We start from the raw sequence: 57,671 nt of genomic DNA, 5'->3' as shown, positions 1-57,671 counted from the left end.
CCATGCCAGTGTTTCTGGTAAAGTTAAAAAAATTACAGAAACAGAAGTTATTATTGAATCCAGTCAGGAAGTAGAGAAGGATGATTTTTTAAAACTGAATAAAAGTGATGACTATCTAGAAATGATTAAAGAAGCCGGCATTGTAGGTGCTGGTGGAGCAGGGTTCCCAACACATGTTAAGCTTAATTGTGAATTAAATAACGGTTTTGTTATTGCTAATTGTGTTGAATGTGAACCAATACTTAACCATAACATCAGTTTAATTGAAAAAGACCCCACCTCTATAATTAGAGGTATTAAATATGTAATGGAAATTACTGGGGCAGAAGAGGCATATATTGCGATAAAAGCTAAAAACAAAAAAGCTGTAAAAGCTTTAGAAGAAAAAACTTCATCAGAAAATAATATTAAAGTTAAAAAGTTGAGAGACATATACCCTATGGGTGAAGAAAGAGCAATTATCAAAGAAATTTTTGGTAAATGGTTGGAACCAGATCAGCTGCCGTTGGAGGTAAATTCTGTAGTATTAAATGCAGAAACAATTTTTAATATCAGTGAGGCTGTAGAAAAAAGAAAACCGGTAATAGATAAAGATATAACAATTGCTGGTAAGTTAAATGGAGAAAAAACAAGGGTCGTAAAATTAAGAGTTCCGATTGGAACCCCCATTAAATTGTTAATTGAAAAAGCAGGTGGTATAAAGGGAGATTATGGTGAATTAATAATTGGCGGACCATATACAGGTAAAGCTGTTTCTCTGGAAGAGGCAGTTCTAACAAAAGTCGATGGTGGAGCGCTAATAACTCTTCCCTTTCCAGAATATACTGGACCACTGGGATTACTTGTTTGTGCCTGTGGTGCTGATGAAGCAAGGCTGCGGGATATAGCTGAAAAAATGGGTGCAGAAGTTGTCGGTGTAGAACAGTGCAAAAATGTTGTTGAAAATAATGGCAGTTTAAAATGTAAAACTCCTGGAGAATGTCCTGGCCAGGTTGAAAAAATAATGAAACTAAAAAAAGCAGGGGCAGAAAGAGTACTTATTGCCAATTGTAGTGACTGTTCAAATACAGTAATGTGCTGTGCACCTAAACTGGGCATTCCAGTTTATCACCATACTGACCATGTTTTTAGAACATTAAATTATCCGCTCACAAGAAGACTAAAATTAGATGCATAAAGCATTAATTATTAGTTTATGTAAAAAATATATAAAAATAACTTACTTATGATAGTTCAATTTAACATAGTGAATTAAAAATATATTAATTTAAAGATATTGGAAAATAAAAGATAAGAAAAGAAAGGAGAATAATTATGTCAATTTCTGCTGAAGAAGCACAAAAGATGAAAAATGAAGTAGCAGTTGGCTGCTGCCGTACAGAAGCCGGAACAGTCATTTCTGCAAAGAACCTGGAAGATCCAGCTATTATTCCAGATCTAGTTGATTCAAACCTGCTGGAAATTCCGGACAATTGTTTAAAAATAGGGGAGGTAATAGGTGCCAAACTTAAAGAAACTGTTGATTCTCTGACACCATTTACTCCAGAAATGTTTGAAGATATTAAAAAAATGGAAGAGGATGAAGACATTAAATTAAGTAATGAAGACCAGGCAGCAGTGCTTAAGATAAATAAAAAAGCAGGTGAAAAAATTACTATAGACGATTTAGAAGATCCAATGCATTTTGATAAATTAGAAGATTCTCTTCTCATTGATTTAAATGACAGTGATAATGTATTAAGCAGGAGGGAAGCAGTAGGTAAAACTCTTTCTCAGGATTTACCAGCTTTAACTCCAATTAAAAAAGCAGTAATTAAAGAATATCCTGATTCCACAACTGAAGAAGGTGGAAAATCAAATCAAAATAATGTTCAAAGAGGTGGAGTACTTAAAATAAAGATAGATGAGGGAAAAGGTATTGATATAGAATTACCTCTCAATACTACTGTACAGGGGGGTGCACAAACTATTGCAGAATCAAATCAAAGCAAAAGTTTAAAAATTAAAGATACAGCAGATAAAGAAAAAAAGGCAGAAGAAGAAATAATTGTACGTAAACTAAAGCGCAAATATTTCGAAATAAATGAGGTAAAATTTGCTAGAGAAAGCAAAATTGAGGATAAAACCCTTTACATTAGAAAGGATATCTGTCAGGATGCTGTAGATTCAGAAGATCTTGTTGTTGATCTCAAAATAGATATAATAACTCCTGATGATTATGATAAATTCAGTAATACTATTATGGATGTTCAGCCAATTGCAGTTAAAGAAGAAGGAGAACTTGGAGAAGGCATCACAAGAGTTATTGATGGAGTAATTGTAATGGTAACTGGAACAGATGAAGAAGGTGTACAGATTGGAGAATTTGGTTCTTCAGAAGGTATTTTAGAAAGAAATATTATGTGGGGCCGCCCCGGTGCACCAGAAAAAGGCGAAATATTTATTAAGACAGATGTTAAAGTTAAAGCTGGAACAGGAATGGAAAGGCCTGGACCTATGGCAGCTCATAAAGCAACTGATTTTATCACTCAGGAAATTCGTGAAGTTCTCAAAGAGTTGGACGAAAGCCTTAAAGTAAGGGAAGAGGAATTTGTTCAGAAGCGCCGGCCAGGGAAGAAAAAAGTTGCTATTATAAAGGAAATAATGGGCCAGGGAGCAATGCATGATAATTATTTACTTCCTGTTGAACCAGTAGGCACACTTGGTGCTAAAGCAAATGTAGATTTAGGTAATGTTCCGATTGTAGTCTCACCACTACAGGTTATAGATGGCTGTATTCATGCTTTAACCTGTATTGGCCCAGCTTCTAAAGAGACTTCAAGACATTACTGGAGAGAACCTCTAGTAATGGAAGCTATGAATGATGATGAAATAGATTTAACAACAGTAATTTTAATTGGATCACCACAGGTAAATTCAGAAAAATTCTATGTATCAAAATTACTGGGAATGGCGGTAGAATCTATGGACCTTGATGGTGCCATTGTTACTACAGAAGGATTTGGAAATAACCATGTGGACTTTGCAAGTAATATTGAACAGGTGGGTAAAAGAGGAGTTCCGGTTGTAGGAGTCACCTATGCAGCAGTACAGGGCCAGCTTGTAGTTGGTAATGAATATATGGATGCTATGGTTGATCTAAATAAATCCAGACAGGGTATTGAAAATGAAATTTTAGAAAATAACTGTCTGACTAAAGAAGATGCCATAAGAGCAATAGCTATGCTAAAAAGCAAAGTAGCTGGTGAAGAAATTAAAGCACCGGAAAGATCCTGGAACCCAAATGTTAAGTTAAATAATATCGAAGTAATTGAAGATACTCTAGGAGAAAAAATAGAACTTGCTCCTAATGAAACTTCCCTTAAAATGAGCAAAAAGAGAAAAGAAATTTATGAAAAAGATGAAAAAGATAATTAGATCAAAATTGCTGACTGCAAAAAAATATCAAAAAGGAGATTAGACAGATGAATAATTTAAAATATATTTCCACAGAAAGATATTATGAAGGTATTATAACTGAAATAAATGATTGTGCAGTAGCAATTGATTTCAAAGGGCGTATGGGAGAAATCTATATTCCCCGCCGCATGTTGATTAGTGATTATAAAATAAAAGTTGGTCAGGAAGTAGGTTTTATGATGACATATCCAGAAGTTTTAGCTTCTGATGTAAATGAAGATTATTTAGCCAATATAAAAAGAAGTAATATAAAAAAGCTTAGAAAAAATAATAAAAAAAGTAAAGGAGGAGCAAAATGAGTTTAACCGTTGTAAAAGGACTGCAGTCCGAAATTTATGTTCCGATTACTCCCGAAGTTGTCTGGACACCGGTAGAAAAACCTTTAAAAGAAATGAAAGTAGCGCTTGCTACTGCAGCTGGAGTACATTTAAAGAGTGATAAAAGATTTAATTTGGCAGGTGATACAGGATATCGAATTATTCCAGGTGATGCCTCAAGTGAAGATTTAATGGTTTCACATGGTGGCTATGATAATAGTGATGTTAACAAAGACATCAACTGTATGTTTCCTCTGGACAGATTGAGAGAGCTTGAATCAGAAGGATTTATTAAAGAAGTAGCTTCCAAACATGTAGGCTTTATGGGAGGTGGGGGTGATGTAAAAGTCTTCAAAGAAGAAACTGGCCCCAAAATTGCTGAAATATTTAAAGAAGAAGGTGTTGATGCAGTCTTATTAACTGCTGGCTGAGGTACCTGCCACCGCTCTGCCGTGATTGTGCAGAGAGCGATTGAAAGTGCTGGTATATCGACAATTATTATTGCAGCATTACCTCCAGTAGTTCGTCAAAATGGTGCACCAAGAGTGACTGCTCCTTTAGTACCTATGGGAGCTAATGCAGGTGAACCAAACAATGCTGAAATGCAGTTGAATATTGTGCGTGATACATTAAAACAGTTAGAAGAAATAGAAACTCCAGGAAGAATAGTAAAACTACCTTATGAGTATAATGCTAAAATTTAGAGCTAAAAATTGATAATAAAAGGGATATAAACAGGAGGATAAAAATGTCGGGGGAAAAACGCAAATTGACAATCAAAGCTTTTAATATTAATAAAGTAGAACTAGGATCTTTTACAGAAATAAAAGATAATGTTCTCAAACTGGATAGAGAATATCTAAATAAAATAGATTTTCAAAATGAAATAATAAAAGATATAAATTTAAAAATTATTTCACCAGATAGACATGATCAATATGTGAATAATATCCTGGATTTTATCCCTATCTCAGTTAAAGCACTTGGTAATTTAGGAACTGGCATTACTCATACATTAACCGGGGTATATTTGCTCTTAAGCTGTGCGGACGAAAAAGGAAGACAGATGGCCGAATTTGGATCTTCTGAAGGCATACTTTCTGATAGAGTTATTTTTGGAAGAGCAGGTACCCCGGCAAAAGATGACTATATAATTAATTTTGAAGTTATAGTTAAAGAAAAATATCTTTTTGAAAGAAAAGCAGCTCAGAGTGTTCATGCAGCTTGTGACAATTTTTTGGATTTGATCCGTGAAAAACTAAAAAATATAGATGGACGAAAAGCAGATGAAATACATAAATATGAAGAAAAAATAAATCCAGATAAGAAAAAAATTGTGTTAGTCAAGCAGGTTGCCGGTCAGGGAGCAATGTATGATAACCAGATTTTAGCTGATGAGCCATCAGGATTTAAAGGTGGTAGATCAATTATCGACATGGGCAATATGCCAGTAATACTATCTCCTAATGAATATCGAGATGGGGCAATTAGAGCCATGACATAATATTTTATTATAAATAAGAGGTGTTTAATTATGGGAATTGGTCCATCAACAAAGGAAACAAGTTTACATCATTTTCGTGATCCGCTCTTAAATATCATAAATAAAGATGAAGATATTAATCTTATGGGAGTAATTATAGTTGGCACTCCGCAATCACAAAAAGAAAAATATTATGTTGGGAAGAGAGCTGCTCAGTGGGCGGAAGCAATGCAGGTTGACGGAGCAATAGTTTCAGCAGATGGCTGGGGTAATTCTGATGTAGATTTTGCCAATACAATAAAAGAAATAGCTGTTCGGGATATAGAAGTAGTTGGACTTAGTTTTATTGGTATACAGGGTAAATTTGTTGTAAAAAATAGGTATATGGATACAATAATAGATATAAATAAATCAGAATCTGGAATAGAAACAGAAGTTGTTGGTGAAAATACTGTTGATGAGCTTGATGCCAAAAAAGCGCTGGCATTTTTAAAACTTAAAATGAAAAGATAAACTTTAAATAAGCTAGTTTAAATTATATAAAGGAAGAACTTTTTAGGAAAAAGCTTAATTTTTTATATAAGTCACCCCTATATTTCCAAAAATTATTATTTATGCCTTAAAATTCTATTTTTCTAGTTTGAAGAAAAATGAAAGACTGCTGATAAGTAAGTATTTAAGAGATAAATCAATTTCATAAGGAGGTAAATTATGAATTTTATTAAAAGTATTCAAGCTGTTGATTCTCATACTATGGGAGAACCCACCAGAATTATAACTAGTGGTGTGCCAAAAGTTCCAGGTAAAAATATGGCTGAAAAGAAAGCATATTTAGAAGAATATTTGGATAACATCAGAACTACAGTAATGTTTGAACCGCGTGGCCATAATGATATGTTTGGTTCCATTATTCTACCCCCAACTACAGAAGAAGCAGACTTAGGAATTGTGTTTATGGATGGTGGTGGTTATCTAAATATGTGCGGTCATGGCAGTATTGGAGCAGCCACAGTTGCAGTTGAGACCGGTATGGTAGAAGTCAAAGAACCTTATACCGATGTAGTTTTAGAAGCACCGGCTGGTTTAATTAAAGCCAGGGTAGAAGTTAAAGATGGTAAAGCTAAATCAGTTTCTATAATTAATGTTAACTCTTTTGTTTATAAGGAAAATTTAGAAATTGAAGTGCCAGAAATTGGTGCAGTTAAGTTAGATATTTCTTTTGGAGGTAGTTTTTTCGCAATTGTAAATGCTAAAGATCTTGGCTTACAGGTTAATCATGCAAATGCTGATCAGCTAAAAAAAGTAGGGATTCAAATTAGAGATATTGTTAATCAGACAATTAAAGTTCAGCACCCAGAAAAACCGCATATTAATCAGGTTGATTTAGTGGAAATTTATGATGATCCAACTAATCCAGCTGCTGATAAGAAGAATGCAGTTGTTTTTGGCCAGGGCCAGCTGGATCGTTCTCCCTGTGGAACAGGAACAAGTGCTAAATTAGCTACTTTATATAAAAAAGGTGAGTTAAAAGAAAATCAAGAGTTTGTATATGAAAGTATAACTGGAACTTTATTTAAAGGAAAAATAGTAGGTCTGGCTAAGGTAGGAGATTTTGAAGCTGTAGTCCCTCAAATAACTGCTAATGCCTATATAACAGGGTTTAACCAATTTGTAATTGATCCAGATGATCCTCTCCAAAATGGATTTTGTTTATAAATAATCTGATCTTTTAATGAATTAGATAAATAAACTATTAAAAGGAGTGAATAAATTGATTAATATTTTATTAGGTATGTTAGCTTTATTGGGTAGCTGGTTTGGTGTGGAGCTGGCCCGAGATACAGTAAAAAATTATAGTAATTTAGAAAATAGAACAGATTGGTTTAAATCAGGAGCAATTGGATTTGCAACCAATTTTTTTGATACACTTGGCATTGGTAGTTTTGCACCTACGACAGCCTTATTGAGAGGATTTAAGCAGATTAGTGATCGTATTTTACCAGGAACTTTAAATGTTTCCTGTACAATTCCTGTAATTATTGAAGCATTTATTTTTATTTCAGTAATAAATGTTGATCCCATAACTTTATTTAGCATGATAGCATCAGCTACAGTAGGAGCCTGGATTGGAGCTGGAATTGTATCTAAATTACCAGAGAAAAAGGTACAGTATGGAATGGCATTTGCCTTGTTTATTACTGCTGTTTTAATGATTTCAGGTCAGCTGGGCTGGATGCCAGTTGGTGGAGAAGCAGTTGGTTTAACTGGTTTAAAACTAATAATTGCAAATGGAGTTAATTTGATTCTAGGTGCTTTAATGACACTAGGAATTGGGCTTTATGCTCCCTGTATGGCTTTAGTTTACATGCTGGGAATGAGTGCCCGGGTTGCTTTTCCTATTATGATGGGATCCTGTGCCTTTTTAATGCCGGTTGCTTCTGTTAAATTTATTAAGGAAGGTGCTTATAACAGAAAAGCTTCTCTGGCAATTTCTATTGGAGGAGCTATCGGTGTTTTTATTGCAGCTTATATAGTTAAAACTTTACCACTCAATATTTTAACCTGGTTAGTAATCTGTGTAATTTTTTATACTTCAGTTACTATGTTTAGAGCTGCATACAGTAAATAATTATTATAAACATGAAATAATTCAGATTAGCTAAAATATAAATAATTTACTTTAAATAATATGTTTTGGCAGGAGGAGATAATATTGCTCTATTAGAGTGCTGGTTATCTCCTTTGATTTTTTAAATAAGAAATAATATAATTATACTAGTTTAAAATTTCACATGTAAATTAAGCTAAGACTTTTTAATTTCATTCTGCATTTTAGCTTTGGTGACATATCCGATACCGTTATTTCCACAGTATCTAAGGTTTTCATAGTGAGAAAATAGGGAATATTCCAGAATAGATGAACCAGCGATAAAACTAATACTGGTCATATTATACTACTACATATCAATAAAAAGGGGGTAATGTTAATAATTTATAGGCATATATTTTGTTGGTTGTTTAATATTAAAATTTTAATATTAATCAAAACATTATCTGAGGAGATGAAAAAATGAAAACACAATATTTGATTTTTATTTTTGCTTATTTGATCGGTATTTCTCTTTATGGAGTTTATTTGAACAAAAAATATATCACAGATAGTGATAGTTTTGTTAGAGCTGGTCGTTCTCTCCCATTTCCAGTTTTAGTTGGTACTTTACTGGCTACTTGGATGGGTAGTGGTATGATTACTGGGACCGCTAATTTTATTTATGAGCGTGGACCAATAGCCGGTATGATTCATTTAATTGGTGAACCAGTGGGATTATTATTGATAGCTTTATTTTTAGCTAAAAGAATTCGTGAAAAAGTTAACTATACTCTGCCAGAATTGATTGAAAAAAAATATGGAGTTTTAGCTAAAGTTCTTGTGGCAGTCTGTATAATACTTGCATATGTTGGAATAGTATCCTATCAATTTAAAGCTGGCGGCTATATATTAAATATTGTTACCGGTATGAGTGTGCAGGTAGGTACTCTTATCAGTGCTGCTGTTATAGTATTTCTTGCTATGGTAGGTGGACTTGTCTCAGTAGCATATACAGATGCAATAGGTACTCTGCTGATATTTGGAGCAATTTTAATTGGCCTTCCCATAGCAGTCAGTCAGGCCGGTGGTATTTCTGAAATAATTGCTTCAATACCCGCAGAAAAAACTACAGTTACTGGTGGGCTTTCAAATATTCAGCTTATAGGGTATATGCTTCCTACAATATTTCTTGTTTTAGGAGAACAAAATCTCTATCAGCGTTTTGGAGCAGCCAAAGACCCTGAAGAAGCAAATAAATCAGGTTTTGGCCTGTTTGGTCTGGCACTGTTATTAGATATTTTAATAATCGCTATGGTAGTAATGGCAATAGTATTATATCCAGGATTAGCTAATCCTGATACAGCATTTTTTCAGGTGGCAATGGGATTACCACTCGTGGTTGGTGGATTAATAATTGCATGTTCTATAGCACTTTTTGTTACCACAGCTAATTCTTACTTGCTCTCTGCTTCGACAAATATAGTATATGATCTCTACATAAATTTTTTTAAACCAAATATTTCAGATAAAGGAAAATTAGTTGCTATGAGAATAACTATATTTATTCTGGCGGTGGCTGCATTAGTAATGGGAACATTTTTCCCAAATATTTTGAGTATGCAGATGTACGCTTATTCAATGTATGGAGCAGCAATTACTCCATCACTGCTGGCAGCTCTTTTCTGGAAAAAAGCATCTAAGCCCGGAGGATTAGCATCTATAATCTCTGGAGGAGCTACTGTGTTAATCTGGGATGTTTTATTGGGTACCCCATTTGGATTAAATAGTATTGTGATAGCAGGTCCATTGGCAATAGTGGTATTGATAATCGTAAGTTTAGCTACACAGGACCAGGTTAATTTTTTAGAAGCTGAAAATGCATAATGTTTTAAATTATTTCTCTAGCATTGCATAATTTCTCTATCATAAATGATGCGAATATTTATTTTGATTCCTGTTTTGATTGATCTAAAATCAGCCCAGAAATAATTACTTAAAACCATGGAGGCAGATGAGCATCAATGATATTTATGGTCGAGATTGTTTTGTAGAAATTAGAATCTCTTTTTCCAGAACCACTCAATTTAATATGATTAAATGTGGTTTTTATGATATTTTTATGCGGTGTTAGTAAAATTATTTAGTTTTATTGTTGATTTTAAATCAAAGGTAATCTAAGTAGGAGTTTCCCCAAAATTTATTTTCAAGCTGCAAAAAGGGGGCTTTAGTCATCAACGAAATTTTTAGATTTAGCTAAAACTCAATTCGGGTGTGAAATAGGGCACACTAATCAATGAGTCCTACTGACTCATGATTAGCTCACTCCATCCTGCAGTTCAACCCTATTTCTTCCTTCATTTCGTTAAGATTCATTGACTAAAAATTTCAATATTCCTGCATCTCCCCTTTTTGTAGCAGTATATAAAAAATGGGGAAAGTCCAGTAATCTAAGTTATTATTTTAAGTTCAATGTATATTATATGGGGAGGATATTATTTATGGTTTGGCAGAAAAAGATCGATAAGCTGGCAGAAGTAATGAAGGAAAATGATGTAGATTTCTTAATTATTGGCGCAGACACTGATTTGGAATATTTTGCACGAATAAATTCTTGGGAAGGCGAACGATTTAAGGGGTTAGTAGTTTTAAACAATGGACAGCATTTTTACATAAGTCCAGAACTTTATTATGAAGAAACAAGAGAAGTTTTAGGTGAAGAGGAAGATATATATCAGTGGGGAGATGGCGAAGGTTTTTTAAAAGCTTTTAAAGAAGCTGATAAAAAGTATGATTTAAGAAATAAAGTGATTGCAGTTAACCAGGCAGTAACAGCAGTTGAAATGTTAGAAATGAAAAAAGAATTGAATTCTAATTTTATTTCAGGTCAGGATTTCGTTTCACAGATCAGAATGATAAAAGATAAAACTGAAAGAAAATATTTAAAAAAAGCTGGAGCGATTGCTGATAAAGCAGCTGCAGATATTGTTGAGTTTATAAAGCCTGGCATAACAGAAAGAGATATAAAAGAAAAAATAAAAGAATTACTGTTAGAACATGGAGGTGAATCACTATCTTTTGAAACAATAGTAGCATCCGGTCCAAATAGTTCTAAGCCTCATTATAATAACGACAAAAGAGTAATTGAAAAACAGGATGTAATAGTTTTGGATTTTGGCTGTAAGTATAAGGGATACTGTTCTGATATGTCTAGAACTGTATTTGTTGGAGAACCTACTGAAGAAATGAAAAAGGTTTATGAGATTGTGTTAAAGGCAAACAGAAAAGCAGAAAAAGCAGCCAATGTTGGTTCTACAGCTGAAGAAGTAGATTTAGCCGCAAGAAATATTATTGAAGAAGCAGGATATGGTGAGAACTTTATAAACAGGACCGGACATGGTATTGGTAGAGCAGTTCATGAAGGCCCATTTATTAAAAATGGGAATAAATTGGAATTGAAAGATGGTATGGCTTTTAGTGTTGAACCAGGAATCTATATACCTGGTAAATTTGGTATGAGAGTGGAAGATATAATTTTAATTGAAGATGGAAAAGGACAAAAATTAAATAATTATAATAAAGAAATGATAGTAATAAAATAAATAATAGATTAATTATTTAACAGCAGTGCTGGTTTCGGGCAAATAAATTTTCCTGATACAGCTACATTAAATAAATTTACAAGCTGTTTTAGCAGGAATCTAGAAAAAGTTATAGAAATTATAATTTATGATATTTCCTAACAGCTGTGATATTATCAATATTTTTTAAAAACTATTAGATTTGACGTAACGAGAATATGAAAGGGGGATTTTTTATGAAAATGTCAAAAATGTACATACCTACTTTAAAAGAAACTCCAGCTGATGCAGAAATTGTTAGTCATCAGCTTATGCTTAGAGCAGGCCTGATGCGTAAATTGACTTCAGGTATTTATACCTACTTACCGTTGGGTTATAATGTGATCAGAAAGTTTGAACAAATTGTTAGGGAAGAAATGAATAGAGCGGGAGCTCAGGAGCTTTTAATGCCAGCTCTACAGCCAGCTGCTCTCTGGAAAGAGTCGAAACGGTTTGATGACTACGGCCCAGAATTAATGAAGTTAAAAGATAGACATAACCGGGATTTTTGTCTGGGACCAACTCACGAAGAGGTAGTAACTGATCTGGTTAGAGATGAAATTAGGTCTTATAAAGATTTACCTTTAAATCTTTATCAAATTCAGACTAAATATAGGGATGAGATTAGACCCAGATTTGGAGTGCTGAGAGGTCGAGAATTTATTATGAAAGATGCCTATAGTTTTGACCGTGATCAAGCAGGTCTTGATCAAAGCTATCAGAAAATGTATGATGCTTATTGTAAAATTTATGATCGCTGTGGTCTTAAGTACCGCACAATTTTGGCTGATAGTGGACCAATTGGAGGAGATAATTCTCATGAATTTATGGTTTTGGCCGAAGTTGGTGAAGATACTATTGTCTATTGTGATAGCTGTGATTATGCTGCTAACTTAGACCTGGCCGAATCAGTGCTGGATCTTAAAGAAGAAACTGCTGGTGATGCGGAGCTGTCTGCAGTATCAACCCCTGCTGCCAAAACAATTGATCAGGTAGCAGAATTTTTAGAGTTAGAAATTAAACAGATTGTAAAATCTGTTCTTTATGAAACTCAACGGGGTGAAATTGTTCTAGCTTTAATTAGAGGTGACTATGAAGTAAATGAAGTTAAACTAGCTAATCTATTAGGTGTTGTCAACCTGGAATTGGCTGGTGATCAGGTTTATGAGGAATTAAATACGGTTAAAGGATTTACTGGCCCTGTTAATATTGGAGAAGTGAAAATTATTGCTGATCATTCTGTTAGTAAAATTGTTGATGGAGTAATTGGTGCTAATGAAGCAGATCAACATTTTATTCATTTTAATTTTTCTCGTGATCTTGATTTAGAGGAAACTTTTGATATTCGCAAAGTCAAAGAGGGCGAAGAATGTGTGCATTGTGGAGGTAAACTGAAATTTGCTGAAGGAATAGAAGTTGGTCAGATTTTTAAATTAGGAACTAAATATAGTGAAGTTTTTAATGCAACTTATCTAGATGAAGATGGCAAATCTCAGATGATGGAAATGGGCTGTTATGGAATTGGAATTACCAGAACAATTGCTGCTGCAATTGAGCAAAACTATGACGAATATGGTATAAAATGGCCGCTTGCTCTTGCACCCTATCAGGTTCATTTATTACAACTTGGTGAAAGTGAAGAAGTAATAGCTAAAACAGAAGATCTCTATAAGCAGTTGAATAATGAGGGAATTGAAGTTTTATTAGATGATCGTAATGAACGAGCAGGAGTTAAATTTAATGATGCTGATCTGATCGGTTGTCCAATTAGAATAACAATTGGCGAACGTTCTTTATCAGCTGGAAAATTAGAAGTTAAATACCGACAAACAGGTAAAGAATTTACTATCAGTACTGGTGATGAAACAGCTAAAATTAAAGAGTTGCTTGCTGATTTAAGTTAAATCATCTTTGAGATGTAAAAGGAATAATCCTGCTGGGACCAGTTCAGCAGGATTATTTTAAGTTTTCAAAAATAATATCAAAAAAACTTAGATATTTTATCAGCTGATAATTGATAATATTTTATAAATAATATACAATATAATTATAAATTAACCGGCTATACGGAGATTATCATCAGCAAAAATTAAGGTATGAACCTCTCTTCCTAAATCAAAAACAAGATTTAGATGGAGCTTTTAATTACATATAGATTAAATTTCAAACAGCCAATTTATTGGCTATTTTAGATAAAAATAATATTTGTCACTGTTTTTACAGAGAGTATGCAGGAGTAAAGTATTTTCAGTTGAAGAGCTGAATAAAAAATAGGTTTAGATGTGAGAGGAGACAATTTAACTGCTGTTTTTAAAAATTCAATATCTGTTAATGATAATTGATAAGGGAGGAGGTAGATTAAGTTATGAACATTGATATTGAAAAATTAAACTCCAAATATTTAGATACTATTTTGAGAGCACTGCCGGAAATAATTATTTTGATGGACAGCAAGGGGAATTATCTGAATATTCTAACTTCAAATTCTGATGATTTAGTTGATCAGAAGAAGAACCTTGTTGGGGAAAATGTTCGGGATATATTACCAGCGGCTGAAGCAGAAAAATTTATCAACATCTGCAGATCTAACTTTAAAAAAGGTGAAGTTAAAAAATTTGAATATAGTCTTTTGCTTGATGGCAGGCAAAAATACTTTAATGCTCTTTTTTCAGCTGTTGAGCCTGAACATATAATGGGCAAGGTAGTAGTAGCTTCTATCCGCAATATCACTAAATTAAAGGAGACTGAGCAGAAGTTAAAAGAACAAAAAATCTATTTTGAGCAGCTTTTTAATAATTCAACAGAGGCAATTTCTCTAATGGATAAAAATCACTGTGTAATTAAGGTTAATAAAAAGTTTGAAGAAATATTTGGTTATACTGAAGAAGAGATTAAGGGATACAATCTTGATGATTTTCTGCTTCCTGAGGAAATAGAAAGTACAGGTAGATATTATACTGAAAAAATAAAAAAAGGAGAAAAAGTTACAGGTGAAACTGTTAGAAAAAGTAAAGATGGTAAAAAAATAGATGTTTTTCTTCAGGGATTTCCAATTAATTTAAGCAATGGTCAGATTGGAATATATGCTCTTTATACAGATATCAGTCAGCGCAAGAAAAAGGAGAGAGAAATAAGGTTTCTTTCTTTTCATGATGAAATGACCGGTTTATATAATAGAAGATATTTTAAAAATGAGCTGGAAAGGCTGGAATCTTCCCGCAAGCTACCAGTTGCTGTGGTGATTGGAGATTTAGATGGATTAAAAAAGATAAATGATGCCTATGGTCATAAAATGGGAGATAAATTTATCATGAGTACTGCTCAAATACTTAAAAATACCAGCAGAAGTGAGGATGTAGCAGCTAGAATTGGTGGTGATGAGTTTGCTGTAATTCTGCCTAAAACAGATGCTGAATCAGTTCATAAATACTGTCAGCGGATCAGAGAAAATATTGATAAGTTTAATCAGCAAAATGATCTGCCCCAGGAACTTTCCATTTCGCTGGGTGCTTCTGTTTTAAAGAACAGTTCTCAAAGTCTGGATGAGATTTTTAATGAAGCCGATCAGAAAATGTATATTAATAAAGGACGAAAGTAGATTTTAAGAAAAAAATTAAAACTTCCATGTAATTCCTGCCATATACTGTGTATATTCCTGTTCAGCTTTATAATCAATACCTTCTGCAAAACTTCCATCTGAAAAATATTGTTTCTGGCTTCCATCAACTTCTGTTTTATTGTAATCTATATTGAGAAATATATCTGCAGCAGGTCCTAATTTGTAGCTTGCTTTTCCGCCAATCATCAGAGAACTTCCCTCACCTTTTCCTTTAGCGCTTAAATTTCGAAGAAGATGACGATCTTCATCTTCCATATCAACCCAGTTTGAGTAATTAATAACAAATTCTAAATTCAAATTATTGAGGTTATTTTGGAATTCCACACCTACATAAGGAATATCATAGGTTGCTTTATAAGTAATATTATCTCCTGCTACTTTCTGCACTGTTCCTTTAGGAGGAAATATAGTTGGATAATAATTAGAGATGTTTGTTAAAGTAGTCTGGTTCAGATCATATGTCACTAAATCATATTTATCTTGTTTAAATCCAACATTTATGGAATATTCCCAGTTATACCCTGCTGAGTTCCAAGGTGCTTTAATTTTTAAATTCCACTTAGTTATATCTTCAACTTCTGTAGAAGACTTGCCTATAATATCCTTCACATGTATTCCTGTTGCTGCTAACCAGTCAGAATCCTTAAAAGTCCCCGCATCATCATTGATATTTTTTGCAATATCAAATTCTATACCACCAATATTTAAAGATTGAATGTTTAAATTATTTCTGTAGCTTATGTTAATCATCTCTACATCTAATGGAAATTCAAGCAGACTTCTAAAAGTATATCCTGAAGAAATATCAGAATCGATAGCTCCAATCTCATATTCAGTATAACCATTCAGAGTTCCAATGCTTAGATCAAATTCGTGAGTGAGATCTTCTGCAGAAGCTGCAGTGGTAAAAGAAAATAAAAGCAGGAAAAGAATCATATAAATGATAATCTTATTTTTCATTAATTTTCACCTCAATAATAAATTTTACAAATTATGAAAAAATATATCTATTTATATAATTCACGTATTTTAAACTAATTCCTGCAGATATCACTTAATAATTTTCTAATTCAAAGAAAAATAATTAGTTCCGTGATTTTTCTATTGCTTGATCCAGATCAGCTTTAATATCTTTAATATCTTCAATTCCAATAGAAAGTCTAATTAAATTCGGAGAGATACCGGTCTTTTTTAGATCTTCTTCATTAAGCTGCTGATGAGTTGTACTTGCCGGATGAATGGCAAGTGATCTTGTATCTCCCAGATTGGCGACATGTAGAAATAGTTCTAAGTTATTGATAAACTTTTCAGCTGCCTTTTTACCACCTTTTACACCAAATGCAATCATACCACCATAACCATTACTTAAATATTTTTTTGCATTTTCATGTGTGCTGTGATTTTTAAGACCTGGATAGCTGACCCATTCAACTCTATCATCTGCCTGCAGAAATTCTGCTGTCTTAAGTGCATTTTGCGAATGTTTTTCCATCCTGAGGCTCAATGTTTCCAAACCGGCTGCGGTTAAAAAAGAATTAAATGGACTGGGTGCACTTCCCAAATCTCTCAGCAGCTGTACTCTTGCTTTAATGATATAGGCAGCCTCTCCAAACTCTTCCTGAAATTTTATTCCATGGTAGCTGGGATCTGGTTCTACCAACCCCGGAAATCTTCCGGTATTCCAGTCAAAATTACCGCTGTCAACTATTACACCACCGATAGAATTACCATTACCGGAAATATATTTTGTTGTAGAATGAAGAACAATATCTGCTCCATATTTAAAAGGCCTGCAGAGGTATGGTGAGGCAAGAGTATTGTCCACTATCAGCGGTAAACCATTCTGATGAGCAATTTCTGCTATTTCTTCTAAATCAGGTACAGTCAGAGATGGATTTCCGATAGTTTCTAAGTAAAAAGCTTTTGTATTATCTCTGACTGCTTTTTCAAAGCTTTTTGGATCTTCTGTATCAACAAAGTTTACATCTATACCCATCTTTTTAAAAGTATGTTTAAATAGATTATGGGTTCCACCATAGATTGCACTCCCACTTACAATATGGTCTCCCTGATTACAGATAGTTAAGAGAGCAACAACTTCTGCTGCCTGTCCTGAAGAAAGTGCTAAAGCACCGACCCCACCTTCTAAAGCTGCAATTCTTTCTTCTAGAACCGAATTGGTAGGATTCTGAATTCTTGTGTAAATATTTCCACTTTCTTTTAGAGCAAAAAGATCTGCTGCATGTTCTGTGTTTTCAAATAAGTAAGATGATGTCTGATAAATGGGGAGAGTAGCTGATTTTTTGTTATCTCCCGGGTTATAACCTGCATGTACCGCTAAAGTATCAAATTCTAAACTCATTTAATTTCCCTCCTGAATATTATTTTAAAAACAAAAATCCCAGCTCCTAAAAGTAGAAGTGGGATAAATTACGTACTCCTTATCTTCAGGAATAATCCATCTGGAATTAGCACCGGGCAGTATATAGACTGCTGGTTGCCGGGCTTCAAAGGGCCAGTCCCTCCACCACTCTTGATAAGTTTATTTGTTTTTTAATACTTTAACATAGTTTATTTATCTTGTCAAGAATTAATTTTGTGCAAAATATCACTTGTACCAGGTACAAAAAGGTCTTTTTGTACCTGGTACACACAGTTAGATGCCAGACACCTGTTAAATTCAGATATCTGACATCTGCTGTAATTGTATGATAATCTATAACACATATATTTTACGCGGCAGCACCTTTATTTCTATATATATAATATCCAAATCCAACAACAGCTATTGCAATTATTCCAACACCAATTACACCCAGGTTCATGAATTTAACTATCAACCAGGTAAGAGGATTACCACCATCACAGATACTGGAGATAATATTGGCTCCTTCTGGGAATTCAAAAGAAGTTGTTTTAGCTGCAGATGTAATCATTGGTGCCAGGTTGGTAGCTATCAGCAGCCCAACTCCGATGATAATAGCTCCGATTAAAGTAGATCTAAATATATTACCTTTTGTAATCGGGATAATCATGACCACCATAAATGGCAGTGTGGCCAGATCTCCAAATGGAAGCACACCATTACCAGGTATAATTACAGCTAAAAAGATTGTCAGTGGAACCAGGATAAGAGCTGTAGAAATAGCACTTGGATGCCCTATTGCAATTGCGGAGTCAAGTCCAATATAAAATTCTCTGTCCTGGAACTTTTCGCGCATATATTTTTTAGCTGATTCAGATAGAGGTGTCAGACCTTCCATAAGAATTTTTACCACTCTGGGGAAAAGAAGCATAACGGCGGCCATTGTAACACCAAGATTCAAAATTTGGGGAATGCTGTATTGGGCAAGCATTCCGACAATAATCCCTAATACAAGTCCCATAAAGATTGGTTCACCAAAAACACCAAATTTTTCCTGTATTGTTTCCGGATCAAGTTCAATATCATTTATTACAGGTATTTTATCTATCATGGCATTTAAAGGTATTGCAATTGGTACATATGCTGCAGAAAATCCATGTGGCAGAGATATATTAGGTATGTTGTAGAATTTCTGCACCATGGGAGCTGTCCAGTCAGCCAGAACAAGAACAATTGCTGCATTGAGGGCAGCAGTAATAAGTCCCCAGGTCAGACTGTTAGTAACAGCAGCTACCAGGGAACCGGTAAAAGCAAAGTGCCAGTAGTTCCAGATATCAACATTTAAGGTTTTAGTAAGCTTAAAGAAAATCATAACAACATTGACCAGAAGCACAATTGGTATAACAAAAGCGCCAACCTTTGTACCATAAGCTATTGCTGCAGAAGCGGGCCAGCCTACATCAATAATATTGAGAGAGATCCCAAAATTGTCGATCATAGCTTTTGCTGCAGGTCCAAGGTTGCTCACCAGTAAATTAAGTACAAGGTTAATACCAACAAAGCCGATACCTATTAATAATCCAGACTTAAAAGCTTTTCCGGGTTTTTGTTTAAAAATTAGTCCCATAATAAAGATTATAATTGGCAGAAAAACTTGTGCTCCCAGATTAAGTAAATATTGAATAGCAGCTTGCATTATATTTCCTCCTTTACTCTAGTCCTTTAATATATTTTTAACTTCTTCTATTACTTCTTCTTCTCCAACTCCGCTAATAAAAGGAAGACCTTTTACATAAGGAACATCAACTTCAAATGGAAGTTGAGTTGTAGCAATTAGCAGATCCACTTTATTATCTTTAAGATGGCTTTTGGCTTCTGTAACTTTAACCTGATTGATATTGACATCAAAATTATTTTCCTTCGCAATTTCTTTAATTTTTTCTCCCACTACAGTTGATGTTGCAATACCGGTACCACAGACAAGTAAAATATTTTTTTTCACTGGTATTCACCCCCTTTTTTTAATAAGAATTTGCTAAAAATTAAATTAACCACTGTAAAATTAAAATCTACTGCAAATTTGTTTTAACTAAATTAAGTATTTCATGCTTATCATCAGACTTTTTGATAGATTTTAAAAAGTCAGAATTCTGAAAAGCCATAATAAGTTTGCTTAAAAATTTGCTCTGCTTTTCCTTTTCGTCTATAAGTAAAAAGAATAGGACTTCAACATTCACTTCTTTATTTGGATCATCCATCTGCTTAAAAGTGATAGGTTCAGCCATCTTTACCACCATTAAAGAAGCTTTTTTGATATGTTTATTGTCTGTATGTGGTATGGCAACATTTATTGGTTCTGTATTTATACCTGTTGGAAAAACAGCTTCTCTTTCAAGCAGTGCATTATAATAGCTTTCTTTAACGATATTTTTTTTCATTAAAATATTGGACACTTTTTTGAACAGCTCTTCCTTTGTTTTAGAGTGATCATTTATAAGTATTAAATCTTTTTTGACCATATTATCAATATTCAGTAATGTAGAATTTTTTTTCATAAATTACATCTCCCTTTTTGATAAATAATATAGTGATAAAATTGTGGAATAAAAATTTTTTATAATTGTCGAGACAGAAATTTAATATAATTAAACTAAAGAGTGTTTTTAGATAACTGGCTGTATATCTGATCTACAGAATCTGCCCTAATTAAGTTATCAAAAAATTGTTCATCTTTTACCAGAAGATTAAAGACTCTAAAAAATTTTTTAGCTTTGGCTTTATCTTTTAAGGCAAGCAGAAATATAATATTAACATTTTTAGAATCATCACTCCATTTGATTCCTTTTTGGAGTATGGCAACTGCAACACGTGATCTCAGCACAAATTCGTTATCACCATGTGGAATGGCCATACCCTTTGTTATTTCTGTGGATGTAAGTTCTTCTCTTGCAAAAACAGACTGGCTGAAATTTTTTTTAACAATTCCTTTTTGTACAAGCTTATTAATTAAGAAATTAAGAAGTTCTTCTTTTGAATTAATATTTAAATCAGGAAAAATTAAATCTTTGTCAAATAAAGAGTTGTCTATTTCTGCATATGTATTAAAACTCAGGCTGTTTTTAAACTGAGTTAGTTCACCTTTAATCTTTTTGATATCTTCTTCCAGCAGAAGAGGATTGACCTGTATAAAAGGCTTTTCTTCAATTTTTACTGGTACAGTACTAATAATTAAATCAATACTGGTTAAATTATAATTTTTTAGGCTGTGCAGTGATATCGAATCACTGATATTGATATTAACAAAGTTTTCCTGCAGTTTGGAAGCTAAAAGCTGTGCTGTACCAATACCACTTCCACATACAAGCAGCAGATTGACAGTCCTTTTTCTTCTTTCCAATGCTGCTCCCAGATGTAGTGCAATATATGCTACTTCCTCTTCTTTAATCTGCAGATCTAGTTTTTCCTTAAAAATAATACTGGTAGCCCATGCCGCTCCAAAAACATTGGGATAATTTTTCTTTATATTTTCCAACAGCGGATTACGCAGACTTAGACCATATCTAAGTCGGTTGACAGCTGGTCTCAAATGAAGAATAAGACCTGTAAACAGTTTTCTATCATTCTGCAGGCTGACATTCAAAATATCCTCTGACATTTCTATAATACTGCTGGCAGTTTCTATAATTTCCGGGTCAACAGTTTTGAGCAGATCATCCAGGTTATCTGTATCAACATTTTTTAAAGATTTAGAGCCAAGTATGTGCAGGCACATATATCCAATCTCCGAATCAGGAAGGCTAATATCAAGCTCTTTATTTATTTTTTTGGCAATAAACTTTGCAATTCTGTATTCTTCTTTGTTTTTTAAGCTGTTTAAACTGTCTTTATCCATCACAATATTTTTATTGGCTTTTAATCTTTCTATACTGATGGCAGTGTGTATAATTAGCCCATTAAAGGTCTGATCTGTAAAGGAAAAATCAAGTTCATTTTCCACTTCAATTAAAATATTTTCTAAAACTTCAATCAGCCTGTCCATATTTACATCTGTAAAAAGATCTTTTAAAGATCTGTAAACTGATTGATCAATGCGCGAATTATCATCATTTATGTTCAAAAAGTTATTTAAAATACTTTCATTTTGAACCTTTACCAGCAGTTCTGCAGTAAACTTGCGCCAGTTTTTTTCCTTTCCTTCTATATTTAATCCATTTTCATTTTTTATAAGCTGCAGATTGTATTTTTTTAACCAGTCTCTAATATCTTTCAGATCTTTATAAATAGTTGCATCAGAAACATACAGCTCTCTGGATAGATCGCTGACATTATAATCACTATTTTCAAAAATAAGTTTAAGAATATAGTTCTGTCTTTGTTTTGGTGTGAGCTGTTTGCTGTTTTTGAGATTATCCAGCAGTTCATTTTGAAGCAGCTCCATTTCATTATCGTCGAGCTCAAGCCAGACACCAACATTTGGTTTTTTAATAAGTTTAAATCCTTTTTTGTCCAAAAATTTCTGCAGTTCTTTGAGATCTTTTCGGACTGTGCGACGTGATATAGTCAATTTATCGGCCAGAGCCTGTATAGTAATAGGAGAATCTGATTGAAGAAGAAGGTATATAATCTTATTTAATCTTTCATATGTTAACTGCATTAATGGTCAAACCTCCATATCTTGCAAAATTATCTTACTTTTCTCTATATTACTATTATTAAAAGTATTATTCCAAGTTTAATATTATCACAGGAGATTTTTTAAAACAATGAAATAACTCGGATGATATTTCCAGATTAATGTGGAAGGATTTTATAATTGTTAATCATTAATTAGTACCGGGTACAAAACCCCCTGTTTTGTACCCGGTACAAGTGATTATAAGCACAATTAAGAATAGAAAAAATTTTAAGAAAAATTATCAGATTTACCTTGACAGACCTAATTTCTGATGGTACCATTAAGATGCATTTAATTTACAAAAGATATAAAATAGAACAAATGTAAAAAAATAAGTTAATAACGCGTGGAGGTGAAGGCAATGGAATTGTCTGAAGCGAAAAAATTAAAGATGTACAGAGACATGTGGAGAATTAGACAGTTTGAAAGAAAAGTAGATCAGTTTATTTCCAGAGGTGATATTACCGGGACAACTCACCTTTATATAGGTGAGGAAGCTACCGCAGTGGGAGCAATTAATGCTTTAAAAGATGAAGATTATATAAGCAGTACCCACCGAGGTCATGGTCATGCTATTGCAAAGGGATCTGATATTAAGGAAATGATGGCGGAGCTGTTCGGAAAAAGAACTGGAGCCTGTAAAGGTAAAGGCGGTTCTTTACACATTATTGATACCAGTACAAATAATTTGGGGGCAAATGGTATTGTTGGGGGAGGTATTCCAATAGCTGTTGGAGCTGCTCTGGCACTTAAGATGCAGAACCGCGATGAAGTTGTACTTAACTTTTTTGGTGATGGAGCCATGAATCAGGGGGCTTTTCATGAAGCTACAAACCTGGCAGCAGCCTGGAATCTTCCAGTAGTATTTCTCTGTGAAAATAATCAGTATGGAATGTCAACTTCAATAGAAAAAGCATTTAAGATTAAAGATCTGGCTAAAAGAGGGGAAGCCTATGGTATACCAGGTGTTAGAGTAGATGGAAATAAAGCTCTAGAAGTATATGATACAGTTTTAGAAGCTGCTAAGAAAGCAAGAAATGGCGGCGGCCCCAGCCTGATAGTGTCAGAGACATATCGCTGGAAAGGTCATTCTAAGAGTGATGCCAAGGTTTATAGAACAAAGGAAGAAGAAGAAGAATGGAAACAAAGAGATCCAATCGCTGATTTTGAACAAATACTCATCGAACAGAATTTGCTCGATGAAGATAAAATAAAAGAGATTAAAAATGAAGTTGATGCTGAAGTAAAAGAAGCAGTAGAATTTGCAAAAGAAAGTCCATATCCGGACAAAGACGAAATATTTGATGATGTATATGTAGATAGGGAGGTGGAATTATAATGAGAGTTATAACAGGAAGAGAAGCAGTAAGAGAAGCACTGCGTGAAGAGATGCAGAGAGACGAAAATGTCTTTATAATAGGTGAAGATGTTGGAGTTTATGGTGGTGCTTTTGGTGTTACAGGTAATTTAATAGAAGAATTTGGTGAGGAAAGAGTTAGAGATACTCCTATCTCCGAAGCCGCAATAGCAGGGGCAGCTGTTGGAGCATCACTGCTGGGGATGCGCCCGGTAGCAGAAATAATGTTTATGGATTTTGTTACAATAGCTTCTGATCAGCTTATGAATCAGGGGGCAAAAATTCATTATATGTTTGGCGGCCAGCAGAATGCACCATTTGTAATGAGGATGCCGGCCGGAGCAGCAGAAGCTGGAGCTCAGCATACTCAGAGCCTGGAAGCACTGCTTTATCATATTCCAGGACTCAAAGTTGTAATGCCTTCTACACCATATGATCTAAAAGGATTACTCAAAACAGCCATTAGAGATGATAATCCTGTCATGTTTGTAGAACATAAAAAAGGTTATGGCGAAAAAGGCGAAGTTCCCGAAGAGGAATATACTATTCCATTTGGAAAAGCAGATATAAAAAGAGAAGGAAAAGATGTAACTATAATAGCGACTTCTCATATGGTATTTAAAGCATTAAATGCTGCTGAAACACTTGCAGAAAAAGGAGTGGATGCAGAGGTACTAGATCCAAGAACACTGGTTCCACTTGATATGGAAAGTATTGTTAAGTCTGTAAGTAAAACTGGTAAAGTAGTTATAGTTCACGAAGCTCCAAGGAGAGGTGGAGTTGGTGGAGATATAGCGGCAAGAATTTCTGACAGTGAAGCATTCTATTATCTGGAAAAGCCAATTAAGAGAGTTACAGGTCCAAATACTCCGGTACCATTTTCTCCAGTGTTAGAGGCAGAATTTATTCCAAGTGAAGAAAAAATTATTGATGCTGTAATGAAATTAACTAAATAACATAAGTATATAAGTAAGTATGGACTTATAAGGAGGTATAAATATTATGGCAGAAGAGCTGATTATGCCCAAACTCAGCATGACCATGGAAGAAGGTCAGATTGTTAACTGGCTGGTTGATGAAGGTGATGCAGTTGAAGAGGGTGAAGTAATATTAGAAGTTCTCAGTGATAAAACAAATTTTGAGATTGAAGCTCCTGCATCTGGTGTTCTGCTCAAAAAAATATATGATGCAGATGATGTTGTGCCTGTCACTGAAGTAATTGGATATATTGGTGAAGAAGGAGAAGATATTGAAGACTTAATTGCTGATAAGGAAGCTGGCTCAGAAAAAGAAGCAGAAGTGCAAGATAAAGAAGAAGCTGCAGAAAAAACAGAAGAAACTGAAAAAACTCCTGCAGCAGAAAAAGAACAGTCGACAAAAGAAAATGACATAGAAGTCAAAGATGAAATAATAACAGATAAAGTAAAAACAGTACCTGCTGTAAGAAGAATTGCTGAAGAGAAAAATATAGATCTGCGTAAAGTTGAACCAACAGGAGAAAATAATGTAATAGAAGTAAGAGATATCGAAAACTATATAGCAGAAATGGAAAAAGGAACAGAAATTAAAGCTTATAGAGAAAAATTAAGTGGTATTAGAAGGTCCAGTGCCAAAAAAGTTAAAGAAAGCTGGACAGATATACCCCATGTGACAGTAACCAGTGAAGTAAATATGGAAAAAATAATTGAACTTAAAGATAGCTGGAATCAGATGCAGAAAGATGATGTGCTTAAAGTTTCTATAACCGATCTTCTGATTAAAATAGTAGCTGCAGCAATGGAAAGACATCCTATTATGAATGCATATATGGAAGATGATGTAGAAGTTGTTCATAATGAGGGAGTAAATATAGGACTTGCAGTTTCAGTCGATGATAAGCTTACAGTTCCGGTATTTAAAAATCTGGAAGCAAAAAATATAAAAGATATTGTAAGAGAGAAAAAAGAACTTATAGAAAAAGCCAGAAATAACAAACTTAAGTCAGATGAAATAACAGGTGGTTCTCTCACTATAAGCAATCTGGGTATGTATGGCACAGAAATATTTACACCGATTATCAATGCTCCTCAGAGTGGAATACTGGGAGTTGGAACAATAAAGAAAAAACCTGTTGTCGTAGATGATGAAATTACAATTAAGCCAATGATGTGGCTGAGCCTTGCCTTTGACCACAGGCTGGTAGAAGGTGCACCAGCTGCAGTATTTCTCAAAGAAATAAAAGATCTGCTGGAATTCCCGGCTAAAGTCATGTTTTAGTCACTTGTAAGGAAAAAACAGGGAATTAGCTTTTTTAGTGTGTGAATATATATTTCAATGCGGCTGCTTAAAAAGGAAATTTCTATACTATAAATTTAAATAGGAATTTCTTTAAATATATTTAATAAAATCACTTAACCAGAAAAGGTGTGAATTTTATGTGGGTAAGAGTAATAATATTAATCATAATTGCCTGGATTCTGCAGGCACTGTTTACATTCCTGCAGATTTCTAACTACCGCAAAAGAATAAGAGAATTAAAAAAGAAGGGAAAGCTTGGTATTGGTAAAGTATCACGAAAACTGAGTGCCGGCACTATTGTGTTTCTGGTAAGTGATGATTCTAAAACAATTATAGATGCCGAAAGAATGAGTGGAATAACAGTATTTGCCCGCTTCAAAAAAGACAAAGAGCTGATCGGCAAGTCTTTAGCCGAGCTTGAAGAAAAAGAATTTAAAAATAAAGCTAAAACAGAAGCGGTAAAAAAAGCAGTGGAAAATTTAAAATCACAGTTTCAGAGTGAGGATTAATTTTTTAACATATTTTTAACAGTATAATTAATAATGAAGTGGATTTTAAACAGGTTAATCATTATAAACAGCAGAACAGCATAAATGCGGAATAAAACCTGCCCAGAAATCTGCTTCATTTAACTCTGAAACTCTGTATTAAAATTTATTCATAATATTATAAATAATTAGACTTGGAAGAAATATTTTAAAAATACTTGTTTTTAAATGGTTAATATACTGTTTACAGAGAAAGCCAGCTGACTAAAATACTCCAATCTTTATACTTGATTTATAATAACTCATAAAACTGAAGAAAATCTAAAATGGAGGTGGTGCAAAGGTTAAAAAGTTTGCTGATGATTTAAGTTTTAACAAAAATTTTGGAGGTGTTAAAATTAATGGAAGCATTAACTGTTTTTGCAGAATGGTTTATAGGTTTATTTAATGAAGGTGGTAAAACATTTGTTGGTTTTCTTACAGGGATAGTTCCAACTCTTGTTGCTCTGATGACAGCTGTTTATGCTATTAAAAACATGATTGGAGAAGAAAGGGTAAATAAATTTGCCCAGAGAATTGGCGGTAATATTATTCTCCGCTATACACTTCTTCCAATTATGGCTGTCTTTTTCCTGACCAATCCAATGGCTTATACATTTGGAACTTTTCTTCCCGAAAGATATAAGCCCGCTTTTTATGATGCAGCAGTTTCATTTGTTCATCCAATCCTGGGTCTTTTTCCACATGCCAATCCGGCTGAATTATTTGTCTATATGGGAATTGCCAACGGTATTCAGGAAGCAGGATTTTCTCTTGGCGCTCTGGCTATAAGGTACTTTATAGTTGGTGTGGTAGTAATCTTTATAAGAGGTCTTGTTACTGAACGTATAACTGTCTGGATGATGAACAGAGAAGGTGTAGAATTAGAAGGATTTTAATATTATTTTAAATCCAAAAAAGTTTTGGCAGGTCAGTTAAACAGCATCTAAACAGCTGAACTGTTTGACTGGAATGGCAGGATTTAAGCAAAACAAACTAAAAATCTAAAAAGTTATGATTAATATAATCATAAAAGGAGGAAAAGTAATGGCTTATAAAGCTGTAAAAATTAATCGCTCCAGCAGTGGTTGGGGAGGGCCGCTTGTCCTTAAACCAACAGATAAAAAAAATGTAGTTGCATCTATAACCGGTGGTGGAATCGATCCGATTGCCAAAAAAATTGCTGAAATGAGTGGAGCAGAGGCAATAGATGCTTTTACAAATAGTGTTCCAGAAGAAAAGATTATGTGTGTTGTAATTGACTGTGGTGGTACTGCACGGGCAGGAGTTTATCCGAAAAAAAGAATTCCTACTGTTAATTTAACTCCGGCCGGACAGGTTGGGCCACTTGCAAAATTTATAAAAGAAGATATTTATGTTTCTGGAGTAAAAGAAAGTACTATTGAGTATGCAGAAGATGAATCAGAGGTTGTAGAAAGTGAAGTAGAAGCTGCAGGAGCTTCCGAAGCTGGAGAAGAAAAAGAAGATATTAATGCTAAAAAAGCTGCTGCTGAAGAAGAAAAGGGTGGTATAACAGGATTTATTGCCAATATAGGTAGAGCTATGGGTGGAGTAGTAGGAATATTTTATCAGGCAGGACGTGAAACAATAGATCAGCTGATAAAAAATATTATTCCTTTTATGGCCTTTATCGCAACAATAATTGGTATTATTAATGCTACTGGACTTGGAGAATTTATTGCTAATACACTTTCTCCACTGGCAAGTACACTACCTGGACTTCTATTATTAACAATTATTGCATCACTTCCGTTTCTGTCCCCTATTCTTGGACCCGGTGCAGTAATTGCCCAGATTATTGGTGTTATGATAGGTGTAGAAATTGGAAAAGGTAATATTCCGCCACAATTTGCACTGCCGGCTCTGTTTGCTATTAATCCTCAGGTTGGCTGTGATTTTGTTCCGGTAGGTTTAAGTCTTGGTGAAGCTGAACCAGAAACACAGGAAATTGGAGTTCCGGCTGTACTGATTTCCAGAGTAATAACAGGGCCAGCGGCAACAATAATTGCCTACTTTGCCAGTTTTGGCCTCTATTCATAAGAGATAATATACTTAATGCTTATTAATACTAATACAGCAAAAGGCAAAATTTGTTTATTGATATAGAGCAGCAGACAAAGCAATACTAGTACTTTTTCTAAAGCTGTTATTGTACTTAATTATACAGGAGGAGGAATAATTTTGGAAACAATCTATGAAGTAGAAGTTACTGGATTAGGTGAAGGTGTTGACGAATTTTTGGAACAGGACTTAATAGTTCTTTTTAATAATAATGCACCTGCAGAACTGGCCGAAATCTCTGTTATTCATACAGAAGCAGAGCTAAAGGGTGAGATAGAAGCAGGTGATATTATAAGTATAGATGATAACGATTATAAGATCACCGCTGTTGGTGAAGTAGTTAATAAGAATATAAGCAGGTTGGGACATTCAACTTTAAGATTTAACGGTAGAGATGAAGCACAGCTTCCTGGAGATATTAATGTAGAAAAATCTCCACTGCCAGATATTAAAAAAGGAACTATTATTAAGATAATCAAAAAATAATTTAAATAAAAGGTGATATAATGAGACTTTATAATGAGTTAAAAAAGAGAGAAAGTATGGGAAATAAGATCAAAGTTGCTCTGGTAGGTGCCGGTCAGATGGGTACCGATATTGTGAGTATGGCTTCTTCAATGCCGGGACTAGATATTGCCGTTGTAGTAGACATTAATCTGGAAAATGCTCAAACAGCATATAAACTGTCAGGATTAAATGGAAACCAGATTAGAGAAAGCAGTAGCAAAACCGAAATAGAAGATTTAGTTATGCAGGACAAAGCAGTAATTACATCTGATTCCAATATAGTGACAGAAGTGGATAATATTGATGTAGTAATAGATGCAACAGGAGTACCAGAAGTAGGTGCTGAAGTTGGATTAAACAGCATTATGAATGGTAAAGATATAGTTATGATGAATGTTGAAGCTGATGTTGTGATAGGACCTATCCTTAATAAAATGGCCAAAAGGGCCGGTGTAACCTATACTGGTGCAGCCGGTGATGAGCCAGCAGCTATTATGGAAATATATGATTATGCAAAGAGTATGGGACTTGAAGTAGTAGCTGCCGGAAAAGGTAAAAACAATCCACTTCAGCTTGATGCAAATCCGGATACTGTTCGAGAGACGGCAGAAAAGAAGGGAACTACTCCTAGAATGCTGGCTACCTTTGTTGATGGTACAAAAACGATGGTAGAAATGGCAGCTGTCTCCAATGCAACAGGCCTTGTACCAGATGTTGTCGGCATGCATGGGCCAACTACCAATGTAGAAGATCTTCCCCAAAAATTTTCTCTAAAAGAACAGGGTGGAATCCTGAACAGCAAAGGAGTAGTCGATTATTCGCTTGGAAATGTAGCACCAGGGGTATTTGTTATAGTAACCTCTGATAATCAGCGAGTTAAAGATAGTTTTGCTTACTCCAAGATGGGTTCTGGACCTAATTATCTACTCTACAGACCTTATCACCTGGTTAGTCTGGAAACTCCAATCTCTGCAGCGAGAGCAGTAATTAAGGGAGAGGCAGCAATTGCTCCAGAGTTTGGTCTGGTCAGTGAAACAATAACAGTGGCTAAAAAGGATCTCAAAACAGGTGAAACTCTTGATGGGATTGGCGGCTTTACTGTCCACGGTTCAATCGAAAAAGCTGAGACTGCCAGAGAGAAAAACCTCCTCCCCCTGGGTCTGACTCATGGTGCTGTAATGAAAACAGATGTTAAAAAAGGTGATCTTTTAACCTATGATGATGTTGAAATTAAAAAAGATTCCATTATCTATCAGCTGAGAATGATTCAGGATAAGATGCTGTAAAAAAATGAAGCAGGTATCAGGCACTTAAAAAAATTTCTCGGTGTCTGGTACCTATATTTTTTGCCAAGTTTTTGTTCCAATCTGCAATTGCTATTTTGATTATATTATCTTATAATAAAATTGAACAGCTTTAAATTTACAAGATTAAATCTGGAGGTGTTTTAGATTAATGGAAAAAGTTGAAACAGAATTATACTGTGTAAAATGTGATGAAGAAACCCCCCATATAGTAACCTATATAAATGATGAAATTCAGACAATAAAATGCAATAAATGCGGCAGCTCACATGGAATTGACAAAAAAGAACTGCTGGAGCACTATACAGTTGACACAGTTGAACACATCCTGACAGAGCCCTTTAAGCTGAGCAAACAGCTTAAAGAGAAGAAATTTTCTATTTTATATTCTTTACCCAAAAGGCTGCTTACAAAACCCTACAGAATAGCAAAAGACATTAAAGATATATTAGAGGAAGAAGAATAATTTAAAAAGGAGAGTATTATGAGTATTAAAAAATCTAAAATAATTTATTCAGAAGAATTTAATCCATGGTACAACCTGGCTTTAGAAGAATATTTGTTAAACAGTGTTGATGATGATGAGATAATATTATACCTGTGGCAGAATGATAATACAGTTGTAATAGGCAGAAATCAAAATGCCTGGAAGGAGTGCCGCTGCAGCCTTCTGGAGGAAGAAAATGATGGATATCTTGCTCGAAGATTATCAGGAGGAGGAGCTGTCTATCATGACATGGGTAATTTAAACTTTACTTTTTTGATGGACAGAGATAGTTATAATCTCAAAAAACAGCTGTCAGTTATCCTGGAAGCAGTAAAAGGACTGGGAATTGATGCTGAATTTTCCGGCAGAAATGATCTTGTAATTGGTGAAAAGAAATTTTCCGGTAATGCCTTTTATTTTGGCAGTAAAAAAGCATATCATCATGGAACAATACTGCTGGATACAGATATTAAATCTCTAGTGGAATATCTGCAGGTATCAAAAGAAAAGATTATTTCCAAAGGGATAGAATCTGTACGTTCAAGAGTTGTTAATTTAAAAGAAATTAATGATAAAATTAATCTGGACTCACTTAAAGAAAAGCTGGAAAAAAGTTTTAGCAGTATTTATGTAGAGCCAGAAGAAATTTTGCATTATACACCTTCAGAAATGCCAGAAATTGCAGATCTTTATGAAAAATATTCTTCCTGGGACTGGAGATATGGAGAAACTACTGAATTTGATATAATATTTTCCAACAGATTTGACTGGGGTGAAGTAGAAATAGCGCTTAATTCTGTTAATGCTGTGATAGAAAAAGCAAAAGTTTATTCTGATGCAATGGAAGCAGAACTGTTTGCAGAGCTGGGTCCTGTGCTGGAAGGTGTTCGCTTTACCAAGGAAAATATTATTGAAACTGTAAAGGGTCTAAAAGATAAAGGTAATAAAGAGATGATTTCTGATCTGGTAGACTGGATAAAAAAACGGGATTTTTAAATATTATAGACTTTCCCCATTTTTTATATACTGCTGCAAAAAAGGGAGATGCAGGAATATTGAAATTTTTAGTCAATGAATCTTAACGAAATGAAGGAAGAAATAGGGTTGAACTGCAGGATGGAGTGAGCTAATCATGAGTCAGGAGGACTCATTGATTAGTGTGCCCTATTTCACACCCGAATTGTGTTTTAGATAAATCTAAAAATTTCGTTGATGACTAAAGCCCCTTTTTGCAGCTTGAAAATAAATTTTGGGGAAACTCCTATTAAATATTTGCTTGACATGGGAAAATTGCTGTTTGTCTGGATGGAGAGGGGAATTTTAACATGGATGAAAATAAAAGGTACTGTAAAAAGCTTAAAGCAGCAAGATATTATTATAATGAAGGTTTAACCCAGCAGGAAATTGCTGACAGACTTTATATTTCTCGTCCTACTGTTTCTAAAATGCTGAAAGAGGCAGAAGAAGAAGGAATTGTTCAGTTTAAAATTATAGATGTAAAAGATAAATGCCATATGCTGGACCTGGAAGACAAGCTGGTTAAAAAATTTGGACTTAAAAATGCTGTTATTGCAGAATATGATGAGAAATATAATGACTTAAAAGATAGAATAGGCAAAGCAGCCGCACAGTATTTTGAAGATGTAGTAAAAAGTGGTATGACAATAGCTATCTCCTGGGGAACAACCCTGCGTTCTATGGTAAAAAATTTAAATTTCAATAAATCTGTAGATAATCTAAAGGTAGTTTCTATGGTTGGTGGATCGAGGAATCTGGTGACAGATATTCAGGCCAATATTTTAGTGGAAAAAATATTGAATAAATACCAGGGGAAAGGCTATTATCTTTATGCACCTGCTGTTGTGGACAGTCCTGATATTGGAGAAAATTTGAAAAACAATCAGGAAACTAAAGAAGTGCTGGAAAAATCGAAAGAAGCAAATATAGCTTTTGTGGGGATTGGCCCTGAAATAGAAAAATCCACTTTAAAGGAAACCGGTTATTTTAATCAGGAAGAGATAAATCTTTTAATGAATCACAATTCTGTTGGAGATATCTGCTGGAGATTTTTTGATAAAAATGGTGAAGTTTGTATCCCTGAAATTGATAAGAGAACAATAGGGGTAAGTCTTGATACACTAAAAGAAATGAAGACAGTAGCTGGAGTTGCCGGTGGTGAAGAAAAGTTAGATGCTATACTGGCCACACTTAGAGGAAATTTAATCGATATATTGATAACAGATGAAATTACCGCCAGAAAAATAATAGAAAAATCAGAATAAATTATCTTCAGTTTTCATTTGAAATCATTAATTTAAATTATTTTTTAAAATTAGTATTTAATGTATTTTACTAATTTTTATTAATTCAGCTTAAATAAAAAAATATAAAAATAAATAAAAATAAATAATAAAATATGCTTGCTTTTGCTTTCATATTGTGTTAATATTTAAATTAAAGAAAATAAAAGATAATTTTTAAAATTTAATTTATAAATCAGCAATTAGGAGGTGGGGAAATGAGTAAAAAAGCTAAAAAGAAAATTGTTATTGGTGCAGCAAAGGCAGCTGTTGAATTAAAAGAAGTTTTAAAAGAACTGCTGGAAGAAGAAGAAATAGAATATGAAGATGTGGGTCTTAATTCAGCTGATGAGGATGAGTATTACCCATCAGTGGCAAAAAGAGCTGTAGAAAAGATAGTAGAAAGCGATTATGAAAAAAAAGGTATTTTACTCTGCGGTACGGGAATCGGTATGGCAATTACAGCTAACAAATTTCCCAAAATATATGCTGCTCAGGTTTATGACAGCTATGCAGCAGAACGGGCCAGCTTAAGTAATGATGCAAATGTTATTACACTTGGTTCCAGAATAACCGGGCCAGAACTGGCAAAGAAAATAGTTAAAGAATGGCTTGGACTGGAATTTAAACCTGGACGTTCAACCCCAAAACTAAAAGAGATTTATGAGATAGAAAAAGAGAATTTTAAGGGAATTGAATAAACCAGTATTTTTTAATGTCTAGGAAATTATACCAGGTGGTTTATTGTGGATAAAATTTATGGATTCATAATTTTCGACGTCAACAAAATTTAACCTTACTGTAATAAAGAAGTCCGAAGGACATTTTGTTCTAATAAAAAAATCAGTATACAAAAATCTACAATATAAATTACTATAAATTATAAGGGGCTGATAAGATTGAAATTTTTTATTGATACTGCCAATCTTGAAGAAATTAAAGAAGCAGAAAGTTATGGTTTAATAGATGGTGTGACAACAAATCCATCTTTGGTGGCAAAAGAGGGAGATATTGAATTTGAGACAAGAATAAAAGAGATCTGTGAAATAGTGGATGGCCCGGTTAGTGCAGAAGTGGTTGGTCTCAAAGCTGAAGAGATGATTAAAGAGGCAGAAGAACTGGCCGAGATAGCTGATAATGTAGTTGTTAAGATTCCGATGACAATGGAGGGAATGAAAGCTGTTAAAGCACTTAGTGAACAGGGTATAGATACAAATGTGACCCTTGTTTTTTCGGCTAATCAGGCACTTCTGGCTGCAAAAGCAGGAGCAGCCTATGTAAGTCCCTTTATAGGAAGATTGGATGATATAGCAGCAGATGGTATGAACCTTGTAAGAGAAATAGTGCAGATTTTTGATAACTATGGTATAGAAACTGAAATTATTTCTGCCAGTATAAGACACCCCATGCATGTCAAAGAGGCAGCACTTGCCGGGGCAGATATTGCAACTATCCCATTTAATGTAATAGAAAAACTTTCCCAGCATCCCCTTACAGATATAGGCATTGAGAAATTTTTGGATGACTGGAATAAAACCCAGGGTGCTAAATAGAGGAAAAATAAATGTTAAATTAAATTTCAATACTGTACGGAGTTTAGCAGCATAATTTGAATTTATACCACAAAAGTTTGTAGCAAAATAACTTATCAATTAATACAAATATTATAAAAATATATTAAAACCAAACCAATACAGGCTGTACTGCTGTCTGCAGTTTGTATTGGTGAAATAATTCAGAATATTGATTTAAAATTGCAAATTTTCATTCATATTAAAGAGTTTCTCCAAAATTATTTTTAGAGATGCAAAAAAAGAGATTTCTTTATAAATGTAATTTTTAGATTCATTTAAAACTCAACTATGGTACGAAAATATGGTACATTAATTAAAGAGTTCTCCTGATTCATGATTTTGACGCACAGGATGTGCTGGTGTCCTGAATACTGTAGGATGTAGCTAATATGAGGGATTACATTTTGTAGTTCGACCCTATTTCTCTCCAGCAATAAAGGGTAAAAATTAATTGCTGTCCTTTTTCATAATCTTTTGACTTGTTTCAAATTTAATGTTATAATTATAAATATGATAATAAGTAAAAGTATAAGTGAAGAATAATAAAAGGTTGTGAATAAAGATCAAAATGAACAAAAGAAGAGTTGGAGACATTTTTTCTGATAAACTCATTATTCCATCTGTAAAAAAGCTGAAATATCTTAATGAGGCCCTTAAGAGTTCTGCTCCTGTCCTTTATTTATCCAATGTTCATATTGGTAATTTAAAATCTATCTCGGAAACCTGCCATAAAAAGAGTAAATTTGTTTTTGTTCATACCAACTTAATAGGTGGTTTTAAAGCAGATCATACTGGAATAAAATTACTAAAAAACTTTTTTCGGGTAGATGGATTATTTTCCACCAATCCCCAGACTATAAGTTTGGCTAAAAAAGAAGGCCTTTATGCTGTCCAGCGTTTCTTTTTTATGGATTCTATGTCAACAGATTTTGCGCTAGAAAGTTTGAGGAGCTCAAATCCTGATGCATGTGAACTGCTGCCTTCACCTTTAGCTTTGAAGGTTAAAAAAAAAATAAAAAGTGTGAATCCAGATATACCACTGCTGGCAGCCGGCTATATAGATAATCGAAAATTTGTAGAAAAAATATTTGAAGCCGGTCTAGATGGATTGACTACCAGCAGCAAAGATTTATGGCCCTAAATTCTTTATTTATTAATTCCTTCTAAACCGTAATCTAAGTTCCTTAATTTTCAAAATATTAAAACAAAATATTAATGATCAACACTTTTATTATATTAATCAAAACAAAATCAATCAAAAGGGTATGTGATAAGAAACCCCGCTTTTAGACAATAGGATATTTTCTGTTGTTCTAGAGTGGGGTTTTTATGTTTAGATTTTAAATTTTGCTGTTTTTAACAATTAACATATATCAAAATTAGGAGGGAAAATTATATGAAGTATGTATTAGGAGTAGATATAGGCACAAGTGGCGCAAGGGCGGCGATCATTAATGAAGAAGGTGAATTTGAAAATTCATTTTACACCAACCACGGGTATAATATACCTAAAGCAGGTTGGGCTGAACAGGAAGCAGAGGTATATTGGAACAGTTTTTGTGAGGTAGTTAAAGAGGCTACAAATTGGGTTGAAGAACAAAATGGCGACATTGTGGGACTTGGTGTCAGCGGGTTAACTCCAGATGTTTTACCGATAGATAAAAATGGAGAACCCTTAGCTCCTGCAATTTTATGGCTGGACAGAAGAGGTACAGAAGAAGCTGAATGGATAAAAGATAATATTGGTGTAGACAAAGTATTTGAGTTAAGTGGAAACACTGTTGACTCCTATTATGCTTTGGTGGAACTGCTCTGGCTGAAAAATAAGGAGCCTGGGATTTACGGAAAAGCAGATAAATTTGTAAACATTAAAGATTATGTACTTAACAAACTAACTGGAACAATCTGTATGGATTATACTCAGGCTGCCTGTACAGGTATAGGGTTCGATATCCGCAAAAAGCAGTGGGATGCTGAAATGTTCAATAAACTTGGACTGGATATTAATAAGATGCCCGATCTTGTTAGGCCTGAAGAAATAATTGGAGAAACTCTTCCAGAAATAAGTGAAGAAACGGGGTTGGAACCTGGTATTCCAGTTGTTGCTGGAGCAGGAGATGCATTTGCTAGTGTAATGGCTGCTGGTATTAGTGAAGTTGGAGAAAATGTTGTAGCCTTAGGTACTTCAGCAGTTTGGGGATTTTTAGGAAAATCTGATGACTTTGCAGAAAATATGCTTGTTACCCCCGCCCCTGGTTATCCTGATATGTATCTAACTAGTGCAGCACCTGTATTTACAGGTGGAGTATATAAGTGGATTAGAGAAAATATCATGGCACATGAAGCTGAAGATGCCTATGATAAAATGAATGAAGAAGCAGCAAAAATCAAACCTGGTTCAGATGGATTAACTATCCTGCCGTATTTTGCAGGTGAAAGATCACCTGTTTGGGATGCAAGAGCTAGAGGAGTTATTTTTGGTTTATCCACAGACCACACCAGGGCCAATGTATTTAGAGCTGGACTCGAATCTGTAGCATATGCTCTGCTTGACAACTTGAAATACATTAGAGCCTCAGGTACTGAAATTAGTGAAGATATGGTTGTAACAGGTGGTATGGCTAAAAGTAAATTACTGAGAGAAATTTTAGCAAACACCCTGAACATGAATGTTGTTTACATTGGCGGTCATGTAAGTGCTGAAGTAGGATCAGCTTATATTGCCGGTAATGGTGTTGGCTTATTTGAAAGTTATGAAGTGGCAAAAGAAAAACTAGAACTTATTGATAAAATTGAGCCAGATCCAAAGATCAACGAAATTTATGAAGAATACTATGAAAGAGTATATAAACATTTGTACCCAGCTCTTAAAGATATATTTAAAGCTAATTATGAAATCAGAAACAATGTTGATAAACTGATCAATTAAAAACTGATCAATTAAACTCATTTCGATGTTTGTCAAGTTGTATAACTGCTTTGTTAAATGACTATTAAGATGATGGGTTAATAAACACCAACCTGTTTTCTCGTAATAATTTAATAACTTCAATAAGAGAGAAAACAGGAATAAAATATCAAATAAATCTTGAATGACTATATTTTTTAAAATTAAGTTTCAAAAACCCCTAAAATTTTTATTTATTTTATTAAAATAAATTACTATCCCAGGTCTAAAAAAGGAGAATGATAATTATGCTGACTAATTTAAATGAAGTACTGCCCCAGGCAAGAAAAGAAGGTTATGCAGTTCCAGCGTTTGACTGTATTGAAGATTTTATGATCAGAACTATTTTGGATACTGCAGAAAAGAAGAAATCACCTGTAATTTTAATGTCTTTAAGACACGATCTTGAAGGTAAAGGATTTAGTTATATTGCAGGTTTGATCAATAAAGTTGCTCCAGAATACGATATACCAATTGTGCTTCACCTTGATCATGCGGAAAATTTCGAATTTATAAAACAGGCGATTGATAATGGTTTTACTTCAGTAATGTATGATGGCTCTAAACTTCCTTTTGAAGAAAATATTAAGAATACAAAAGAAATAGTTGACTATGCACATACTAAAGGAGTTACAGTTGAAGCTGAATTGGGGCATGTGGGAGGAATGAAACTTGACGGCAGCAGAGAAGGAGATTCCCAGCTTACCAGAGCAGAGGATGTAAAAATATTTATCGAAAAAACTGGTGTTGATGCTTTAGCAGTTTCGATCGGTACCGCTCATGGTGTTTATGAATCCGAACCGGAATTAAATATTGAACGTTTAAAAGAGATTAATGAGATCAGTTCGATTCCTTTGGTACTTCATGGTGGTTCTGGTACACCTGTAGAACAGGTTCAGGAATCTATCAAAAACGGTATTGCAAAAATTAACATCTTTGCTGATTTGAGAATTTCAATGTATAAGGGACTTTTAGAAGCTGCCAAAAAGGCAGAGCAAGAAGGAAGAATTGACCCAACTCCAGATGTACTTTTTGAACCGATTAGAAATTCTCTAAGTGATGCTGTGGCTGGAAAAATAGAAGATTTATTTGCTGATAACAGAGTTTGATTGATAAAGGAAACAAAAAACTATTAGATTTGACGTAACGGAATATTAACCAGGAGGAATAATATGAAAACTAGAGCACTCAGATTATATGGGAAAAAAGATCTTCGTTTAGAAAAATTTGAGCTTCCTGAAATCAAAGAAGATGAGATTCTGGCAAAAGTAGTTACAAACAGCATTTGTATGTCGACCTACAAAACTGCTCTTCAGGGTGCAGACCACAAACGTGTACCTGATAATGTTTCAGAAAATCCGATTATTACAGGCCACGAATTTGCAGGTGAGATAATAGAGGTTGGTTCAAAATGGAAGGATAAGTATAAAAAAGGTGAGAAATTTACTATTCAGCCTGCCCTTGTCTATGAAGGAAAAGCTGTAACAGCCGGATATTCTTACCCATATTATGGTGGAAACAGTGAATATGTAATTATTCCATCTGAGGTAATTGAGACAGATTATATTTTTAAATATAAAGGTGATGCATTTTTTGAAGCTTCTCTGGCGGAACCTATTTCCTGTGTGATCGGAGGGTATAAGTCTGTTTACCATCATACAGAGGATTATAAACATGAGATGGGAATTGTTGAGAGAGGAAGTACTGTTCTTTTAGGTGCTGCAGGACCTATGGGTCTTGGTGCTTTAGATTATGCACTTCATTCTGATAGAAGACCTTCTCTTTTAATTATGGTAGATATAAATGAAAAAAGGCTTCAGCGAGCAGCTGACATATTTTCTGTAGAAGAAGCTGCTGAAGACGGAATTGAGCTTCACTATATAAATCCAGCAGAAGAAGAAAATTATCTGGAGAAAATTAGAGAATTAAATCATGGACAGGGTATTGATGATGTATTTGTTTATGCTCCTATTAAAAAGTTAGTAGAAGATGGAGATGAGCTTTTGGGAGATGACGGCAATTTGCATTTTTTTGCTGGACCAACAGATAAAGAATTTTCTGCTGAAGTAAATTTTTATAATGTTCACTACTCAAATACACATTTTACTGGTTCATCTGGTGGTAATGATGTTGATATGAGAGAGGCGCTTGATCTTTTTGCTGAATCGCGTCTTAAACCAGCCAAGATGATTACACATATTGGTGGACTTGATAGTGCAGAAGAAACTATTTTAAATTTACCCGATCTTCCTGGAGGGAAGAAGCTGATTTATACCAATATAAATATGGAATTAACACCTCTTAAAAAATTAAGAGATAAAGCTGAAGTTGATAAAAGGTTCGCTGAGCTGGCAGATATAGTTGAAGCAAATAACGGGCTCTGGTCAAAAGAAGCAGAGGATTATCTGCTTGATAATTTCAGTTAAATTTGGCTGTACATTAAATACTTAAATATAATAAAACACGGCACATAAAAAATGTTTCTTTATATTTTTTTAAGTCTAACTGTTCTAATTTTTTTCCTATTTTCCAATAATTATTTCTATACCGGAATCTTTTATTTCTTTAAGATCTTTATCATTTATTTGAGAATCTGTAATAAGGAGATCGATTTCACTACTGCTGGCAAATTGAGCAGCAGAAGTATGACCTATTTTAGTATGATCCAGGACTGCAATTAATCTGTCGGATTTTTCTACCATTTTTTTCTTTAATTCTACTTCATAAAAATTAAAATCTGTTAATCCATTTTTGACATTGAATCCGTGCGCAGAAGTAATCATCAGATTAGCAGAAATATCATTGAGCATACAGCTGCCGATAAGTCCTTCTACAGAACCGGATTTAGGCCTTACAATTCCTCCCAGCAGAATAACATTAAAGTCTTCTTCATTTTTAAGTTCTAATGCGGTATAAATGCCATTGGTTATTACTGTCAGTTTTTCGTATTGGGTTAGATAGGGAAGGAGGTAGAGAACTGTAGAGCTGGCGTCAAGTATTATTGTCTGACCGTTTTCTATATAGTTTTTTGCCACTTTTCCAATTGCCTTTTTTTCCTCCACATTTTTTTCACTTCTTTTGTGGAAACTGCGGAAGCTGTTTTTGCTCTCTCTTTCTGGCAGAACAGCACCACCGTGAATTCTTTTTATTAAACCCTTTTCTTCGAGCTGGGTCAGATCATTGCGGATAGTTGCACCTGATACAGAAAGTTGTTTTTCCAGTTCCTGGGTGGAGATTTGTTTATGTCTTTTTAAAATTTCTAAAATTTTATTTTTCCTTGTATGAGAAAGCATCTAAAATACCTCCTAGTAGGTTTAAAACTACTGTCATTTATTATAATTGTATTTTATAATATTTTGAATGTCAAGCAAATTACAATCATATGTTTATATATTTTAAATTATTTTTTTATTTAATGTCTAAAATAAAAGAAAATAAAAACTACCAATAAAATGATAATTTAATCAACTTTATTCATACTGTATTTAGTATTCAAAGCATGTAAAAATAGTTTAGTCTTGATCAATTAAAATGGTAATCTTTATTTAAAGTGTGATAAAGCCGAATTTAATGTCATTAGGAGTACAATTTTTAAACATTATAAAAATAAACAGAAATAAACAGAAAGAAACAATAATAATTACTTGCTTTAATTTTTATATTATGTTAGTATTTAAGTGGATAAATATCTGTAAATTAGACAAATTTAAATAATTTGTTTCTAACAGCTGTAATTTTAAAGTATGACTCCTTAATAATTTTTAATTATATTACTGAAAGGAGAAATAATATGGATTTAAATATTAATGAAATTTCAGGAAAAAAATGTTCCTGTGGAAGAACACATCAGATTCCAATAAAAGAAGTTTTGATCGAAGAAAATGCTGTTGATAAACTGCCCGAGTTAATTAAGCAAGTAACAGAGGAAGAAAAAATCTATGTTATAAATGATAAAAACACTAAAAAAGCTGCCGGTAATGCTGTGCAGTCGGTACTTAATGAAGCCGGATTTGAAGTAAAAGAAATACTGCTTAAGGAAAAAGAAGGCGATGACCACCTGGTTCCTGACCCTGATGCTATTTTTAGTGTTTTAGCAGGGACAGATGATGATGGATATATTGTTGCAGTTGGTTCAGGAAGTATAAATGATCTTACTGCTTATGCAGCGCGAAAAATGGGAAGAGGTTATTCTGTTGTTGCCACAGCACCATCAATGGACGGTTATGCATCTTCAATTGCCTCTATTACTGCAGAAGGGGTTAAAAAATCTTATGATATTACACCACCAGAGTTTATTGCTGCTGATTTAAATATTCTGGCAGCTTCTCCCTGGAAGTTAATTCAGTCAGGAATCGGTGATCTGCTGGGCAAAGTGACCTCTCTATTAGGATGGAAAATGCAGAGAGAACTGCTTGATGCATATTTCTGTCAGGAAGCTTATAATATGGTAGAAAATGTGCTGAATGAGCTGATGGATAATTATAAAACTATTATAGATCGAAAGATTAAAGGAATTGAATTACTAACAAAAGGTCTTATATATTCCGGGATTGCGATGATGATGGTCGGGAACTCAAGACCTGCATCTGCAGGTGAACATCAGATATCTCATTTTTTTGATATGTATTCTGGCATATTTAAGCAACCTGTACCAACACACGGCATTAAAGTTGGGGTTGCTGCAGTTATAACAAGTAATATGTATCTGCGGCTGCTGGAAACTGATTTTTCTGAACTGGAAATTAAACACAACCGCAAACTGAGAGAAAAAAATATAAAGGAAATATATCTGGATAAAGCACCTAAAATACTCAATCTTCTTGATAAACGCTGGGAAAGAGAAAAAATATCTCAGGCGAGATTGCTGGAGAAAGAAGAAAATCTAAAAAGCTATATTAGAGAATATAAAGATAAGCTTCAAAGTATAGAAAAAATTTTGGATGATTTCGGATTTTTTGAAAGAGAAGATGTAAAAAATTTAAATCGAGACTGGTTAAATAAAGCAGTGAATTACGGCTTTGAAATTAGGGCCCGCTACTCTATCCTCACTCTTTTAACACAGCTTGGATTAATTGAAGAGTGGTCTCAGGATGCGGTGGCAGAGTTGGAGAAAAAACTTTAACTTTATTAAAAATAATAAAGGGTGAAAGAAGAGATTAATATAGAGAGAAGCTAAAAAAATAAGGAGATATAAAGCAAATTAATACAGTTAAAGGAATGATAGTTAATGAACAGTATTAAAGATATCGATTGTTTTTTGCTTGATATGGATGGAACTATATACTTGAGTAATCAGCTTATTGATCAAGCAGTTGATTTTATAAAATTACTTGAAGAACAGGATAAAGAGTATGTGTTTTTTACCAATAATTCTTCTAAAAATACAGATGATTATCAAAAAAAGCTAAAAAATTTTGGGCTTGATGTTCCGCTGGAAAAGATAGTTAATTCAGGTCAGGTGACAGCCAATTATGTAAGAGAACATAAGGAGAATGCTGCTGTATATCCGGTGGGGACACCTTCATTAGAAAGGGAGCTGGCCAGTGCAGGTCTCAAACTAGTAAAAGACAAAAACGAAGAGATAGATTTTCTTGTCCTCGGTTTTGATAAAACATTAAATTATAAAAAGCTGTGGGATGCACATGATCTCATTTTAGAGGGTGTAGAATATATAGCGACAAATCCTGATTCTGTCTGTCCATTAGAAAACGGGAAAAGCATGCCTGACTGTGGCTCTATTATAAGTCTGCTGGAAACTTCAACCGGGAAGAGGCCGCTTGTGGTTGGAAAACCAAATACTCTGATGGTAGATTATGTCTCCAAAAAACTGGGTATTAAAAAAGAGGGAATGGCAATGGTTGGAGATAGAATTTATACTGATATTCAGATGGCTATCAATGCCGGTATTACAGGCATTCTGGTTCTCAGTGGTGAATCAACCCAAAAAACTGTTGCGGAAAGCCCACAGGAAGTTGATTATGTTTTTAATTCAGTTGCTGATATAATGGAGCAGCTGAAAAAATAATATAAGGGGGCTGGGTTTATGGGTAATCCAAATTATGAAAAGTATCTTAATGACCCGGAAGAGCTTATTGAAGAAATGATCGATGGTTTTGTTAAATCACATGAGGACAGGATTAAGCAGGTTTCGGAAAGATCAGTAGCAAAAAAAGAAGCTCCTATTGAAGGAAAGGTTGGAGTCGTTTCTGGTGGGGGTTCAGGACATCTGCCCGCATTTATGGGCTATATTGGTGATGGTGCTCTTGATGCAGTTGCTGTTGGAGATATATTTTCTTCCCCTTCTGTTGACCATATCTATGCGGCAATTAAGGCTGCAGATGGTGGAAAGGGAGTTATTTGTTGTATAGGTAATTTCAGTGGAGATATTATGAATTTTGAAATGGCTTCAGAAATGGCAGAAGAAGAAGGAATAGATGTTAAAACTGTGATTATAAATGATGATGTTGCTTCTGCGCCAAAGGAAAAGATGAAAAACAGGCGGGGAGTTGCCGGTGAGGTGATTATCTGGAAGCTGGCTGGGGCTATGGCTGAAAAAGGTTACAGCCTTGATGAAATTAAAGAAACGGCTGAAAGAGCTCTTTTCAATACAAGAAGTATGGGAGTTGCTCATAAGCCCTGTATAATGCCAACAAATGGAGAGCCAAGTTTTGAGCTGGCTGAAGGGGAGATGGAAATTGGCGTCGGCCACCACGGAGAACCCGGTATTAGAAGAGAAATGATGAAAACAAATGATGAGATTACGGCAGATCTTTTAAATATTGTTCTGGAAGATCTTCCCTACAAAAAAGGAGATGAAGTTGTAGTTCTGATTAATGGTCTTGGGTCTACTTCAAGACTGGAGATGTATATTTCCTATAGAAAGGTATATAATATGCTTCAGGAAAAGGGTATAAAAATATTTAAAAACTATATTGGAGAATTCTTTACTTCACAGGAAATGGCAGGTTATTCTATAACTCTTACTAAAGTTGATGATGAATTAAAAGAGCTGTTTGCAGCTGACTGTGATGCAGTTGGATTCACCTGCCTCTAAGTGTGTACCAGGTACAAAAAGGCCTTTTTGTACCTGGTACTGTCTGCTTGGTCTGCTGGTCTGCACAATAATTGAATGGAGGGTTTTATTATGAGATTAAAAAGTAAAACAGCTGTACTATTTCTGGTGCTGCTTCTGATAGTTTCAGCTGCAGGTAGTGTTCTGGCGGAGGAAAGTTATACTGGTGAGGCAGAAGGGCATAATGGAAATCTTAAGCTGGAAGTGATTATTGAAAATCAGGAAATAAAGGAAATTAATGTTCTGGAAAGTAAAGAATCAAATTTTACTGATCCTGCTTTTGATCAGGTGATTTCTGATATCATAGCATCTAACAGTATAGATGTAGATACTGTTTCTGGTGCAACGGTTACAAGTAAGGCAATTATTTCTGCAGTTGAAGATGCTGTCAGTAAAGCAGGAATAACACTGACTGCCAAAACTGCTGTTAAAAAAGAAACAAATTCTGATACCTCTACTGATATTGTAGTTATTGGTGGTGGTGGTGCTGGACTTAGTGCAGCAATTGAAGCCAGCAGTAGGGGTGTAGATGTAATTCTTGTTGAGAAAATGCCAATACTTGGTGGGAATACTGCCTATGCAACTGGTGGTTTAAATGCGGCAGAAACTGAATTTCAAAAAGCAAATGGTATTGAAGATGATGCAGATCTATTTTTTGAAGATACAATGCTTGGCGGTAAGCTGAAAAATAATGCACTGCTGGTTAATAAATTAACTGAAACAGCAGATGAAACAGTTGCCTGGCTTACAAAACTTGGTGTTGATTTATCAGATGTAGGAAGACTTGGAGGAGCTAGTGTCAGTAGAGCTCACAGACCTGCTGGTGGTGCTGCAGTCGGCTCACATTTGGTAGATGTTCTTGTAAAAAACGCCAAAAAAGCTGGTGTTGATATTAGATTAAGCACAAAAGCAGTAGAAATTCTCCACAACGGAAATGCGGTGAATGGTATTACTGTTGAAAATAAAAATGGGCGTTATAATATTAATGCAGAAGCTGTAATTGTTGCTACAGGAGGTTTTGGAGCCAATCCCGAAAAAGTTGTTAAATTTGATCCAAGTCTTAAAGGATTTGGAACAACCAATGCACCTGGAGCAACCGGTGATGCATTAGATTTTTTGGCACCATTAAATGTTGCGTTAGTTGATATGAAAGAAATTCAGACACACCCGACTGTTGTACCTGTTAAAAATAAAATGATTACCGAGGCTGTCAGAGGTAATGGCGCTATTCTGGTTAATAGAGACGCAGTGAGATTTGTAGATGAGCTGGAAACAAGAGATATTGTTTCTGCTGCAGAGCTGGATCAGGAAGGTCAAACTGCATTTTTAATCTTTGATCAGGGTGTAAGAGAAAGTCTTTCTGCAATTGAAAGTTATTATAAAGCAGGACTGCTAACAGAAGCAGAGTCTCTTACAGCTTTAGCAGAAAAAATGAACTTAGATGCAGACCAGCTTAAATCAACTGTAAATAGATATAATGGCTTTGTAAAATCCGGAAACGACAAAGATTTTGGCAGAGAAAATATGAAGTCAGAATTGACTAAAGCTCCTTATTATGCAGTGGAAGTTGGACCTGCTGTTCACCACACAATGGGTGGAGTTAAGATTAATTTAAGTACAGAAGTAATAAATAAATCTGGTGAAGTTATTGAAGGCTTATATGCTGCTGGTGAAGTAACAGGCGGAATTCATGGAGCTAATAGGCTTGGCGGAAATGCTCTGGCAGATATAACAACCTTTGGTAAAACTGCAGGGGCAAAAGCTGCTGAATTTGTAAAATAAATGGATTACGTATAAATGTTTGAATACTGCAGTTTTTAGATATTAAATATTAAACATTATATAAAGTCATATTAACATTAAATACAATTAATATAATCCTGCCGATATTTTTACGGTGGGATTATATTTTTTGTTTTTATGGTTTTTCTGTACCCGGTACAAAAAAGGGTGATATGTACCCGGTACATGTGAAAAATATAATTTGTACCCGGTACGAATTGCACAAATTGCATAGTATAATAAAATAAATATTCAAAAATCTAAAAGTAGAGGAGAATTAAGTAAAAGATGGATCTAACAAAGTTAACTGAAAAGATTGATAAGGAAGCAGTAGAACTCAGGCGTAAAATTCATCAGAATCCAGAATTGAGTTTTGAAGAAGTTGAAACAACAAAACTGCTGGAGGATGAGCTATCTCAGGTTGAAGGTTTAGAAATTATAAAAGACGGACTTAAAACAGGTTTGATTGTGATTCTACGAGGTGATAAACCAGGTAAAACGATTGCTTTAAGGGCTGATATGGATGCACTGCCAATTCAGGAAGAGACAGGACTTCCTTTTGCTTCACAAAATAAACATGTTATGCATGCCTGCGGCCATGATATTCACACTTCAGTACTGTTTGGTGCAGCAAAAGTTTTGAGTCATTATAAAGATCAGATTAAAGGGAATATTAAATTTTTCTTTCAGCCGGCAGAGGAAAAGCTGGGTGGAGCAGTAGCTCTTATGAAAGCAGGATGTATGAAGGATCCTGATGTTGATGCAGCTGTTGCAGTACATACCTGGCCCAATCTTGAAGGAGGAAAAGTTGGTTTAAAAAAAGGACCGACAACTGCTTCTGCAGATGAAATTATAGTAAAAGTTAGAGGAAAAGGTGGTCATGCAGCACATCCTGAAGACTGTATTGACCCGGTAATAATTTCTGGATATATACTGACAAAAATTCAAACTGCAGTGAGCAGAGAAACATCACCTCTGGATCCAATAGTAGTAACAGTTGGAACTTTAAATGCTGGTACAGCCTCAAATATTATACCGGATGAAGTTGTTATGACGGGGACAGTGAGGACTGTTAAACATAAAACTCGTATGGAAATTTTTGATAGACTGGAAAGAATAATAAAACATACAGCGATCAGTATGGGTGGGGAAGCTGAACTTCAAGTTAATAAGGGAGTTCCACCTCTGGTGGCTGATGAAAATGTAGTTGATACCATTGAAAGGTCAGCAGTTGAAATGCTGGGAGAAGAAAATGTTGTTAAGTTAGACGAGCCTTCAATGGGAGGAGAAGATTTTGCTTTTTATTTAGAAAATACTCCAGGAGCAATGATAAGACTGGGAACAGCCAATGAAGATGATAATTCCCGTATTTCCCTGCACAATGCTAGAGTTATTTTTGATGAAAGATCAATTGGAGCAGGAATTAAGGTGCTGGTCAAAACAGCTCTAAATTTTCTAGAATAAAAAATGCTCAGAATTCAAATGTATAAATTTAATAATGTCTGTGAAATCCCGCTGAAATTAATTGGCGGGATTTTTGCTTTAAATAAAAAACTATTATTATAATAATAAATATATTGACATAATAATAATATATTGTTATTATAATAATATATTATTAAAACAATAAATAATTATTAACAAAAGTATATAAGCAATATTTAAGTTTTAATAATATAAAAATTAAAAGGAGATGATTGTTTATGAAAAAACAGATTAATACAGAAGCTGCACCGGCAGCAATAGGTCCATACTCACAGGGAATTGAGATTGAGGGCTTTATTTTTACATCAGGCCAGATTCCTATTAATCCAGAAACTTCAGAAATGGTAGAAAATAATATTGAAAAACAGACAGTACAGGTTTTGGAAAATTTAAAAAACGTTCTTAAAAAAGCAAATCTTGGAATGGATAATATCATTAAAACTACAATATTTCTATCTGATCTAGGTAATTTTGATAAAGTAAATGAAATTTATGAAGAATATTTTGGAGATATTCCACCGGCAAGATCATGTATAGAAGTAGCAAAACTTCCTAAAAATTCTTTAATTGAAATTGAAGCTATTGCCAGATAAGTAATAACATAGAAAGGTGATTTATATGAAAACAGATAAAATAACAGATCTATTAAAAGAAACGATAAAACCGGCACTGGGATGTACAGAGCCGGTTGCAGTAGCTTATGCATTAGCAAGGGCAAAAGATGAAATAAATAGTGAAATAGAAAAAGTTAAAATTATGGTGAGCCTCAATATTTATAAAAACGCTGCCAGAGTAGGAATTCCCGGCACAAATCATAAGGGTCCAATTATGGCGGCTGCTCTGAGTATGGTAATGGGTGATTATACAAAAAAGCTAGAAGTAATTGAAGGTGTTAAAGAAGATGATATAAGAGCTGCTCACAAAATTATTGAAAGAGAAATAATAGATTTAAAAATACGAGATGATATCAGTGGACTTTATATTGAAACTCAGTTAATAACTCCAGAAGAAAAAGTCCGTGTAATTATTGCTGATAATCATCTAAATATTGTTAAAATAGAAAAAATAAGTAGAGATAGTGAGTTTGACAAATTTGAAATTAATAATGATGATAATGATAATGCTGACTGTAAAGGAATTAATAATTATTCGTTTACTGATATTTTAGATTATGTTAAAAACGTACCTTTAGAAAATATTAAATTTCTCAAAGATGGTGTTGAAATGAATCTAAAAGTTGCTGAAGAAGGATTGGAAATTAAAAACAGCCTCAGCAGTAAATTCAGAAAATTTATAGATGAAGAATTTTTAAATGACAATATGATATCTGAAGCCAGAATGTTGGCCTCTGCAGCATCTGAAGCACGAATGACAGGCAGTAGACTGCCAATTATGAGCAGTGCAGGAAGTGGAAATCAGGGAATAGTAAATTTTATAACAAATTATGCTGTAGCAAAACATCAAAATGTTAGTGAAGAAAAACTGCTCAGAGCTTTAGCCTTAAGTAATTTAATAACATTATATATAAAAACAGCTACCGGAAGTCTCTCGGCAATGTGTGGAGTTGCTGTTGCAGCAGGAGTAGGTGTGAGTGCAAGTACTGTATATATGCTTGATGGGAAAAAAGAAGAGATTTTTTCTTCAATGTTAAATGTTCTGGGGTCTGTAAGTGGAATTGTTTGTGATGGTGCAAAAGAAGGCTGTGCTTTAAAAATAGCCACTGCAGTGGAGTGGGCTGTAATTTCTGCTAAACTGGCAGTGGAAGGTAAGTCAGTAGATACTAAAGATGGCCTGCTGGCAGACAACTTTAAAGATCTGATTGATAATCTGGCCTATGTTTGTAATCCAGGTATGATTTCGACAGATCAGGCAATGCTTAAAGTTATGTTAAATAATTAAAAATAATGGAATTCAGTTAAATTTTATCTACTGTTATTTTTTATAATAATAATGTGATATTTTGTGAAATATTTATTAAATAATACAGGAGTGATTATAAATGAGCGAAAAGAAATTTACAGACAATCTTGTATTTAGATTGCTGGTGGCAGTTTTTGTGGGTGTTTTTATAGGTGTTTATGTAAATAAAGATATTATGCAGGTTGTTTCTACTATTAAATATGTTTTGGGACAGCTTATATTTTACTCGGTACCACTTGTTATTATTGGATTTATAGCTCCTTCTATAACAAGGCTGCAGGAAAAAGCAAGTAAACTGCTGGGTCAGGCGGTGTCTATTGCATATCTTTCATCTTTAGGGGCTGCTATATTTGCCATTGTATCAGGACGAATAATAATTCCATTTTTAAATATTGCCGAAGAAACCACTTCTTTAAGAGAACTTCCCGAAATAATGTTTCAATTAGATATCCCGGCTATTATGCCTGTTATGAGTGCCCTTGTTTTAGCTCTTTTCGTTGGCCTTTCAGCTGCCTGGACTAAAGCAGAAATGATATCAGACCTGCTGGATGAAATGCAGAATATGATTTTATCACTAGTTGAAAAAATAGTCATACCAATTCTGCCGTTTTTTATTGCTACAACTTTTGCAGAGCTGGCATATGAAGGAACAATTACTGAACATTTACCAGTGTTTCTTACTATTATAATTTTAGTTATTGTCGGTCATTTTATCTGGTTAACTGTTCTTTACTCAATTGCAGGTATGATATCTGGAGAAAACCCGCTGGAAGTTATTAAACATTATGTTCCTGCTTATTTAACCGCCGTTGGAACAATGTCCAGTGCTGCAACTTTGCCTGTATCTTTAAAATCAGCCGGAAAATCTAAAGTGCTTGAAGAAGAAATAACTAATTTTGCTATTCCATTAGGAGCAACTATTCACCTGTGTGGTTCAGTTTTAACAGAAACATTTTTTGTAATGGTTATTTCTAAAGTGCTTTATGGTAGCGTACCATCAATGTCGACCATGTTTTTATTTGCAATTTTGCTGGGGATCTTTGCAATTGGAGCTCCTGGAGTTCCAGGTGGAACAGTTATGGCATCTCTGGGATTGGTCACCGGTATTTTAGGTTTTGATCAGACCGGGGTAGGACTTGTGTTAACTATTTTTGCTATACAGGACAGTTTTGGTACAGCCTGTAATATTACCGGTGATGGGGCAATTGCACTGATGCTGACCGGATTAAATAGAAAAAAAACAGCATAATTACATATTTAAAAAATAATAGTTAGAAGATTTGCTTTCGGTTTTATATAAAATACAGCTGTTTATATTTAATTTAAAATAATTAAAAATGATTAAAGGTTCCTGATATATATATATTAGATTTCAGGGACTTTTGCTCATTTCAAAAAAGGGTACTTTAATTAATTATTGAATAAAAATATAGAGACTATTTTAGAGGAGGAAAAAAGTTGAGTAGTGAGTATTTAGATAATTATAAACCACTTGTTAAATTTCTGGCAGAAGTTCTGGGAGAAAACTGTGAGGTTGTGCTTCATGATTTAAATAATCTGGAAAATTCCATTATTGCAATCGAAAATGGACATATTAGTGGGCGAAAGGTAGGAGATGCACTCACAGATCTCGCCTTAAAAATTGTCAGAGAAGGTCATGATTTAGAGAAAGATTATATGACAAATTATACAGGCAAAACAAAAGATGGTAAGGCTTTAAGATCTTCAACATATTTTATAAAAAAAGATAATAAAGTTGCAGCAATGCTCTGTTTAAATTTTGATGTAAGTAAATTTATCGAAGCCAGAGATCTGTTGAATGAATTTATTACAGGTGATAAAAGGGAAAATAAAACAATTGAAGACAATTCATCAGAAAAATTTACTAATTCAATAGAAGAACTTATGCATTCAATTATAGAAAAGCACATCAGCAGAATTTCTGTTCCACCAAAAAGAATGACAGCGGATGAGAAAAAAGCAGTTGTAAAGGAACTGGAAAAAGAAGGAGTTTTTCTACTTAAAAATTCAATTTCTGAAGTAGCCGGTGAACTAGAAACGTCAGAAGCTACAATTTATCGATATCTAAATGGATAGGCGTTTAAAAATTATCCAGCTGTTTGCTTTTCTTTATCTGTTGCGAACTGCCGAATGTTTGGTATTGTGGAGGTGTAATCTTAAATTTAATACAGCATTCAGAATGGATTTTGAGATTGCTTTAGATAAAAAAGCAGTCCTTATGGAGGGTCCTTATGGAGGGAAACTTATGCTCTATAAAGCTAATGAAAATTAGATAAATTATGATGAAGCTGTTGGAATTTTACTTTTAGATTATGTGGCACCTTTTATTCCAGGAAATGCAGGAGATGTTGGTAATGCCAGTAGTTATGATTATCCTATCAGGTATAAACTTGTAAAAGGAGTGAACTTTAAACAGCTGCTGGAAAAAGATAAAAGTGGTGTGGAAGTTATAATTAGAAGTAGCAAAAGAATTGGAGCGAGATGGTGCAAGGACAATAACAGCTGACTGTTCTTTTTTTTTCAATATAATATCTTGACATCTGTCAATACAGATGTTAAAATACTTAACAGATTATAAAAGTGAGGTGGTAAAAATTAAAACTGAGGAGAGGAGAAACAAACTGCTGCAGAGATTAAAAAATGCAAAACAAGCTGTAATTGGTTCACAGCTGGCAGAAGAATTTGATGTAAGCCGTCAGGTTATTGTTCAGGATATAGCTCTTCTGCGTGCCCGGGGTGAAGGAATAGTGGCTACTTCTCAGGGCTATTTTTATGAAGATAATCTTGGTATACCTACTGTTAAAGCTTCTATTGCCTGCAGGCATGGAGATAATGATGAATTGAGGGATGAGCTGCTTACAGTAGTAAACTATGGTGGGAGGATTATTGATGTTAAAGTTGAGCATCCAATTTATGGTGAGCTCAGCGGCAATCTCATGATTAGCAGCATAGATGATGTTAATATTTTTATTGATAATTATCAGCAAAATGAGGCTTCACTGCTTTCGGAATTAACTGATGGAGTTCATCTGCATACAATTGAGGCAGTCAATGAGCAGGTGATAGAAAAAATTAAGGCAGAACTGAGAGAAAAAGGATATCTGCTTGAAGAATGATTTGTTTTTGTTTTAGCTGTAAAGACATGTGTAAAGTTTTACTGTAAATAAGTTTTGTTAAAATCATTTTTTTAGGTGATAATATTCAAAAAGCTAAAATAGGTGCTGATAAAATATTATATTTACTAAAGGTGATAATCTCAATAAAGGGGAGTGGATTTATGTGAAAGGAGACAAATTAAAGAGATTGAGGCTGATATATATATGTATTATGGTTTTTCTTGTGATTTCAGCTTTTGTTATACCCTATAATTTTTTAAATTCTATTAATTCATTTAAGGGCGCATTTTTATTTTGGAGCATATTTGCTTTAACTGATATTTATTTAACTATTAAAATAACATCTTACTGGGGGGATAATTAATGCCAGCTGCATATCTATATACGGCAGTGATTCTATACATATTTGTTGGTTCACTAGTTGCCTTAATGGCTCGGAAAAATATGAGTAAAGGAATTACAGAATACTTTTTAAATGGGAGAAACACAGGTGGTATTGTATCTGCTCTCTCCTACAGTGCCACAACTTATAGTGCCTTTATGATGATTGGACTGGCCGGGTTTACATATTCAGGTGGAGTAGGAGCACTGGGTTTTGAATTGATATATTTGTCAGGGCTTTCTCTTGTAGCTTTTTTTGGGCCCCGTTTCTGGCTGATAGGCAGGAAAAACAATTATGTTTCACCATATGAGATGCTTGGTGACCGCTATCAAAATAGGTGGATAGCTTTTGCTGCTTCACTTTCAGCATGTATATTTTTGATTCCCTATTTAGCGGTTCAGCTGATGGGAGTTGGCTATCTTTTAAATGGTCTTTCTAATGGGAAGATTCCATTTATTGTTGGAGTTATTACTGCTGGTGTACTCGCAATTGCCTGGGCATTAACTGCCGGTATGAAATCTATCAGCTGGACTGATTCCCTGCAGTCACTTATTATGATCACTGTGAGTATTATTATACTTTTTTATGTTGTTTATCAGCATTTAGGAGGGTTTTCAAAATTTTTTTACTCTCTTTCTCATCTGGATGGCAATATGCTTACAGTGCCTGGCCCCGGATTTTTTAAATTCAATAATTTTTTAGCTCTCAGCCTGCCCTGGTTTTTCTTTTCTATTTCCAATCCACAGGTGAGTCAGCGTCTATTTATTCCTCGTGATTTAAAATCTATGAAAACAATGATAAAAGGTTTTTTAATTTTTGGCTTTATTTTTACCATTGTTTCAGTAATCTGGGGATTTTCTGCCCGCTTATTGATACCCGGTCTTCAAAATGCTGATCTGGCTACTCCAGAACTTTTGGCTTCAAGATATGTACCGCCGATTCTTGCTTTAACAGCAATGATTGGAATTACAGCAGCAGCCATTTCTACTATTGATTCGATAATGCTTACACTTTCGTCACTGATTGTAAAGGATATATTTAAGAATATGGAGGATAGGCTGGATAAAGATAAAAGTTTAAAACAATTGAGGACTGCAAAATTATCTATTTTAGTTATCGCTTTATTAGGGTTTTTCTTTGCAGTTCAGGAATTTGATCTTATAGCGGTTCTTTCTGTAGCAGCTTCAGTTGGACTGCTTGTTACTGTTCCTTCAATGTTTGGTGCTTTTTTCTGGAAAAAAGCTACTGCTGCCGGGTCACTGAGCAGTATTATTATTGGTTCATTGACTGCTCTTTACCTCCAATTTTTTGGATGGAGCCCTTTAGGACAGGGAGCAGGAATCTGGACTCTTTTAATTTCTAGTATTGTTTTTATTTTTGTAAGTCTGCTAACTGAAGCACCGGAAAAAAAGGCAGAAGAATTTATCTGTTATCTGCAAAAAGAGTGTGTGGAGAAAAATATTTTGTAACTTATGTTGATGTACCAGGTACAAAAAGGCCTTTTTGTACCTGGTACGGTCTGCTGGTCTGCAAATTATACATTTGCTTTTCGACGTCTGAAAAACTTAATAACTTCATTTAAGATTAAAAATAACACACTGGAAATTAGAATTCTACTCCAGGCGGCTATTCCTACCCCGGCAAAACCGAGAAAATCGTTTATATATGGAATATAAACTACTCCTAATACTAATCCAATTGAAATCAAAATTGCATATAGTATTTTGGGGTTACTAAAAAAGTTCTTAGAAAAAATACTCTGATATTCATATCTTAAAGACATAATATTTATCCACTGCAGACAGGCAACAGTTAAATAACTGATTGTTGTCGCCTGAGCATATAATTTTCCTCCTTCACTAACAGCTGAAATTTGTCCGTTAATGAAAGAATAGAAATTTAAATAAGCAAAACCTCCAATTACTAAAGCCATAAAGGCAAACCTGCTGAAACTTTTTTTATTAACAATATGGTCATCCTGACTTCTTGGCGGTGAGGTCATTATCTGCTCTGAAGCTGGATCAAAAGTATAAGCTGTTAATGGTAAAATTTCAGCTAGGAGGTCAATTGATAGAATCTGAATAGCCAGTATTGGAATCGGTAAGTCAAAAAGTGCTGCTGCAATTAATCCAAGCAGAACCAGTGTTAATTCAGCCCCATTGGCAGTTAATGTTCCCAGAATTGTTTTCTTTAAATTATTATAAATGGTCCTTCCTTCTTTAATCGCATAAACTAAGGTTGGATAACTGTCATCCAGCAAAATCAACTCTGATGCTTCTTTGGACACATCTGTACCCATCTGCCCCATAGCAACACCAATATGAGCACTTTTTAGTGCTGGAGCATCATTAACTCCATCTCCTGTTACAGCAACAATTTTCTGCTGTTCTTTTAAATTTTTAACTATCCGCAATTTATCCTCAGGTGATACCCTAGAAAAAATAAGTGACTTGTTTTCTTCCATAGTCTGTCTAAGTTTTTCTTCACTCATCTCTTCCAAATCTTTGCTGGTAAATACTGGTACATCTTCATCATCAACAGAAAGACTAATTTCTTTACCTACTGCCTGGGCAGTAGTTGCATGATCACCAGTCATAATATAGGTATCAATATAGGCATCATGTGATTCCTGAATGGCTTCCTTAACTCCTTCTTTTGGAGGATCAATCATCGCCACCATTCCCAGAAAAATAACATCCTTTTCTATTTCTTCTAAAACATAATCTGTCTCATCATCTTCAAGTTTGCGGTAGGCAACTGCTAAAACCCGCATTGCATCTTTTGAATACTTTTCATTTATTTCCTGTAATCTTTCTTTGTCTTTTTCTGTAATCTCTACTATTTCTCCATCTTTGAGAATATGTTTGGAAACAGAAAGTACACTCCCCAGAGCACCCTTCATCTTAAGATAATTTCCATCTTCAAATTCTCTAATTGAACTCATTCTTTTGCGGTCAGAATCAAAACTGAATTCATGTAATTCAGGATTTTCTTCATCTTCTTTAGGAGAGCGAGTACCAAGTTTTGTAGAAAGAGTAATTAGCGCAGCCTCTGTTGGATCACCTATTGCATACCAGCCGGGGTGATCTTCATCTGGCTCATGAATTTCTGCATTGGAAGCCATTGTAGCAGCATCAAAGATAATTTCCATTTCTGCAATTTCTTCTTCAGTCAGCGGTTCACCATCTTCACCTAAAAGTTCGCCTTCAGGCTCATAACCTAGTCCTGTTACTTCATACTCCCTACCATCAAAATATACTTTTTTAACTGTCATTTCATTTTTGGTTAAAGTCCCAGTTTTGTCTGTACAGATAACATTGGTTGAACCAAGAGTTTCAGCAGAAGAAAGCTTTTTGACTACTGCATTTTTTCCTGCCAGTCTTTTTACTCCCTGAGACAGAGCTACTGTAACCTGCATCGGTAAAGCCTGAGGTACAACAGCTGCAGCTACACCAAGAGCATATATTAAAGCGAAGTTCAATCCATAACCTCTGTAAATACTTACACCAAAAAGTGTAAATCCAACTGCTACTGCAAAAATACCAATTCGATTGGCCACTGTATGCAGTTCATCCTGAAGAGGGGAGCGAGATTTATCTTCTTCCTGGGTCATCGAAGCAATTTTGCCCATTTCAGTTTCCATTCCAGTTTCAACTACAACTCCCTTGGCTGAACCGGAGGCAACTGTTGTTCCCAGATAGGCCATATTGTCCCGGTCTGCTAGTGGTCTTTCTTCTTCAATTTGGTTGGAATGCTTTTCCTGTGGCATAGATTCACCGGTTAGAGAAACATCATTTGTTCTTAAATTAAATGATTCTATAATTCTCAAATCAGCTGGAATTTTATCTCCTTCTTCCAGACTAACAATATCTCCGACAACTAATTCTTCCTGCGGAATTTCTCCGATTTGATCATCACGAATTACTTTTGAAGGTGAATTAACCAATTTATTTAAGGAATCAATTATTTTTTCAGCTTTATATTCCTGCATAAATCCAATTACAGAGTTAACTATAGCAATCAAAAACATTACTGAAGCGTCACGATAACTTCCGATTAATAATGACATGACAGCGGCTATTAAAAGTAAGATCACAAGTACATCTTTAAACTGCTGTAAAAAGATTATAAATAATGACCTTTTTTTAGCTGCTTCAAGAACATTTTTCCCATCTCTTTTCAGTCTTTTTTCTGCCTCTGATTGGCTCAGCCCCTGAAGACTGCTCTCTAAAGCTTTTACAACATCCTTTGCTTTCTGTCTGTAAAATTCTTTTTCTGCCACCTATTGACCCTCCTCGGGGCAAGCCCACGAGGATTCCTGCTTCTTAGAAGTGGTAACCCACCATCTCCACAGGCTTAAAATCCTGTTAGCCCAACAGTATATCCTCTAACTTGCCTTTTGTATT

At 34.4% G+C, this 57,671-nt stretch carries 47 protein-coding genes, 1 pseudogene and 1 riboswitch (1 of these 49 running past the window's edge); of the genes and pseudogenes, 40 read left to right on the top strand and 8 right to left on the bottom strand.

What is annotated here, in order from left to right; all coding sequences use genetic code 11:
* The 11 genes and pseudogenes from prdC to DFR78_RS07350 form a co-directional block, all read left to right on the top strand.
* Positions 1-1,177, top strand: the 3' portion of a protein-coding gene (gene prdC, locus DFR78_RS07405; protein WP_114458206.1) for a proline reductase-associated electron transfer protein PrdC. Its footprint begins 122 nt before the window's first position; the window shows 1,177 of its 1,299 coding nt (coding positions 123-1,299); its start codon lies beyond the left edge, outside the window; its stop codon occupies positions 1,175-1,177.
* Positions 1,178-1,314: 137 nt separating this feature from the next.
* Positions 1,315-3,417: a D-proline reductase (dithiol) proprotein PrdA gene (prdA, locus tag DFR78_RS07400; RefSeq protein WP_114458205.1), complete on the top strand. Its 2,103-nt coding sequence runs from the start codon at positions 1,315-1,317 to the stop codon at positions 3,415-3,417.
* Positions 3,418-3,464: 47 nt separating this feature from the next.
* The gene (locus DFR78_RS07395; RefSeq protein WP_114458204.1) at positions 3,465-3,758 is read left to right on the top strand and encodes a CBO2463/CBO2479 domain-containing protein; all 294 of its coding nucleotides are present in this window, start codon (positions 3,465-3,467) and stop codon (positions 3,756-3,758) included.
* Positions 3,755-4,480 (top strand): D-proline reductase (dithiol) protein PrdB, encoded by a 726-nt coding sequence (gene prdB / locus DFR78_RS12300; RefSeq protein ID WP_114458203.1) that lies wholly within the window; start codon positions 3,755-3,757, stop codon positions 4,478-4,480. Before DFR78_RS07395 ends, prdB begins: the two co-directional genes overlap by 4 nt.
* A gap of 44 nt (positions 4,481-4,524) precedes the next feature.
* Positions 4,525-5,772 (top strand): annotated as a pseudogene (prdD, locus tag DFR78_RS12160) (proline reductase cluster protein PrdD).
* 198 nt (positions 5,773-5,970) lie between these two features.
* Positions 5,971-6,975 (top strand): proline racemase, encoded by a 1,005-nt coding sequence (locus DFR78_RS07375; RefSeq protein ID WP_114458200.1) that lies wholly within the window; start codon positions 5,971-5,973, stop codon positions 6,973-6,975.
* 64 nt (positions 6,976-7,039) lie between these two features.
* Positions 7,040-7,888 carry a sulfite exporter TauE/SafE family protein gene (locus DFR78_RS07370; RefSeq protein ID WP_369834948.1) on the top strand — a complete coding sequence of 283 codons (849 nt, stop codon included), beginning with the start codon at positions 7,040-7,042 and terminating at the stop codon, positions 7,886-7,888.
* Between the two features lie 441 nt (positions 7,889-8,329).
* The gene (locus DFR78_RS07365) at positions 8,330-9,733 is read left to right on the top strand and encodes a sodium:solute symporter (RefSeq protein WP_114458198.1); all 1,404 of its coding nucleotides are present in this window, start codon (positions 8,330-8,332) and stop codon (positions 9,731-9,733) included.
* A gap of 614 nt (positions 9,734-10,347) precedes the next feature.
* Positions 10,348-11,448 (top strand): Xaa-Pro peptidase family protein, encoded by a 1,101-nt coding sequence (locus DFR78_RS07360; RefSeq protein ID WP_158531729.1) that lies wholly within the window; start codon positions 10,348-10,350, stop codon positions 11,446-11,448.
* 215 nt (positions 11,449-11,663) lie between these two features.
* Positions 11,664-13,370 carry a proline--tRNA ligase gene (locus DFR78_RS07355; protein WP_114458196.1) on the top strand — a complete coding sequence of 569 codons (1,707 nt, stop codon included), beginning with the start codon at positions 11,664-11,666 and terminating at the stop codon, positions 13,368-13,370.
* A 461-nt stretch (positions 13,371-13,831) separates the two neighbouring features.
* Entirely contained in the window at positions 13,832-15,064 is a 1,233-nt protein-coding gene (locus tag DFR78_RS07350; protein WP_114458195.1) for a sensor domain-containing diguanylate cyclase, read from the top strand.
* A 15-nt stretch (positions 15,065-15,079) separates the two neighbouring features.
* Here the strand turns inward: DFR78_RS07350 and DFR78_RS07345 are convergent, their stop codons facing one another.
* The 6 genes from DFR78_RS07345 to DFR78_RS07320 form a co-directional block, all read right to left on the bottom strand.
* Positions 15,080-16,045: an omptin family outer membrane protease gene (locus DFR78_RS07345; protein WP_114458194.1), complete on the bottom strand. Its 966-nt coding sequence runs from the start codon at positions 16,043-16,045 to the stop codon at positions 15,080-15,082.
* A 124-nt stretch (positions 16,046-16,169) separates the two neighbouring features.
* The gene (locus tag DFR78_RS07340) at positions 16,170-17,447 is read right to left on the bottom strand and encodes an O-acetylhomoserine aminocarboxypropyltransferase/cysteine synthase family protein (protein ID WP_114458193.1); all 1,278 of its coding nucleotides are present in this window, start codon (positions 17,445-17,447) and stop codon (positions 16,170-16,172) included.
* Positions 17,448-17,523: 76 nt separating this feature from the next.
* A riboswitch (SAM riboswitch) is annotated at positions 17,524-17,628 on the bottom strand.
* A 189-nt stretch (positions 17,629-17,817) separates the two neighbouring features.
* A complete protein-coding gene (locus DFR78_RS07335; RefSeq protein ID WP_114458192.1) occupies positions 17,818-19,146 on the bottom strand; it encodes a PTS galactitol transporter subunit IIC in 1,329 nt (442 codons plus the stop codon).
* 18 nt (positions 19,147-19,164) lie between these two features.
* Positions 19,165-19,452 carry a PTS sugar transporter subunit IIB gene (locus DFR78_RS07330; protein WP_114458191.1) on the bottom strand — a complete coding sequence of 96 codons (288 nt, stop codon included), beginning with the start codon at positions 19,450-19,452 and terminating at the stop codon, positions 19,165-19,167.
* Between the two features lie 67 nt (positions 19,453-19,519).
* On the bottom strand, positions 19,520-20,005 hold the full coding sequence (locus tag DFR78_RS07325; protein ID WP_114458190.1) for a PTS sugar transporter subunit IIA: 486 nt from the start codon (positions 20,003-20,005) through the stop codon (positions 19,520-19,522).
* A gap of 95 nt (positions 20,006-20,100) precedes the next feature.
* On the bottom strand, positions 20,101-22,104 hold the full coding sequence (locus DFR78_RS07320; RefSeq protein WP_114458189.1) for a BglG family transcription antiterminator: 2,004 nt from the start codon (positions 22,102-22,104) through the stop codon (positions 20,101-20,103).
* Positions 22,105-22,486: 382 nt separating this feature from the next.
* Between DFR78_RS07320 and pdhA the strand changes: the two genes are divergently transcribed.
* From pdhA to DFR78_RS07235, 17 genes are all read left to right on the top strand, one after another.
* Positions 22,487-23,464, top strand: a complete 978-nt coding sequence (gene pdhA, locus DFR78_RS07315) for a pyruvate dehydrogenase (acetyl-transferring) E1 component subunit alpha (protein WP_114458188.1) — start codon at positions 22,487-22,489, stop codon at positions 23,462-23,464.
* Positions 23,464-24,438: an alpha-ketoacid dehydrogenase subunit beta gene (locus tag DFR78_RS07310; RefSeq protein WP_147267758.1), complete on the top strand. Its 975-nt coding sequence runs from the start codon at positions 23,464-23,466 to the stop codon at positions 24,436-24,438. Before pdhA ends, DFR78_RS07310 begins: the two co-directional genes overlap by 1 nt.
* Positions 24,439-24,484: 46 nt before the next feature.
* The gene (locus tag DFR78_RS07305; RefSeq protein WP_114458186.1) at positions 24,485-25,738 is read left to right on the top strand and encodes a dihydrolipoamide acetyltransferase family protein; all 1,254 of its coding nucleotides are present in this window, start codon (positions 24,485-24,487) and stop codon (positions 25,736-25,738) included.
* Between the two features lie 158 nt (positions 25,739-25,896).
* Entirely contained in the window at positions 25,897-26,268 is a 372-nt protein-coding gene (locus DFR78_RS07300; RefSeq protein ID WP_114458185.1) for a transcriptional regulator GutM, read from the top strand.
* A gap of 380 nt (positions 26,269-26,648) precedes the next feature.
* Positions 26,649-27,185: a PTS glucitol/sorbitol transporter subunit IIC gene (locus DFR78_RS07295; RefSeq protein WP_114458184.1), complete on the top strand. Its 537-nt coding sequence runs from the start codon at positions 26,649-26,651 to the stop codon at positions 27,183-27,185.
* A gap of 148 nt (positions 27,186-27,333) precedes the next feature.
* The gene (locus DFR78_RS07290; RefSeq protein ID WP_114458183.1) at positions 27,334-28,347 is read left to right on the top strand and encodes a PTS glucitol/sorbitol transporter subunit IIB; all 1,014 of its coding nucleotides are present in this window, start codon (positions 27,334-27,336) and stop codon (positions 28,345-28,347) included.
* A gap of 141 nt (positions 28,348-28,488) precedes the next feature.
* Positions 28,489-28,854, top strand: a complete 366-nt coding sequence (locus tag DFR78_RS07285) for a PTS glucitol/sorbitol transporter subunit IIA (protein ID WP_114458182.1) — start codon at positions 28,489-28,491, stop codon at positions 28,852-28,854.
* Between the two features lie 17 nt (positions 28,855-28,871).
* Positions 28,872-30,161 (top strand): SAF domain-containing protein, encoded by a 1,290-nt coding sequence (locus DFR78_RS07280; RefSeq protein WP_114458181.1) that lies wholly within the window; start codon positions 28,872-28,874, stop codon positions 30,159-30,161.
* A 169-nt stretch (positions 30,162-30,330) separates the two neighbouring features.
* Positions 30,331-30,645 (top strand): bh protein, encoded by a 315-nt coding sequence (locus tag DFR78_RS07275; RefSeq protein ID WP_114458180.1) that lies wholly within the window; start codon positions 30,331-30,333, stop codon positions 30,643-30,645.
* Positions 30,646-30,663: 18 nt separating this feature from the next.
* The gene (locus tag DFR78_RS07270) at positions 30,664-31,662 is read left to right on the top strand and encodes a lipoate--protein ligase (RefSeq protein ID WP_114458179.1); all 999 of its coding nucleotides are present in this window, start codon (positions 30,664-30,666) and stop codon (positions 31,660-31,662) included.
* A 329-nt stretch (positions 31,663-31,991) separates the two neighbouring features.
* The gene (locus DFR78_RS07265; protein ID WP_114458178.1) at positions 31,992-32,948 is read left to right on the top strand and encodes a sugar-binding transcriptional regulator; all 957 of its coding nucleotides are present in this window, start codon (positions 31,992-31,994) and stop codon (positions 32,946-32,948) included.
* A gap of 236 nt (positions 32,949-33,184) precedes the next feature.
* Positions 33,185-33,667: an RpiB/LacA/LacB family sugar-phosphate isomerase gene (locus DFR78_RS07260; RefSeq protein WP_114458177.1), complete on the top strand. Its 483-nt coding sequence runs from the start codon at positions 33,185-33,187 to the stop codon at positions 33,665-33,667.
* Positions 33,668-33,865: 198 nt separating this feature from the next.
* The gene (gene fsa / locus DFR78_RS07255; RefSeq protein ID WP_114458176.1) at positions 33,866-34,519 is read left to right on the top strand and encodes a fructose-6-phosphate aldolase; all 654 of its coding nucleotides are present in this window, start codon (positions 33,866-33,868) and stop codon (positions 34,517-34,519) included.
* A 589-nt stretch (positions 34,520-35,108) separates the two neighbouring features.
* Positions 35,109-35,681: a glycerol-3-phosphate responsive antiterminator gene (locus DFR78_RS07250; protein WP_114458175.1), complete on the top strand. Its 573-nt coding sequence runs from the start codon at positions 35,109-35,111 to the stop codon at positions 35,679-35,681.
* 255 nt (positions 35,682-35,936) lie between these two features.
* On the top strand, positions 35,937-37,469 hold the full coding sequence (locus tag DFR78_RS07245; RefSeq protein ID WP_114458174.1) for an FGGY-family carbohydrate kinase: 1,533 nt from the start codon (positions 35,937-35,939) through the stop codon (positions 37,467-37,469).
* Between the two features lie 266 nt (positions 37,470-37,735).
* On the top strand, positions 37,736-38,596 hold the full coding sequence (locus tag DFR78_RS07240) for a class II fructose-bisphosphate aldolase (protein ID WP_114458173.1): 861 nt from the start codon (positions 37,736-37,738) through the stop codon (positions 38,594-38,596).
* A 63-nt stretch (positions 38,597-38,659) separates the two neighbouring features.
* Positions 38,660-39,913, top strand: coding sequence for a zinc-binding dehydrogenase (locus DFR78_RS07235; protein ID WP_114458172.1), 1,254 nt, complete (start codon positions 38,660-38,662; stop codon positions 39,911-39,913).
* A gap of 96 nt (positions 39,914-40,009) precedes the next feature.
* Here DFR78_RS07235 and DFR78_RS07230 read toward each other — a convergent pair whose 3' ends face one another.
* Positions 40,010-40,780 (bottom strand): DeoR/GlpR family DNA-binding transcription regulator, encoded by a 771-nt coding sequence (locus DFR78_RS07230; protein WP_114458171.1) that lies wholly within the window; start codon positions 40,778-40,780, stop codon positions 40,010-40,012.
* Between the two features lie 497 nt (positions 40,781-41,277).
* On the opposite strand from DFR78_RS07230, the gene DFR78_RS07225 reads away from it, so the two are divergent.
* The 12 genes from DFR78_RS07225 to DFR78_RS07165 all read left to right on the top strand — a co-directional run bounded on the left by DFR78_RS07225 (position 41,278) and on the right by DFR78_RS07165 (position 54,734).
* Complete coding sequence (locus DFR78_RS07225) at positions 41,278-42,609, top strand: sn-glycerol-1-phosphate dehydrogenase (RefSeq protein WP_114458170.1); 1,332 nt, start codon at positions 41,278-41,280, stop codon at positions 42,607-42,609.
* A gap of 105 nt (positions 42,610-42,714) precedes the next feature.
* The gene (locus tag DFR78_RS07220; protein ID WP_114458169.1) at positions 42,715-43,512 is read left to right on the top strand and encodes an HAD-IIA family hydrolase; all 798 of its coding nucleotides are present in this window, start codon (positions 42,715-42,717) and stop codon (positions 43,510-43,512) included.
* A gap of 18 nt (positions 43,513-43,530) precedes the next feature.
* Complete coding sequence (locus DFR78_RS07215; RefSeq protein ID WP_114458168.1) at positions 43,531-44,541, top strand: dihydroxyacetone kinase subunit DhaK; 1,011 nt, start codon at positions 43,531-43,533, stop codon at positions 44,539-44,541.
* Positions 44,542-44,631: 90 nt separating this feature from the next.
* Positions 44,632-46,341, top strand: coding sequence for a flavocytochrome c (locus DFR78_RS07210; RefSeq protein ID WP_114458167.1), 1,710 nt, complete (start codon positions 44,632-44,634; stop codon positions 46,339-46,341).
* Between the two features lie 288 nt (positions 46,342-46,629).
* Positions 46,630-47,805, top strand: a complete 1,176-nt coding sequence (locus tag DFR78_RS07205) for a M20 family metallopeptidase (RefSeq protein WP_114458166.1) — start codon at positions 46,630-46,632, stop codon at positions 47,803-47,805.
* 239 nt (positions 47,806-48,044) lie between these two features.
* Positions 48,045-48,419: a RidA family protein gene (locus DFR78_RS07200; RefSeq protein WP_114458165.1), complete on the top strand. Its 375-nt coding sequence runs from the start codon at positions 48,045-48,047 to the stop codon at positions 48,417-48,419.
* A gap of 25 nt (positions 48,420-48,444) precedes the next feature.
* A complete protein-coding gene (locus tag DFR78_RS07195) occupies positions 48,445-49,725 on the top strand; it encodes a serine dehydratase subunit alpha family protein (RefSeq protein ID WP_114458164.1) in 1,281 nt (426 codons plus the stop codon).
* Between the two features lie 100 nt (positions 49,726-49,825).
* Positions 49,826-50,995: a dicarboxylate/amino acid:cation symporter gene (locus tag DFR78_RS07190; protein ID WP_114458163.1), complete on the top strand. Its 1,170-nt coding sequence runs from the start codon at positions 49,826-49,828 to the stop codon at positions 50,993-50,995.
* A gap of 209 nt (positions 50,996-51,204) precedes the next feature.
* Positions 51,205-51,843: a transcriptional regulator gene (locus DFR78_RS07185; protein WP_114458162.1), complete on the top strand. Its 639-nt coding sequence runs from the start codon at positions 51,205-51,207 to the stop codon at positions 51,841-51,843.
* A gap of 238 nt (positions 51,844-52,081) precedes the next feature.
* Positions 52,082-52,273, top strand: a complete 192-nt coding sequence (locus tag DFR78_RS07180; protein ID WP_114458161.1) for a hypothetical protein — start codon at positions 52,082-52,084, stop codon at positions 52,271-52,273.
* A gap of 88 nt (positions 52,274-52,361) precedes the next feature.
* A complete protein-coding gene (locus tag DFR78_RS07175; RefSeq protein ID WP_114458210.1) occupies positions 52,362-52,883 on the top strand; it encodes a transcription repressor NadR in 522 nt (173 codons plus the stop codon).
* 363 nt (positions 52,884-53,246) lie between these two features.
* On the top strand, positions 53,247-54,734 hold the full coding sequence (locus DFR78_RS07165) for a sodium:solute symporter family protein (protein ID WP_114458159.1): 1,488 nt from the start codon (positions 53,247-53,249) through the stop codon (positions 54,732-54,734).
* Between the two features lie 65 nt (positions 54,735-54,799).
* Here the strand turns inward: DFR78_RS07165 and DFR78_RS07160 are convergent, their stop codons facing one another.
* Complete coding sequence (locus DFR78_RS07160) at positions 54,800-57,547, bottom strand: cation-transporting P-type ATPase (RefSeq protein ID WP_114458158.1); 2,748 nt, start codon at positions 57,545-57,547, stop codon at positions 54,800-54,802.
* Between the last annotated feature and the right edge of the window lie 124 nt (positions 57,548-57,671).

The sequence above is a fragment of the Halanaerobium sp. MA284_MarDTE_T2 genome (genome assembly GCF_003337245.1).
In the GTDB taxonomy this organism is placed as follows: Bacteria; Bacillota; Halanaerobiia; order Halanaerobiales; family Halanaerobiaceae; genus QPJE01.
The sequence above is the reverse complement of the archived record's forward strand: the minus strand, read 5'-3'. Positions and strand labels throughout refer to the sequence as shown.

Excerpts from the sequence above, each read along its gene's own strand:
- DFR78_RS07225 (WP_114458170.1), top strand. The coding sequence starts at position 41,278 with ATGGATTTAAATATTAATGAAATTTCAGGAAAAAAATGTTCCTGTGGA.
- DFR78_RS07365 (WP_114458198.1), top strand. The coding sequence starts at position 8,330 with ATGAAAACACAATATTTGATTTTTATTTTTGCTTATTTGATCGGTATT.
- DFR78_RS07260 (WP_114458177.1), top strand. The coding sequence starts at position 33,185 with ATGAGTAAAAAAGCTAAAAAGAAAATTGTTATTGGTGCAGCAAAGGCA.
- DFR78_RS07220 (WP_114458169.1), top strand. The coding sequence starts at position 42,715 with ATGAACAGTATTAAAGATATCGATTGTTTTTTGCTTGATATGGATGGA.
- DFR78_RS07335 (WP_114458192.1), bottom strand. The coding sequence starts at position 19,146 with ATGCAAGCTGCTATTCAATATTTACTTAATCTGGGAGCACAAGTTTTT.
- DFR78_RS07230 (WP_114458171.1), bottom strand. The coding sequence starts at position 40,780 with ATGCTTTCTCATACAAGGAAAAATAAAATTTTAGAAATTTTAAAAAGA.
- DFR78_RS07190 (WP_114458163.1), top strand. The coding sequence starts at position 49,826 with ATGAGCGAAAAGAAATTTACAGACAATCTTGTATTTAGATTGCTGGTG.
- DFR78_RS07195 (WP_114458164.1), top strand. The coding sequence starts at position 48,445 with ATGAAAACAGATAAAATAACAGATCTATTAAAAGAAACGATAAAACCG.
- DFR78_RS07350 (WP_114458195.1), top strand. The coding sequence starts at position 13,832 with ATGAACATTGATATTGAAAAATTAAACTCCAAATATTTAGATACTATT.
- DFR78_RS07310 (WP_147267758.1), top strand. The coding sequence starts at position 23,464 with ATGAGAGTTATAACAGGAAGAGAAGCAGTAAGAGAAGCACTGCGTGAA.
- DFR78_RS07165 (WP_114458159.1), top strand. The coding sequence starts at position 53,247 with ATGCCAGCTGCATATCTATATACGGCAGTGATTCTATACATATTTGTT.
- DFR78_RS07240 (WP_114458173.1), top strand. The coding sequence starts at position 37,736 with ATGCTGACTAATTTAAATGAAGTACTGCCCCAGGCAAGAAAAGAAGGT.
- DFR78_RS07205 (WP_114458166.1), top strand. The coding sequence starts at position 46,630 with ATGGATCTAACAAAGTTAACTGAAAAGATTGATAAGGAAGCAGTAGAA.
- DFR78_RS07355 (WP_114458196.1), top strand. The coding sequence starts at position 11,664 with ATGAAAATGTCAAAAATGTACATACCTACTTTAAAAGAAACTCCAGCT.
- DFR78_RS07270 (WP_114458179.1), top strand. The coding sequence starts at position 30,664 with ATGAGTATTAAAAAATCTAAAATAATTTATTCAGAAGAATTTAATCCA.
- DFR78_RS07275 (WP_114458180.1), top strand. The coding sequence starts at position 30,331 with ATGGAAAAAGTTGAAACAGAATTATACTGTGTAAAATGTGATGAAGAA.
- DFR78_RS07245 (WP_114458174.1), top strand. The coding sequence starts at position 35,937 with ATGAAGTATGTATTAGGAGTAGATATAGGCACAAGTGGCGCAAGGGCG.
- prdA (WP_114458205.1), top strand. The coding sequence starts at position 1,315 with ATGTCAATTTCTGCTGAAGAAGCACAAAAGATGAAAAATGAAGTAGCA.
- DFR78_RS07345 (WP_114458194.1), bottom strand. The coding sequence starts at position 16,045 with ATGAAAAATAAGATTATCATTTATATGATTCTTTTCCTGCTTTTATTT.
- DFR78_RS07200 (WP_114458165.1), top strand. The coding sequence starts at position 48,045 with ATGAAAAAACAGATTAATACAGAAGCTGCACCGGCAGCAATAGGTCCA.
- DFR78_RS07250 (WP_114458175.1), top strand. The coding sequence starts at position 35,109 with ATGAACAAAAGAAGAGTTGGAGACATTTTTTCTGATAAACTCATTATT.
- pdhA (WP_114458188.1), top strand. The coding sequence starts at position 22,487 with ATGGAATTGTCTGAAGCGAAAAAATTAAAGATGTACAGAGACATGTGG.
- DFR78_RS07300 (WP_114458185.1), top strand. The coding sequence starts at position 25,897 with ATGTGGGTAAGAGTAATAATATTAATCATAATTGCCTGGATTCTGCAG.
- DFR78_RS07305 (WP_114458186.1), top strand. The coding sequence starts at position 24,485 with ATGGCAGAAGAGCTGATTATGCCCAAACTCAGCATGACCATGGAAGAA.
- DFR78_RS07320 (WP_114458189.1), bottom strand. The coding sequence starts at position 22,104 with ATGCAGTTAACATATGAAAGATTAAATAAGATTATATACCTTCTTCTT.
- DFR78_RS07375 (WP_114458200.1), top strand. The coding sequence starts at position 5,971 with ATGAATTTTATTAAAAGTATTCAAGCTGTTGATTCTCATACTATGGGA.
- DFR78_RS07290 (WP_114458183.1), top strand. The coding sequence starts at position 27,334 with ATGGCTTATAAAGCTGTAAAAATTAATCGCTCCAGCAGTGGTTGGGGA.
- DFR78_RS07340 (WP_114458193.1), bottom strand. The coding sequence starts at position 17,447 with ATGAGTTTAGAATTTGATACTTTAGCGGTACATGCAGGTTATAACCCG.
- DFR78_RS07265 (WP_114458178.1), top strand. The coding sequence starts at position 31,992 with ATGGATGAAAATAAAAGGTACTGTAAAAAGCTTAAAGCAGCAAGATAT.
- DFR78_RS07210 (WP_114458167.1), top strand. The coding sequence starts at position 44,632 with ATGAGATTAAAAAGTAAAACAGCTGTACTATTTCTGGTGCTGCTTCTG.
- DFR78_RS07295 (WP_114458184.1), top strand. The coding sequence starts at position 26,649 with ATGGAAGCATTAACTGTTTTTGCAGAATGGTTTATAGGTTTATTTAAT.
- DFR78_RS07215 (WP_114458168.1), top strand. The coding sequence starts at position 43,531 with ATGGGTAATCCAAATTATGAAAAGTATCTTAATGACCCGGAAGAGCTT.
- DFR78_RS07235 (WP_114458172.1), top strand. The coding sequence starts at position 38,660 with ATGAAAACTAGAGCACTCAGATTATATGGGAAAAAAGATCTTCGTTTA.
- DFR78_RS07325 (WP_114458190.1), bottom strand. The coding sequence starts at position 20,005 with ATGAAAAAAAATTCTACATTACTGAATATTGATAATATGGTCAAAAAA.
- DFR78_RS07395 (WP_114458204.1), top strand. The coding sequence starts at position 3,465 with ATGAATAATTTAAAATATATTTCCACAGAAAGATATTATGAAGGTATT.
- DFR78_RS07360 (WP_158531729.1), top strand. The coding sequence starts at position 10,348 with ATGGTTTGGCAGAAAAAGATCGATAAGCTGGCAGAAGTAATGAAGGAA.